Origin of the sequence: Plantactinospora siamensis (genome assembly GCF_042434095.1) — a bacterium.
Lineage (GTDB): Bacteria > Actinomycetota > Actinomycetes > Mycobacteriales > Micromonosporaceae > KBS50.
Window position 1 is genome coordinate 1 of the sequence record NZ_JBHLUE010000008.1, and the last position, 55,714, is coordinate 55,714.

Consider the following 55,714-nt stretch of genomic DNA (forward strand, 5'->3'; position numbering starts at 1 on the left):
TCGGGCAGCCGGGCGGGCGCGGCCGGCTCGGGCGGCTCGGGCGGCTCGGGCGGCTCGGGAAGCCGGGCGGGCTTGGCCGCCGCGGGCGGCGGGGCGGGCGGGCCGGGCGGGGCCGGCGCGGGCCTGGCCTGGACCGGTACGTCCGCCGCGGCGGGCCGGGCGGGCGAGATGGCGAGCCGGTCGATCCGGCGCCCGTCCAGGGCCAGCACCCGCAGCGCCCACCGGCCGGCACCGCCGGCGTCGCCGATCGGCACCACGACCTCGACCTCGTCGCCCACCGCCGGCAGCCGACCCAGCGCGGCCATCACGAACCCACCGACCGTCTCGTACGGCCCGGCCGGCAGCTCGATCCCGGCCCGTTCGGCGAAGTCGGCGAGGTTCAGCCGGCCGTCCGCCTCGACGGCGAACCCGGCCGCCACCGGGTCGGGGTCGGTGTCGTACTCGTCGTGGATCTCGCCGACCAGCTCCTCAATCAGGTCCTCCAGCGTGACGATGCCGGCGGTGCCGCCGTACTCGTCGGCCACGACGGCGAGATGGTGGCGTTCCCGGCGCATCTCCGTCAGCGCGGCCAGCACCCGCTTGCTGCCCGGGATCCGCTTGACCTCGCGCACCAGCTCGCGGACCGTGCATCCGGCCTCGCTCGGGTGCAACAGCAGGTCCCGCAGGTGCACGAAGCCGATCACGTCGTCGTGGGTGCCGTCGACCACCGGGTAGCGGGTATGCGTCTCGTTCCTGGCCAGCGCCGCCGCGTCGGCCACGGTCAGGCCGGCGGACAGGAACATCACCTCGGTCCGCGGCATCATCACCTCGCGTACCAGGCTGGCGCCGGCCGCCAGGACCTCGGCGATGATCCGCCGCTCCACCGGGTCGAGCCGGGTGTTCGCGGCCACGAGCTCCCGCAGCTCCGCCTCGGTGATCCGCTCCCGCCCCGCGCTCGGGCTGACGCCGAGCAGGTCGGTGACCAGCCGGGTGGCGGCGTCCGCCGCCCGGACCACGACCCGGGCGACGCCGCGGGCGACGGGCCCGGGCTGTCTCTGTGGGCGCCCCGGCGGTCGTCGCCGGGGCCCGGTACTGGCGGCTTCCCGCATGCCGAAATGGTAGACAGCAGGCGCGCGCCGCGCGGTACGGAAGCGGCGTACGCCACGCCCGCGGTGTGCGTTTGCGTTTGACTCTGTGCGAATATGAACGGGTGACCGGCCGGACCCGCCCCGCGGCCCGGCCGTAGGCTGAGCCGCGGGCCCGCCGCCCTTCGGCGGAGGCGGTCGGTCGAGTGCCGCCCGCCCGGCGGCCGACAGGGAGGACAGACGGTGAAACTGCTGGTCACCGGCGGTGCGGGATACATCGGCAGCATCGTCACCCGGATGCTCCTGGACGCCGGCCATCGGGTCGTGGTGCTGGACGACCTGCGCACCGGGCATTCCGTTGCGCTCGCCCCCGAGGCCGAGTTCGTCCAGGGCCGGGTGCACGACGCGGCCGAGGTGATCACGCCGGAGGCCGGGTTCGACGGCGTCCTGCACTTCGCCGCGCTGATCCAGGCCGGCGAGTCGATGATCAAGCCCGAGCTGTACTGGCAGAACAACACCGTCGGCTCGCTGGCGCTGCTCGACGCGGTCCGCGCCGCCAAGGTGCCCCGGTTGGTCTTCTCCTCCACCGCGGCCGTCTACGGCAACCCCACCGAGCTGCCCATCCGGGAAACCGCCGTGACGGCCCCGACCAACACGTACGGTTCGACCAAGCTCGCCGTCGACCTGGCGCTCACCTCGGAGGCCGTCGCCCACGGCCTGGCGGCGGTGTCGCTGCGCTACTTCAACGTGGCCGGCGCGTACCTGGCCGGCAGCGTGGCGCTGGGCGAGCGGCATGCCCCGGAGACGCACCTCATCCCGATCGCCCTGGACGTGGTGGCGGGCCGACGGGAGAAGCTGCAGATCTTCGGTGACGACTACCCGACCTCCGACGGCACCTGCGTACGGGACTACATCCACGTGGCGGACCTGGCCCGGGCCCACCTGCTGGCGCTGACCGCGGCCCGGCCCGGCGAACACCGGGTGTTCAACCTGGGCAGCGGCAGCGGGTTCACCAACCGGCAGGTGGCCGACGTGGTCCGCGAGGTCACCGGCCACCCGTTGCCGGTCGAGGTGGCGCCGCGCCGCGAGGGGGACCCGGCCGCGCTGGTTGCCTCCGCCGATCTGGCCCGCACCGAGCTCGGCTGGACCCCGGAGAAGCCCACCCTGCACGACATGGTGACCGACGCCTGGGCCTTCTACCGCGACCAGATCCTGGAGCGGTCGTGACCGGCACCGACCGGCCGGACCCCGCCGGCGACGCCCAGCCGGCCACCGATGCCACGCAGCCGGCCACCGATGCCACGCAGCCGGCTGCCGGTATCGCGCAGCCGGCCGCCGGGGATCCGGTGGCCGAGCGGGCGTTCGCCGGCTTCCGGACCGAGTACGGCGGCGACCCGGCCGGCTACTGGGTCGCGCCCGGCCGGGCCAACCTGATCGGTGAGCACACCGACTACAACGACGGCTTCGTGCTGCCGTTCGCGCTGCCCCAGCACACCGTGGTGGCGGCCGCCGCGGCCCGGCGACCCAACTGGTCCGCCTGGTCGGAGATGAACGGCGAACGGATCTCGTTCGACGACGCCGGCATGGCCCCGGGGGCGGTGCCGGACTGGGGGGCGTACGTCGCCGGCGTCGTCTGGGCGCTGCGCGAGGCCGGCCACCGGGTGCCGCACGCCGAGCTGGCCATCGCCTCCGACGTCCCGCTGGGGGCCGGGCTGTCCTCCTCGGCGGCCATCGAATCGGCCGTGCTCACCGCGCTGGCCGACCTCGGCGACCTGGATCTGCCCGTCGACGACCGCCCGCGGCTCGCGCAGCGGGCCGAGAACGAGTACGTCGGCGCGCCCACCGGCGTGATGGACCAGTCCGCGTCCATCCGCTGCCGGGAGGGTCACGCGCTGTTCCTCGACTGCCGCTCGCTGGAGGTCGAACACATCCCGTTCGACCTCGCCGGCGACGGCCTCGCCATGGTCGTCGTGGACACCCGCGCCGAGCACCGGCACGTCGACGGCGAGTACGCCGACCGCCGCCGGGCGTGCGAGGAGGCGGCCCGCCGGCTGGGCGTGCCGGCGCTGCGGGACATCGACGCCGACGACCTGCCGGCCGCGCTGGACCGGCTGCCCGACGAGGTGCTGCGGCGGCGCGTGCGGCACGTGGTGACCGAGAACCAGCGGGTGCGCCAGACCGTGGAGCTGCTACGCAGCGGGCGGATCCGGGACATCGGGCCGCTGCTCACCGCCTCCCACGCCTCGATGCGGGACGACTTCGAGATCACGGTGGACGAGGTGGACACCGCCGTGACCGCCGCGCTCAGCGCCGGCGCGTACGGCGCTCGGATGACCGGCGGCGGCTTCGGCGGCTGCGTGCTGGCGCTGGTGGACGCCGCCTTCGCCGACGCGGTGGCCGCCGCGGTGACGGGCGCCTTCGCGGACCGGGGCTTCACCCGGCCCCGATCGTTCACCGTGCTGCCCGGTCCCGGCGCGCACCGGCTGAGCTGACCCGGGCGGATCGCCCCGACCGATGATCGTCGCCCCGGCCGGGGAGGCTCAGCTCGCCTCGACGATCATGCCGGCGCCGACCGTCCGGTTGGTGGTCTCGTCGATGAGGATGAAACCCCCGGTGGTGCGGTTGCGCCGGTATTCGTCGGCGAGCAGCGGGATCGTGGTACGCAGCCGGACCCGGCCGATCTCGTTGAGAGCCAACGCGGTCGCCGACTCGTCCCGGTGCAACGAGTTCACGTCGAGCCGGTACTGCAGACCGCGCACCACCGCCCGGGCCGACCGGGTGGTGTGCTTGACCGCGTACTTCCCGCCCACCTGCAGCGGCCGGCTCTCGTCCAGCCAGCAGATCATCGCCTCGATGTCCTGGGCCACCGCGGGCGCGTTGTTCGGCCGGCAGATCAGGTCACCCCGCGACACGTCCAGCTCGTCGGCCAGGCGCACGGTCACCGACATCGGCGGGTACGCCTCCTCCACCGGACCGTCCGCGGTGTCGATGCCGGCGATCCGGGTGGTGAAGCCGGAGGGCAGCACCATCACCTCGTCGCCCGGCTTGAGCACCCCGGAGGCCACCTGCCCGGCGTAGCCGCGGTAGTCGGTGACGGTCGTGGACTGCGGGCGGATGACGTACTGCACGGGGAAGCGGACGTCCACCAGGTTGCGGTCCGAGGCGATGTGCACCCGCTCGAGGTGGTGCAGCAGAGACGGCCCCTCGTACCAGGGCATGTTCCCGGACCGTTCGACGATGTTGTCGCCGTGCAGCGCCGAGACCGGCACCACCGTGAGATCCGGCGCCTCCAGCTTGGCGGCGAACGAGGTGAACTCGTCGGCGATCCGCTCGAAGACCTCCGGCGACCAGTCGACCAGGTCCATCTTGTTGACGCACAGCACCAGGTGCGGCACCCGCAGCAGGGAGCAGAGGAACGCGTGCCGCCGGGACTGCTCCACCAGGCCCTTTCGGGCGTCCACCAGAATCAGCGCGAGATCCGCGGTGGAGGCGCCGGTGACCATGTTCCGGGTGTACTGGATGTGCCCGGGGGTGTCGGCGATGATGAACTTGCGCCGCGGCGTGGCGAAGTACCGGTAGGCCACGTCGATGGTGATGCCCTGCTCGCGCTCGGCGCGCAGGCCGTCGGTGAGCAGCGCCAGGTTCGTGTATTCGTCGCCGCGCGCCGAGCTGACCGCCTCCACCGCCGCGAGCTGGTCGGTGAACAGCGACTTCGTGTCGTAGAGCAACCGGCCGATGAGCGTGGACTTGCCGTCGTCGACGCTGCCGGCGGTGGCGAACCGCAGCAGGTCCATCGGGCGGCCCTCCGGTCCGGCGCCGGGCCGGCTCTCGGTGGCGGTGACCGCCGTTTCGGCCATCATCAGAAGTAGCCCTCCCGCTTACGGTCCTCCATGGCGGCCTCGCTGACCCGGTCGTCGCCCCGGGTGGCGCCCCGCTCGGTGATCCTGGTCGCCGCCACCTCCTCGACGACCGCGGCCACCGTGTCCGCGACGGACCGGACCGCGGCGGTGCACGAGGCGTCGCCGACCGTGCGATAGCGCACCCGCGCCGTGAAGGTCGGCTCGTCGGGGCGGGCCGCGAGGAACTCGTTCACCCCGTACAGCATGCCGTCCCGCTCCACGACCTCGCGCTCGTGCGCGAAGTAGATCTCCGGCAGGGCCAGGCCCTCCCGGTCGATGTAGTGCCAGACGTCCAGCTCGGTCCAGTTGGACAGCGGGAACACCCGGATCGACTCACCCGGGTGGTGCCGGCCGTTGTACAGCGACCACAGCTCGGGCCGCTGGTTCTTCGGATCCCACTGCCCGAACTCGTCCCGGAAGCTGAAGATCCGCTCCTTGGCCCGGGCCTTCTCCTCGTCCCGGCGGGCGCCGCCGAACAACGCGTTGAAGCGGTATTTCTCCACCGCTTCCAGCAGCACCGGCGTCTGCAGCCGGTTGCGCATGCCGTCCGCCGCCTCGCGCACCAGGCCGCTCTCCAGGGCCTCCGGCACGCTCGCCACCAGCAGCTGCAGCCGCAGCTCGGCAACCCGGCGGTCGCGGTAGGCGAGCACCTCGGGGAAGTTGTGCCCGGTGTCCACGTGCAGCACCGGGAACGGGATGCCGGCCGGCGCGAAGGCCTTCTGGGCCAGCCGCAGCATGACGATCGAATCCTTGCCGCCGGAGAACAGCAGGGCCGGCCGCTCCAGCTCGGCGACCACCTCACGCATCACGAAGATGCTCTCGGCCTCGAGCTCCGCCAGGTGCGACACCCGGTACGCCGCGGTCGCGCTCATGCTGTGAACCACACCTTCCCGGTAGGTGAAGTAGGGTCGCCGGCGCTCAACCTACCCGCAGTGCCGCCGCAGCGCCGCCAGTAACCGCGGAGCGAGATCCTTGCGGCAGACCACGAGATCCGGCAGGCGCGGATCGGCCTCGTTGTATTTCAACGCAGATCCATCGATCCGGGAAGCATGCAAGCCGGTGGCCATCGCCACAGCGACGGGCGCGGCCGAATCCCACTCGTACTGGCCGCCGGCATGGACGTACGCGTCCACCTCGCCGCCGATCACCGCCGAGATCTTCGCCCCCGCCGACCCCATCGGCACCAGCTGGGCGCCCACCTCGTCGGCCAGGTCGGTCAGGAAGACCGGCGGCCGGCTGCGACTCGCGGCCAACCGGATGCTCCGCCCGCCCGGGCCCTCCGTTCCCGCCGCGGCCGGCGTCATCGGCGGATACGCCGGCGGAGAATCCGTACCCAGCACCCGGTGCTGCGCCGGCAGCGCCACCGCGCCCGCCACCAGGCCGGGCCCGGTCGAGGCCCGCCGGTCCCACAACGCCACGTGCACCGCCCAGTCGGCCCGGCCCTCCTCGGCGAACTCCCGGGTCCCGTCCAGCGGGTCGACGATCCACACCCGGTCCGCCGTCAGCCGCGGCACCGCCGCCGCGTCCACCTCGGCCGCCCAGGCCAACCGGGAGCCCTCGTCCTCCTCGGACAGCACGGCGTCGGCCGGACGCCACCGCCCCAGCTCGGTACGCAGCAGGTCGTGCGAGACCTTGTCACCGGCCGCCTTCAACGCCCCCGGGTCCCCGAAGCCCAGCTCGGCGCGTACCTCCAGGAGGGCCTGACCGGCGCGGGCCGCCAACCAGCGGGCGAAGCCGGCGTCGATCACCGGCGGAGCCGCCATCAGTGCCCACCGCCGCAAGCGGAGCGCCTCGCCACCGTCACGATCGCCTCCTCATCGCACCGGGCCGCGGGCGGGCCAGCCGGCCCGCCGCTCACCGCACACCCGGCAGCAAGCATCCGGCGCGGCGCGGCCGCACCGAATCGAGCCAGCCTACCGGCCGGCGGCGCACACCCGGCGCGGCGCGCGGGAAAGCGACACCGGTCGACGCCGTCAACCGGCGTGGTACGCGTTCTGCGTCCATTCCAGCCCGCGCTCCAGCACCGACTCCACGGCGTCGGCCGTCCGGTCGATCAGGAACTCGAGCTCCTTGCGCTCCTGCGCGGAGAAGTCGGTGAGCACGAAATCCGCCGGGTCCTGCCGGCCCGGCGGCCGGCCGATGCCGAACCGCACCCGCAGGTAGTCCTTGCTCCCCAGCGACTTCGACATCGACCGCAGGCCGTTGTGCCCGCCCTCGCCGCCGCCGCACTTGAGCCGCAGCTGCCCGTACGGGATGTCCAGCTCGTCGTGCACGGCCACGATCCGCCCGACCGGCACCTTGTAGAACCTGGCCAGGGTCGCCACCGGCCCACCGGACAGGTTCATGTACGTCATGGGCTTGACCAGCACGAGCCGCGGGCCACCCACGCCCAGCCGTCCCTCGGCCACCTCGGCCACCGCCCGCCGGTGCCGGGAGAACCTGGCACCGGCCCGCCCGGCCAGCAGGTCGGCCACCATGAACCCGACGTTGTGCCGGTTACCGGCGTACTCCCGGCCCGGATTGCCCAGGCCGACCACCAGCCACGGAAGGCTTTCCTCGGACACCTGCGCCCCTCGACATCACCCGGAGAAACGACGACAGGCGCCCCCGATGGACGGGGGCGCCTGGCACGGAACTACTCAGCTCTCGGCGTTCGCCTCGGCCGGCTCGCCCTCCGCCGCGGCGGTCGGCTCGCCCTCGGCGCCCTCGGCGCCTTCCGCGGCCTCCTCGCCCTCGGCCGGCTCCTCCTCGACCTCGCCGCCCTCGGCCGCCAGCTGCTCGGCGGTCGGGGCGGCCGTGATCACCGCGACCACGGTCTCGGCGTCCACGGTCAGCTCGGCACCCGAGGGCAGCTTCACGTCGGCGGCGGTGACCTGCGAGCCCGCCTCCAGGCCCTCGATCGAGGCCTCCAGCGACTCCGGCAGCTTCGTGGCGTCGGCCAGCACCGACAGCGTGTCGTGCTCGTGCATCACCAGGGTGTCCCGGGCCGGCTCGCCGGTCAGCTGCACCGGCACGTCCACGGTGACCTTCTCACCGCGCCGGACCAGCAGCAGGTCGACGTGCTCGAAGGTGTCCCGGACCGGGTCCCGCTGGATCGCCTTCGGCAGCGCCAGCGCCTGGGTGCCGTCGCTGATCTCGATGCTCAGCAGCTGGTTGGCCCCGCCGTGCCGGATCGCGGCGGCGAACTCAAGGGCCGGCAGTGCGATGTGCTTGGGCTTTTCGCCGTGGCCGTAGAGCACGGCAGGCACCAGGCCGGCCCGACGGGTACGGCGGGCACCACCCTTGCCGAACTCGGTACGCGGCTCGGCGCTGATCTTTACCTCGGACACGGCAAAAACTCCTGATACTTTCGCGGCGGCGGTCTCGTCTTCGATACGGCGTCGGTGCTCGGCAAGGGGCTCACTGGGGCGGAAGCGTCACGCACTACCCGGAGCACCGCGTCGATGACGGTGCCGCCGCGCCCGCGTTAATCCGCGTCCCGCAGGGCCCCCTCGCCGTGGCAACCGCACCAGTCTACCCGAGCGTGAAACCGCACCTCGGGCGGGTACCCGCCGGCACGCCCGGCCCCGCCGTCAGCTCAGGCCGCCGAACAGCGTGGTCACCGAACCGTCGTCGAAGACCCCGCGGATCGCCCGGGCCAGCAGTGGCGCGATCGACAGCACGGTGATCTTGTCGAGCCGCTTCTCCGGCGGCAGCGGCAGGGTGTTCGTCACCACGACCTCGCTGATCCGGCTGTTCTTCAACCGCTCGGTGGCCGGATCGGACAGCAGCGCGTGGGTGGCCGCCACCAGCACCTCCGCGGCGCCCGCCTCGGTGAGGATGTCCGCCGCGCCACAGATCGTGCCGCCAGTGTCGATCATGTCGTCGACGATCAGGCACACCCGGCCCTCGACGTCACCCACCACGCGGTTCGCCACCACCTGGTTCGGCTTCGACGGATCCCGGGTCTTGTGGATGAACGCCAGCGGGCAACCGCCCAGCCGGTCCGTCCACCGCTCCGCCACCCGCACCCGACCCGAGTCCGGCGCCACCACGGTCATCGGCCGGCCCGCGTACTTGCGCTCGACGTACTCGGCCAGGATGTCCATCGCGAACAGGTGATCCACCGGGCCGTCGAAGAAGCCCTGGATCTGGGCCGTGTGCAGGTCCACCGTGAGGATCCGGTTGGCGCCCGCGGTCTTCAACAGGTCCGCCACCATCCGCGCCGAGATCGGCTCCCGGCCCCGGTGCTTCTTGTCCTGCCGGGCGTACGGGTAGAACGGCAGCACCACGGTGATCCGCTTCGCCGACCCACGCTTCAGCGCGTCGATCATGATCAGCGTCTCCATCACCCACTTGTTGACGCCGTGGGTGATCGACTGCACCACGAACGCGTCCGAGCCGCGGACCGACTCCTTGAACCGTACGAAGATCTCGCCGTTGGCGAACTCGTACGAGTCGGTCGGGGTCGGCGGCACCCCGAGGGCCTCACCGATCTCGAGCGCCAACTCCGGAAATCCCCGTCCGGAGAAGAGCATCAGACTCTTACGATTTTCGGCGACGATGCTGCCCATCGGCTCGTCCGCTCCCGTTTGCTCAAGGGGTTTCCTGGCGATGCGACCAGGAGCTATTCAGTTGGAGTATCCCTCGCGTCCCACCGCCGGCCACCTTCGCCGGCCCCCGGGTGGGCTTGCTCACCCGCCGGGGCCGCACCGGCCGCCCCGGTCCGCTCGGCACCGGCCGCGCCGGCCCGCTCGGCGCCGGCCCGCTCCGCCGCCTCCGCCGCCGGCGTACCGGCTCGCTTGCGCAGCACCCAGCCCTCGACGTTGCGCTGCTGGCCCCGGGCCACCGCCATCGCGCCCGGCGGCACGTCCGAGATGATCACCGAACCGGCCGCCGTGTACGCGCCGTCGCCCACGTTCACCGGCGCCACGAACATGTTGTCCGCCCCGGTCCGGGCGTGGTTGCCGATCGTGGTGTGGTGCTTGCGTACGCCGTCGTAGTTCACGAACACCGTGGCCGCGCCGATGTTGCTGTGCTCGCCGACGGTGGCGTCCCCGACGTACGACAGGTGCGGCACCTTGGAACCCGCGCCGATCGTGGCCTTCTTGGTCTCCACGAACGTGCCGACCTTCGCGTTGCGGCCCAGCCGCGACTCCGGCCGTAGATAGGCGTACGGGCCGACGCTGGCCTGCGGGCCGATCTCGGCGCCCTGGACGTGGCTGCGCAGCACCGTGGCGCCCTCGCCGACCACCGAGTCGATCAACGTCACGTCCGGGCCGACCACCGCGCCCTCGGCCACCTCGGTGGCGCCGCACAACTGCGTGTTCTGGTCCAGCACCGCGTCCCGGCCCAGCTGCACCGTCACGTCGATCCAGGTGGTCGCCGGATCGAGGATCGTCACCCCGGCTCGCATCCACCCGTCGTTGACCCGGTCCCGCAGCAGCCGGCGCAGGCCGGCCAACTGGGCCCGGTCATTGCAACCCAGCGTCTCGGTGGCGTCGGTGGCCACGTGCACACCCACCGGCTCCCCGGCCCCCACGAGCAGGCCGAACACGTCGGTGAGGTATTCCTCGCCCTGGTCGTTGTCGGACGAGAGCTTGGCCAGCGCGGCGCGCAGCCGGGTCGCGTCGAAGACATAGCTGCCGCCGTTGATCTCGCGGATGGCCCGCTCCGCCGGACTGGCGTCGCGCTCCTCGACGATCCGCTCCAGCTGGCCGTCACCGCCCCGGACGATCCGGCCCAGCCCGGTGGGATCGGCCACCTCGGCGGCCAGCACCGTGGCCGCCGCCCCGGCGGCCTCGTGCGCGGTGACCAGCCCGTCCAGCGTTTCCGGGCGCAGCAGCGGGACATCGCCGCTGATCACCACGACCGCTCCGGTCGCCTCCGGCACGGCGTCGAGCGCTACCCGTACGGCGTGCCCGGTGCCATGCTGCTCCGCCTGCAACACCGGGGTGGCGGCCGGCGCCACCTCGGCCAGATGGGCCCTGACCTGCTCCGCGCCGTGCCCCACCACGACCACCGTGCGCTCGGCGCCGAGGCCGTCGGTGGCGGCCAGGGCGTGCCCCAGCAGGGTGCGGCCGAGCAGCGGGTGCAACATCTTGGGCAACGCCGACTTCATCCGCTTGCCCTCGCCGGCGGCGAGCACGACAACGGTGCGGGTGCGGGGTTGGGACACGGGTGGGCTCCCGTCAGAGGCTGGCAGTCTGCCGCCTCATGCTAACCAGCGGCCGGGCGTCGCGCGCAGAAGCTCCCGGGAGAGGACTCGAACCCCTACAACCAGGACCAAAACCTGGCGTCCTGCCATTAGACGACCCGGGAGGGTCTAAACCGGACAAGGCATCAGCCGGCGTGCCACCCACACACCTTACCGTCCGTCCTCCGGGTTCCCATCCGCCGTACCTGCCATGATCCCAATTCCCAGCTGGTCGGCGATCCTCGGCACGGCCCGGCCCAGCCGGCGCAGCTCGAGCGCGCGGGCTCGCAGGTCGGCGCGGGAGCGTTTGGTCGGGGCCGGAACGGGGACGCCGCTGGCCTCGACCTCGGCCGAATCGGTCACGCGCCGCAGGGCAGGACGGAGGTACGACGGATGCGGCGCTCCCAGCCAACTGCCAGAGAGCGATGCCGTGCCGTCTACGGATGCGTAGGTTACGGTGACGTAGGCGTAAGTTTCTGATCTTCCACCCTCTGCGAGGTGCCATGTCCACCGCACTCCTCGAATCGAACACCCCCGGTAGCCCCAAACCGCTGACCGAGGGGCGGCAGCCGATCGGCATCATGATCGGCCTGTGGGGCTTCGTGGTCGTGCCGTTCATCGCCCTGATCGTGGCCATCCCGGTGGCCTGGGGCGGCTGGCTGGGCTGGACGGACGTCGCCATCGCGCTGGCCTGGTACTACGTCTCCGGCGTCGGCGTGACCGCAGGCTTCCACCGCTACTTCACGCACGGCTCGTTCAAGGCCAAGCGCTGGCTGCGGGTCACCCTCGCGGTGGCCGGGTCGCTGGCCGTACAGGGCAGCATCGTGCAGTGGGTGGCGGACCACCGGCGACACCACATGTTCTCCGACGTCGAGGGCGACCCGCACTCGCCGTGGCGGTTCGGCAACTCCTTCTGGGGGCTGACCAAGGGGCTGTTCCACGCGCACGTGGGGTGGCTGTTCCGCCGCGAGCTGTCCAACCGGGAGCGGTTCGCCCCGGATCTGCTGGCGGACAAGGACATCCGCCGGGTCGACAAGATGTTCCCGCTGCTGGTGCTCATCTCGACGCTGGGCCCGGCGCTCATGGGCGGCCTGCTCACCTGGTCGTGGCAGGGCGCGCTGACCGCGTTCTTCTGGGCCGGCCTGGTCCGGATCGCGCTGCTGCACCACGTCACCTGGGCGATCAACTCGGTCTGCCACGTGTACGGCGAGCGCCCGTTCGAGGTCCGGCAGGGCGACCGCGCGGCGAACTTCTGGCCGCTGGCGATCCTGTCGTTCGGGGAGAGCTGGCACAACCTGCACCACGCCGACCCGACGAGTGCCCGGCACGGCGTGCTGCGCGGTCAGATCGACACCACGGCTCGGGTGATCTGGATCTTCGAGAAGATGGGCGCGGCGTACAACGTGCGCTGGCCCAAGCCGGAGCGGATCGCCGCGAAGATGGTCAAGACGCCCGTCAGTTCGTGACGGGCGCTCCGCCCGACAACCCCTGCCAATGGCCACCTGGCAGGATGGCACGGTGACCGAGCGCGACGACAGCGACAGCGACCGGACCGGGCGAAGGCAGCGACGGGGTGGGGCTGTGACGGAGGGCACGGACCCATCCCCCGCGCCGACCCGGCCGGCCGTCGTGCCGCCCAAGCGGGGTTCCCGGGTACGCATGTCGGCGGCGCAGCGGCGCGAGCAGCTCATCGCGATCGGCCGCCTGGTGTTCGCCGAGCGTGGCTTCGACGCCACCTCCATCGAGGAGGTGGCGGCCCGGGCAAAGGTCTCCAAGCCGGTCGTCTACGAGCACTTCGGCGGCAAGGAAGGGCTGTACGCGGTCGTGGTGGACCGGGAGGTCCGGGCGCTGCTGGACCGGGTCACCACGGCGCTGACCGCGGGGCATCCGCGCGAGCTGCTGGAGCAGGCGGCGCTGTCCCTGCTCGGCTACATCGAGGAGGAGACGAGCGGCTTCCGGGTGCTGGTCCGCGAGTCACCGCTGATGTCGGCCACCGGCAACTTCAGCAGCGTGCTGAACGACGTGGCTCACCAGGTCGAGCACATCCTCGGCGCCGAGTTCTCCAGCCGGGGGTACGACCCGAAGCTGGCCGAGCTGTACGCCCAGGCGCTGGTGGGCATGGTGGCACTGGCCGGGCGCTGGTGGCTCGAGGTGCGGAAGCCGCGCAAGGAGGCGGTGGCGGCGCATCTGGTCAACCTGGCCTGGAACGGCCTGTCGCATCTGGAGCCGAAGCCGGCCCTGCTGACCCGCCGGCAACGCTGACCCGCCGGCAACGCTGAGTCGTCGCTGATCCGCCCGCACCCTGATCCACCGGTCCGCGACCCGTCGGTCCCGAGCGGCCGAGCGGCCCGTTCAGCGCGGCCTGCTCTGCGGTTCGGGTTCCGGCATTCGAGGGCGGGCGTTCTCGACGGCCGCGTGGTGGTGCGGGCCGACCTTGTCGTACAGGCCGGTGGCCAGGAAGATCAGGCCGAACAGCAGCGAGACGATGACCGTGGACATCGAGAAGTTGAGGAAGTTGGCCGGGGTCTGCAGGACGGTCATCATGGCCAGCCCGGTCACCATGAACACCACGCCGGCGGTCAGGTTCATGTAGTGGCCCAGGTTGCCGCGTCGGGAGGCGCCGATGATCAGGCCGACGCCGAACACCACCGAGACGAGGGCGAAGGCCAGGTTGACCCGCAGGCCGAGGACCCAGTGGCTCTCCCGGGAGAACAGCGAGGAGCCCCAGGTCTCGACGATCCCCAGCACCCCGAAGACCAGGATGTAGAGCCCGACGAGGCCGGCGACGATGCGGTAGAGCGGCCGGGCCGGGTGGTTGACCGGAAAGTGGGCCACGACGCCTCCTCGGCATGGTGACTGTTACTTCCGGATTGTCCCCTGCGGCCCGGCCGCGCCGCCGGAAAACCCCGCGATCTGCGGCGCCGTCAGAGCACCAGCCTGGCGGAGCGGGACGCCTCGGCCTCGTCCTCGCTGCCGACCGAGGAGTACATGGCCACGGTCAGCAGGGTCACGCCGAGCAGCATCGTGACGATGACCGTGGCGATGCTCCAGTCCAGCAGGTTCGCCTGGGTACGCAGCACCGCCAGCTCGGCCAGGCCGAGCGCCATGATGACATAGCCGAGCGGCTTGTTGACCCGGACGTCGATGTTCCGGCCGAGCCCGGTGGCGGCCAGGATGACCACGCCGAGCAGCACGGACAGCACCGAGCCGCCGAGGTTGACGCCCTGGCCGAGGACCGTGTTGTCGTCGTTGGCGAAGAGGTTCTCGCCGGCGTTCTGGATCACGCCGATGATGCCGAAGAGCACCAGGTAGAGCCCGATCAGACCGGCGATCGCCCGGTAGACCGGCCGCGCGGGATGGTTGACGGGGTTGTGCGCCATGTCGAAGTCTCCAACGTGCCGGGGGTGTCACCGGCGATTGTCCCGCATCGCTCCGGACGGCCGTCCGACACCCCCGGCCGGACCGGACGGCGGGCGAGGCCGTTCGCCGACCCGGCCGGCGGATCCGGCCGACCCGCACCGGTCGGCGACGGGCGACCAGCGACGGGTGACCGGCAACCGGCAACCGGGGACCGGGGACCGTCAGCCGTCCCCGACCCGGTCGGCGAGGGTGAGCCATGCCTCCTCGACCTGTTCCCGTTCGGTCCGCAGCGCCCGCAACTGGCCGTCCAGCTCGGCCACCCGGCTGTAGTCGGTGGCGTGCTCGGCGAGCTGTTCGTGCAGGGCGGTCTCGCGCTGTTCCAGCTTGCCGATCTGCCGTTCCAGCCGGCTGAGCTCCTTCTTGGCGGTCCGCGCCTCGGCCGCGGAGAGCGGCGCCGGGCCGCCGGCATCCCCGCCGCCGGCCGTCCCGGCGCCAGCGCCCGCGGCACCGGCGCCCGCGGCACCGGCGCCCGCGGCACCGGCGCCCGCGGCGCCGCCGGCGCCGCCGGCCGCCGCGCCGGCCGCGGTCGACCCGGCCCGCCGGGCGGGCACGCCGCCGTCGGCCGCCCGCGCCAGGTATTCGTCCACCCCGCCGGGCAGGTGTACGAGCCGGCCGTCGCCGAACATCCCGTACACGACCTCGGTGACCCGTTCGATCAGGTACCGGTCGTGGCTGGCCACGATGACCGTGCCGGGCCAGGAGTCGAGCAAATCCTCCAGCGAGGCCAGGGTGTCGGTGTCGAGGTCGTTGGTGGGCTCGTCGAACAGCAGCACGTTGGGTTCGGCGGCCAGCAGCCGCAGCATCTGCAGCCGGCGCCGCTCGCCGCCCGACAGGTCGCCCACCGGCGTCCAGAGCCGCCGGTCGTCGAAGCCGAACATCTCGGCGAGCTGGGAGGCGGCCACCTCCCGGTCGCCGAGGACGACCCGGCGGGCCACCTCCTCGACGGCCTCCAGCACCCGCAGCTCGCCGGGGAGCTCGGCGAGTTCCTGGGAGAGGAACGCTGGCCGCACGGTGGACCCGGTGCGGATCGTGCCGGCGTCCGGGCCGCGCACCCCGGCCAGCAGCCGCAGCAGGGTGGTCTTGCCGGCGCCGTTGGCGCCCACGATGGCGATCCGGTCCCCGGGGCCCACCTGCCAGCTGAGGTGGTCGAGGATCGGCCGGTCGCCGGCGGTGAGGGTGACGTCCGCCAGCTCGTACACCTGCTTGCCGAGCCGGGCGGTGGCCAGCCGGTGCAGCGCGACGGTGTCCCGGGGTTCTGGTTCGTCGGCGATGAGCGCGTTGGCCGCCTCGATCCGGAACCGCGGCTTGGAGGTCCGGGCCGGCGGGCCCCGGCGCAGCCAGGCGATCTCCTTGCGCAGCAGGTTCTGCCGCCGGGCCTCGGTCGCGGCGGCCAGCCGGGCCCGCTCGGCGCGGGCCAGGGTCCAGGCCGCGAAGCCGCCCTCGTACGCCCGCACGGTCCGGTCGGCCACCTCCCAGGTGGTGGTGCAGACCGCGTCCAGGAACCAGCGGTCGTGGGTGACCACGACCAGGGCGCCGCGCCGGGCCACCAGGTGCCGGGCGAGCCAGTCCACCCCGGCCACGTCCAGATGGTTGGTGGGCTCGTCGAGGATCAGCAGATCCGACTCGCGGACCAGCAGCGCGGCCAGGGCCACCCGCCGCCGCTCGCCGCCGGACATCGGTCCGACCGGCTGGTCCAGGCCGAGGTAGGGCATGCCGAGCCCGTCGAGGACGGCCCGTACGCCCGCGTCGCCGGCCCATTCGTGCTCGGCCCCCATGTCCTGGCCGAGCCAGGCCGTGCCGAGGACCACCTGCCGGACGGTGGCCTCGGGGTCCAGCACCAGCTGCTGGGGCAGCCAGGCGACCCGCAGGTCCCGGCGGTGGGTGACCCGCCCGTCGTCGGGCTCCTCGGTGCGGGTCAGCAGGCGCAGCAGGGTGGACTTGCCGGCGCCGTTGAGCCCGACCACGCCGACCCGGTCGGCGTCGTCCAGCCCCAGGGATACGTCGGTGAGCAGCGGCCCCGCGGCGCCATAGCCCTTGGACACCCGGTCCAGGTTGACGATGTTGGGCACGAACCCACCTTTCTGTCGTTCGGCTCCCCGCCGGCGCCGAGCTGGGCCGGGTCGGGGCGTACGGCGTACGGAAGCCGCCAAGGGTAACGCCCGACCAGCCGGCCGCGTTCCCGGCGCGGTGGCCGGTCTAGCCGACGCGGGCCCCGGCCACCGGGCCGTGCGCCGTACGGACCAGCCGGCAGACGTCGGCGGCGGTCAGGTCGCGGGCCATCCGGTCGGCGTGGCCCGCGTCGGAGGCGAGGAAGACGCAGGTCGGCCCGGATCCGGAGACGATGCTGGCGAGGGCGCCGGCGGACCGGCCGGCGGCCAGCACCCGGGCCAGCTCGGGCCGGAGCGACACGGCGGCCGGCTCGAGATCGTTGCCGAGGGCGGCGCCGAGCACGGCCGGGTCGCGCTGGCGCAGCGCGCCGAGCAGCCGGTCCGGGCTGCCCATCGGCGTCGGGGCGGCGCCGGCGTCGCGGAGCCGGTCGAGTTCGGCGTACACGCTGGGGGTGGCCAGACCCGCGTCGGCGATGGCGACGGTCCAGTGCCAGGTGGTGGGCCGGACCAGGACGGGGCTGACGGCCTCGCCGCGGCCGGTGCCGAGCGCCGTGCCGCCGAAGACCAGGAACGGCACGTCGGAGCCGAGGCCGGCCGCGACGGTGGCGAGTTCGTCGCGGGTGAGGCCGGTGCCCCACAGCGCGTCGCAGGCGACCAGCGCCGCGGCGGCGTCCGCGCTGCCGCCGGCCAGGCCGCCGGCCAGCGGGATCTGCTTGCGCAGGTGCAGCCGGGCGTGCGCGGGCACCCCGGCGTACGCGGCCAGGGCGCGCGCGGCCCGGATGACCAGGTTCGTCTCGTCCAGCGCGAGCACCCCGGTGCCCTCGCCCTCCATGGTGAGGGTGAGGGTGTCGCCGCGGCGCGCGGTCAGCTCGTCCTGGATGGAGATGGCGTGATAGACCGTGTTCAGCTCGTGGTAGCCGTCGGCCCGGAGCGGGCCCACCCCGAGGTGAAGGTTGATCTTGGCGGGAACGTGCACCTTCACCGGGCCGGTGGCGCCGCGCCGGGAGGTCTCGTCGTCCTCCGGGCGCCAGGCCTCCGTCACGGGGTGATGTCCCGCACGCGCAGCCGCAGCTCGAAGGGCTTGGCCAACACCAGTTCCTCGGCAGATTCGGCAACGAGCTCGTACCGCCCGTCGACCAGGTCGTACGCGTACACATGCACGGGGTTCTGCTCGATCCGCCAGTAGTGCGGGATGCCCGCCTCGGCATAGTAGACCGGCTTCTCCAGCCGGTCCCGCCGCCGGGTGCTGGGCGAGACCACCTCGACGACCAGTGACACCTGCTCAGCGGTGGCGTAGTGGCTCTCGAAGTTGATCGTCTCGGCGACCAGGAGCAGGACATCGGGCTCGAAGGTCTGGTCAGGGCCGACGATCACGCCGGTGGCGATGCTCGGCTCCAGCTTACGGGGCGCCTGCTGGCGGAGCCAGTGCCACAGGAGAGTGCTGATCTTCTGATGACCGAAGGTCGGGGAGGGAACCACGATCATGACTCCATCGCGCAGCTCCACCCGGGGAGCGTCGTCGGGCAGGGACAACACGTCCTCGACGGTGTAGTTGCCGAGTCGTTGACGCCAGAGGTCCGGACCGGACCACCGGTCGCTCGACGGCGGCACGGCCGCTGCGGTCACTCGTACACCTCCTTGGCGGGCACGCCGTCAGCCTACTGTGCGCCCGACGCGCCGGCAGGGGCCGACGCGGCGATCGCGGCGAACTGCTCAACGGTCAGCGACTCGCCCCGGGCGGTGGGGTCGACCCCGGCCGCGACCAGCGCCGCGGCCGCCCGGTCCGGGCCGCCGGCCCAGCCGGCCAGGGCCGCCCGGAGGGTCTTGCGGCGCTGCGCGAACGCCGCGTCGATCACGGCGAAAACCCGCTCCCGGGGCACGCCGCCGCGCGGCGGGTCGTGCCGGGTGAACGCCACCAGGCCGGAGTCGACGTTGGGCACCGGCCAGAACACGTTCGGCGGGACCCGGCCGGCGGCCCGGGCCGTGGCGTACCAGGCGAGCTTGACCGACGGCACGCCGTACACCCGGGAGCCGGGTCCGGCGACGAGCCGGTCCGCCACCTCCTTCTGCACCATCACCAGACCCCGGCGCAGCGTCGGCAGCTCGGCCAGCAGGTGCAGCACGACCGGCACGGCCACGTTGTAGGGCAGGTTGGCCACCAGCGCCGTGGGCGCCGGGTCCAGGTCGGCCGCGGCGATCCGCAGCGCGTCGGCGCGGTGCACCCGCAGCCGGTCGGCGGCCGGACCGGCGTGCCGGACGGCGGTGGCCGGCAGGGCGCCGGCCAGCACCGGGTCGATCTCCACCGCGTGTACGTGCCGGGCGGCGGGCAGCAGGCCCAGGGTGAGCGAGCCGAGGCCCGGCCCCACCTCGAGCACCACGTCGGCCTCGCTCAGGTCGGCCGCGGCGACGATCCGGCGCACGGTGTTCGGGTCGTGCACGAAGTTCTGCCCGAGCCGCTTGGTAGGCACCACCCCGAGCCGGCCGGCCAGCTCCCGAATCTCCACCGGCGAAAGGAAGGGCCCCTTGTTATCGCTTTTTGTATAGGAAGGGCCCCCGCTTAACGGCCGCGGTTCCCGCTGGTGGCGCTGCTCGGTCATGGCACCAGAGCCTACGGTCCGGGGTGGGTCGGGCCGGTCGAGACCGAACCGGGCCGACGGACGACGGCCGAACCGGGGCCAATCCCGGCATGGCCTCTCCCCGCTCGCTCGTCCGGCTGCGCGGCCTTGTCGAGGCGCCACCGGACCGGGTCGCCCCCTTGATCATCGACGCGCCCGTGGACCCGCTGGTACGCACCGTGGAGCGCGACCACGCGGCCGGGCTACTCACCCTGCAGGGCGGCTGGTGGTACCGCGGTGAGACGAGGATCGCGCCGCACGAGGCGGGAACGCTGGTCAGCCACGAGATATTCGACCTGACCGGCAATCCACGCTGGCTGATGTGGCCGGTCACCCACAAGCCTCTTCGGAACGCCCCGGCGGAGTTCGCCACCCGGCTCGCAGAGATCGGCGCCCGGCTCGGCTGCCGCGCCCATCCGCTCGACGGTACGGCCTAGCCGGGCTGCCCCATCCTTACCACGGGCCGAAGGTCCGGTCGCCGGCGGCGGAGATGGCCTCGCACAGCTTCCCCAGGTCGGCCCCGGTGCTGTCGGCCAGCGCCCGGACCGTGAGCGGGACGAGGTACGACGCGTTGGGCCGGCCGCGGTGCGGGGTGGGCGTGAGGTACGGGGCGTCGGTCTCCACCAACAGCTGGTCCGGCGGGGTGATCCGGGCGGCCTCGCGCAGCGCGCCGGCGCTGGCGAAGGTGACGGTGCCGGCGAAGCTGAGCAGGTAGCCCCGGCGGACGCACTCGGCCGCGAACTCCGCGTCGCCGGAGAAGCAGTGCAGGACGACGGTGTCCGGGGCGCCCTCGTCGTCCAGGATCCGCAGCACGTCGGCGTGCGCGTCCCGGTCGTGGATGACCAGCGCCTTGCCGTACCGCTTCGCGATCGCGATGTGCGCCCGGAAGCTGGTCTCCTGCGCGGCCCGGCCCTCCTCGCCGGTGCGGAAGAAGTCCATCCCGGTCTCGCCGATGCCGCGTACCCTTTCCAGGCCGGCCAGCGACTCGATCTCCCGCAGCGCCTCGTCCAGGTCGGCCAGCCGGGGGGCCTCGTTGGGGTGCAGCGCGACCGTGGCCAGCACCCGCGGGTGCCGGGCCGCCAGCTCCGCGCCCCAGCGGGACGACTCGACGTCCACCCCTACCTGCACCAGCCGGTCCACCCCGACCCGCTCGGCCGCGGCGATCAGCGCCGCCACCGGATCGCCGTCGGTGGCCGCCGGGCCGTCCGGCGGTACGCCGTCGGTGGTCGGCGGGCCGGCCGGCGGTACGCCGTCGGTGGTCGGCGGGCCGGCCGGCGGTACGCCGTCGGTGGTCGGCGGGCCGGCCGGCGGCGCGCCGGCCTCGCCGGCGGTGATGTCCAGGTGGGTGTGGCTGTCCAGCACCGGAACCGGCAGCGGCTCGGGCGCGGGCGGGAACTCACCGGCACGCCGGGCGGCGCGCTGGCGACGGGACTCGGTTGGTTCGCTCATCGCCCGAAAGCATCACACACCGCGCGCCCGGCGGCCGTGGGTGCCGAGCATCACCCCGCAACCTGCTCATCAGTTGTCGCGCGGAACCTTCGGGCAACGTGATGTTCACCCGGCGCACCTAGCGTGCGGCTGTGAGCCTCAGCCCGCAGCCGCCGCAGCAGCTTCCAGCCGCCGGGGGCGAACTCTGGGTGTCCCTGGACGGCGCCGCCTACCCCGCCCAGGAGCTCGCCCGGGGTGCGGCGTACGAGATCTTCAGCGCCGAGCCGGCCGCCGGGTTCGAGCCGGTCCGCCGGCCGGACGCGCGGCTGCCCTGGCACCGCTTCGTCCACGTCGCCGACGTGGACACGGTCGGCGGGCCCGGCGGCGGGCCGGATCTGGACGCGCCGCTGCTGGCGCCGGTGAGCCGCCGACGGAGCTGGGCCGACCTGCACCAGCTCAGCCAGCGGCCGGCCGCGTCGGCCGACCCGGCGCTGCACGCCGTGCGCAGTTCGGCGGTGATCCGCCGGGGCACCCCGATGGTCAAGGTGCTGTCCGCCCGCCAGCTGGCCGGCTTCCTGCACGGCTGGCAGCCGTACGGCTTCTGCTACCGCGAGTACGACATCGCGCACCTGCGGACGCCCACCGACCTCGCGGTGCTGCGGACCGACCCGGAGCCGGGCCGGGGCGACCCGGACGTCTCGTACGCGCTGCGCTGGCGGGCCATCGACGCCGCCGACTACGAGTTCCCGACCGCCGACGCGTACCCGGGGCTGGTGGTCATGCCGCCGCACGACCGGGTGGGTCCGGCGGTGCTCGGCACCGGCTTCACGCCGAGCGGCCGGCAGCTCCTTCCCGAGTTCGTCACCCGGGACCTGGCCGACCTGCCCATGCCGGCCAACGCGGCGCTGATCGCCTACCCGGCGTCCGGCGAGGAGATCGTGCTCTACACGTTCCGTCCGGAGCAGCGGGGGTGGCTGCGGATGGCCGGACCGCGCTGGCGGCACCTGCTGGCTCCGGTGCCCGGCATCTCGCCGGACCAGGAGTACCTGCCGGTGGGCGCCGCGCCGTCGACCCGGCTGGTCGGCGAGCGCGAGGGCGAGGAGTACGAGGCGGTGGCGGACCTGCCGGGCGGGTTCCGGGCGCTGTCGATGACCCGCGCGGCCCGGTTCCCGATCGAGCGGGTACGCCGGCGGGCCCGGTTCGTCACCTGGCGCGGCGCCCGCTGCGTGGCGCTGCACTCCGACGCCAGCTGGGTACGGGTGCGGTTGTGCCGGCCGGACCCCGACAGCGTGCCGGCGCTCGGCGCGCAGTGTTACGAGCGCGGCGTGTACGAGGCGTGGGCGCCGGCCGCCGAGATCACCGACGACCGGACCGTGGACCTCGACTACCCGGAGGGTTGAGCCGGGTCAGCCGCCCAGCCGGGCCAGCTCCTCCTCGACGATCGACGGGTCCAGCTTGCGGAACACCGGCTTCGGCGCGGCCAGCGGCCGGCCGGCCTCGATGGGCGTGGACTCCCAGCGCGCCCCGACCGTGTAGTCCCCGGTCAACACCGGGTACGCCGGACCGCCGTCCAGGTCCTCGACCGTCACGATGGACGGCATCGGGGCGTGTACGCCGGTGCCGCCCAGCAGCTCGTGGATCTTCTGAGCCGAGTGCGGCAGGAACGGGGTGAGCAGGATGTTGGCGTCGCTCACGGCCTGCAGCGCGACGTGCAGGATGGTGCCCATCCGCGGCTTTTCGGCCTCGGCCTTGAGCTTCCAGGGCGCCTGCTCGGAGAGGTATTTGTTGGCCTCGGCCACCACCCGCATGGCCTCGCCGATGGCCTGCTTCTGCCGGTGCCGGCCGATCAGCCCGCCCACCGTGTCGAAGCCGGCCCGCACGCTGGCCAGCAACGCCTCGTCCGCCTCGGTGAGCCCGGCCGGGTCGACCGGCGGGATGGCGCCGAAGTTCTTGGCGGCCATCGAGATGGACCGGTTGACCAGGTTGCCCCAACCGGCCACCAGCTCGTCGTTGTTGCGGCGGAGGAACTCGGCCCAGGTGAAGTCGGTGTCCTGGCTCTCCGGACCGGCCACCGCGATGAAGTAGCGCAGCGCGTCGGCGTCGTACCGCTCCAGGAAGTCGCGGACGAAGATGACCACCTGGCGGGAGGAGGAAAACTTGCGGCCCTCCATGGTGAGGAACTCGCTGGACACCACCTCGGTGGGCAGGTTGAGCCGGCCGTAGCTGCCCGGCTCGCCGTCCCGGTCACCCTCGCCCGAGTAGCCCAGCAGCAGGGCCGGCCAGATCACCGAGTGGAAGACGATGTTGTCCTTGCCCATGAAGTAGAAGCCGCTGGCATCCTTGCCGGCGCCGTCGGCGGACCACCACCGGCGCCACGCCTCCGGGTCGCCACTGCGCCGGGCCCACTCGATGGACGCGGAGAGGTAGCCGATCACCGCGTCGAACCAGACGTAGATGCGCTTGTCGGTGCGGTCCTGCCAGCCCTCCAGCGGGATCGGCACGCCCCAGTCAAGGTCGCGGGTGATGGCCCGCGGCTGCAGGTCGTCCAGCAGGTTCCGGGAGAACCGCAGCACGTTGGGCCGCCAGCCCTCCCGGCTGTCCAGCCAGCGCCCGAGCGCGCCGGCCAGGGCCGGCAGGTCGAGGAAGAAGTGCTCGGTCTCCACGAAGTTGGGCGTCTCGCCGTTGATCCGGGAGCGGGGGTTGATCAGGTCGACCGGGTCGAGCTGGTTGCCGCAGTTGTCGCACTGGTCGCCGCGGGCGCTGTCGTAGCCGCAGATCGGGCAGGTGCCCTCGATGTAGCGGTCCGGCAGGGTCCGGCCGGTGGACGGCGAGATCGCCCCCATGGTCACCCGGGGCACGATGTAGCCGTTGCGGTGCAGCCCTTCGAAGACCTCCTGCACCACCGCGTAGTGGTTGCGGGTGGTGGTGCGGGTGAACAGGTCGTACGAGAGGCCCAGGCCGTGCAGGTCGGCCACGATGACCCTGTTGTACCGGTCGGCCAGCTCGCGCGCCGTGACCCCCTCGGAGTCCGCCTGCACCTGGATCGGGGTGCCGTGCTCGTCCGTACCGGAAACCATGAGCACGTCGTGGCCCGTCATCCGCATGTAGCGGCTGAACACGTCCGAGGGCACGCCGAAGCCGGAAACGTGGCCGATGTGCCGCGGGCCGTTGGCGTACGGCCAGGCGACCGCCGCGAGAACGTGACTCATGACAGTCAAGCCTAGTGACCCCGGCGCGGGCGCCGCGAACCAACGCCCCGGCCGCGGCCCGGCGGCCGGGGACCGATCCGGCAATTCTGCTCCGCCGACACGCCGAGTCACCTATTGGTTTCGATCGGTGACGCGTTGTCCAATGACGGCGTGACTGGAGAGCCAGCACCGCCGGAGGCTGCCGAAAACCGGGCCGGAATCCGGATCGCCCCGCCGCGGGACGGCGAGACCGCCCGCGGCACGGCGCCCGCGCCGGCCGGTTCCCGGGCCACCACCATCGCGGCGCCGCCGGGCCCGACCGCCGGTCGGGCCACGGTGCCGGTCCAACCGGGCGCGCCGCCGGCCGACGCCGACGAGACCGCCACACCGCCGGACGCGACTGCCGGCCGGGCCACGGTCCCGGTCCAACCGGGCGCGCCGCCGGCCGACGCCGACGAGACCGCCACGCGGACGGCCGAGCCCGGCGCGGCCCGGGACGAGACCACCGCGGCCCCGGACGAGACCGCCGTGCCACCTCAGCGGCGCGGGTCGGCGGCCGGCCTCGACACCCGGGCCGAGGACGAATACGAGCCGACGGCCGGCGCCGACACCCGCGCCGAGGACGACCCCGAACCGGCGGCCGACGCCGACACCCGGGCCGAGGACGAACCCGAGCCGGCGGCCGACGCCGACAGCCGGGCCGAGGCCAGCGGCACGGTGGAACCGGAGCCCGCGGATGAGCCGGCGCCCGGGATCGAGCCGACCACCGGCGCCCCGTTCGGGGCGCTGCCACAGCGCGCGCCCGTCCGCCAGACCCGCGACAGCAGGCCGGCCGCCCCGACCGACGGGCCCGCCGCGCCGCCGGACCGGGCCGCCCCGGTCGAGGGCGTGGACGAGCCGGCCTTCTGGTTGCCCATCGAGGAGGTGCACTGGGACGGCCGGCCGATCAAGCGCGAGCGGGAAACCTGGTTGAGCCGGTGGCGTGCCGCCCGCGCGGCCGCCGAGCGGACGAACCGGCCGCCCCCACCGCCCCGCCACCCGCTGGCCGGGCTTGCCGGGCTGGTGCTGTTCGCGCTGGCCGCGAGCTTCTTCGCCCGGGTGAGCGCCGGCCCGCTGTGGCTCGCCGCCGGGCACGGGGAACGCGGGGTGGCGATCGTCTCCTCCTGCTCCGGCTCGGGCCTCCGGCTGGACTGTCTGGGCCGGTTCAGCGCCGCGTCCGGCTGGACCAGCCCACCGGTCCCACTGGTCGGGGTCGCCCCCCAGGCACGCGCCCCGGGCGCCCGGGTCGGCGCCCGGATGGTGAACGCCGACGCCGGCAAGGCGTACGCGGAAACCGGCCTCGCGGCCCGGCACCTGCGCTGGCTGCTCGGCCTGGTGGCGGCGCTGGGCTGCGGACCGGGCATCGTCTGGGCGACCGGCGCGCGGCGGCTGCCGGAGCCGCGCGGTCGGCGCGGCGCCACCCTGGCGGCGTTGGCCGTCCCCGTGCTGCTGGTGGCCGGCTTCCTGACGGTCGCCTTCTGAGCCACCAGCCGGGGCGCGAGCGGTAGGGACGCCAGCGGTCCGGACGCCAGCCGTCAGGACGCCGCGGTAAGGACGCCGTGGTCCAGATGCCGCGGTCAGGATGCCGCGGTCAGGGGGTCAGCGGTCCGGCGTCAGCGGCCCGGGCGCGTGCACCACGCCGTACACGTCGCGGCGGCGCAGCCCGTACTCGACCGCCACGGCCGCGATGGCGTCGCGGCGGGAGGCGCCCGCGGCCTCCAGCGCGGCCACCGCCTCCCGCAGCGCGGCGTCGTCCGGCCGGACCGCCGGGCCCGCCGGCGCGCCGGCCACCACCAGCGTGATCTCCCCACGCGCGCTCCCGGCCGCGGCCCACTCGGCCAGCTCGCCGAGCGGTCGACGCAGCACCTCCTCGTACGTCTTGGTCAGCTCGCGGCACAGCGCGGCCGGCCGGTCGGCGCCGAACGCCTCGGCGAGGTCGGTGAGCGCCCCGGCGATCCGGTGCGGGGCCTCGAAGAAGACCAGCGTCCGTTCCTCACCGGCCAGGGCCCGCAGCCGGCTCCGGCGGGCGCCGCCGGACCGGGGCAGGAAGCCCTCGAAGCAGAACCGGTCGCAGGGCAGCCCGGACACCGCCAGCGCCGTGGTGACCGCGCTCGGGCCGGGCGCCGCGCTGACCGGAACACCCGCTTCGAGCGCGCCGCGCACCAGCCGGTAGCCCGGGTCGGAGACGCTCGGCATGCCGCCGTCGGTGACCACCGCGACGGTGGCTCCGCCGGCCATCGCCGCGACCAGTTCCGGCGTACGGCGTTCCTCGTTGCCCTCGAAGTACGAGACCACCCGGCCGGTGATCGCCACGTCGAGGTCCCGGGCGAGCCGGGCCAACCGGCGGGTGTCCTCGGCGGCCACCACGTCCGCGGCGGCCAACTCCGCGCGGAACCGGGCGGAGGCATCGGCGGGATTGCCGAGCGGGGCGCCCACCAGCACCAGCCGGCCGCCCTCGGTTCGTTCCGGCACTCGGCAACTCCTCGATTCTCGGTCCAGATCGCGGGCAGGCGGTGGCGGGAGCCACCGTTTCCCACCCCGGCAGCCTACGATCGCGGGGTGACCTCGGCGTCGACAGCGCAGACCAAGGACCCGGACAACGCCCTGACCAGCGGGGATGCCGGCGACCCGGCCACCGATCCACCCACGGACCCCGGCGCCGGCCGCCCGGTCGGCGTGCTCGCGGCCGCCCGGCGCCGGCTGGCGCCCCTGGACGGGCGGCTCGACCCCTGGGCCTGGCCGGCCACGGCCGTGGTGGTCGGGATCGCGGCCATCCTGCGGCTGGTGGGGCTCAGCCACCCACCGGGCAAGATCTTCGATGAGATCTACTACGCCCGCGACTCCTGGGGCCTGCTCAACAAGGGCGCCGAGTGGAACTACGAGACGAACACCCCCTCGTACGTGGTCCATCCCCCGCTGGGCAAGTGGCTGATCGCGCTCGGCGAGTGGGCGTTCGGGTACGCCGACCCCGAGCAGCACATCACGGTGGCCGGGCACCTCACCACCACGGCGCCCGAGTTCGGCTGGCGGATCTCGGCAGCGATCATCGGCACCCTGTCGGTGTTGCTGGTGGTCCGGATCGGCCGCCGGATGTTCCGGTCGACCGTGCTCGGCTGCGCGGCCGGGCTGCTGACCGCGCTGGACGGCTTCCACCTGGTGCTGTCGCGTACCGCCCTGCTGGACGTCTTCCTGCTGTTCTTCGTGCTGGCCTCGTTCGGCGCCCTGGTCCTGGATCGGGACGCCCGGCGGGAGCGCTGGCTGCGGGCCCTGGAGGCCGGGGTCGACCCGACCCGGCTGCCGCACGGGGTGCCGTGGTGGCGGCTGGTCGCGGCGGTGCTGCTCGGCTGCTCGCTCGCGGTGAAGTGGAGCGGGCTCTACTTCGTGGTGGCCTTCGTCATCCTGGTCGTGCTCTGGGAGGTGGGCGCGCGCCGGTCGGCGGGCGTACCCCGGCCGTGGCTCAACACGCTGCTCGACGAGACCGGCTGGCTGGCGCTGTGCGGCGTGTTGGTGGTGGCCACCTACCTGGCCACCTGGTCCGGCTGGCTGCTCAGCGACGGCGGCTACTTCCGGCACTTCCTGCGGGACAACGGGCAGCCGGAGCCGCCGGTGATCGGCGCCCTGCGCAACCTGTGGCACTACCACGTGGAGGCGTTCAAGTTCCACACCACGCTCGACAAGCCGCACAAGTACCAGTCCTGGCCATGGCAGTGGCTGCTGCTGGGCCGCCCGGTGGCCTTCTACTGGTCCGGGACCGGGCCGTGCGGCGCGGCGAGCTGCGCTTCCGAGGTGCTGCTGCTCGGCACGCCGATCCTGTGGTGGTCGTTCCTGCCCGCCCTGGTCGGCACGGCATGGCTGGGGATCGCCCGCCGGGACTGGCGGGCCGGCGCGCTGCTGCTGTGCGTCGGCGCCGGGATCCTGCCCTGGTTCTGGTACGCCTTCGACAACCGCACGATGTTCTTCTTCTACGCGGCCCCGGCGCAGCCCTTCCTGGTGCTGGCCGTGGTGTACGTGCTCGGCGCCATCATGAGCCCGGCCCGGGCCCCGCTGACCGTCGCCGGCCAGGCCGTCGCCGACCAGGCCGCCGCCGGCCAGGCCGCCGCCGGCGAGGTGGCGGACGCCGGCGACGGGGCGGACCGGCGGATGGTGGGCGCCGTGGTGGCCGGCGTGTACGTGCTGGCGGTCGCGATCTGCTTCGCGTACTTCTATCCGATCTTCGTCGGCAGAGTGATCACCTACGCCGAGTGGTCGGCCCGGATGTGGCTTGGCGGGCGCTGGATCTGATCCCGCCCGCCGCCGACCTGGCGGAAGCCTCACCCGGACGGCTCGCGGACTTCTGCGCTCCCGTCCCGGGGACGGGCGTGCGGGCTTCGTCGGCTCCGTCCCGAGGACGGTCGGCTCCGTCCCGAGGACGGTCGGCCGGAGCGATCGGGCCCCAACGCGATCGGGCCACAAATAGGTGCGCGCCCCGATCGCCTGCCACGGGGGAAGCGGGCGATTGGGGCGCGCAGACCAAGCTTAACCACAGCAGTTGCCTCTGACAACGGGGCGACCACGGTCAGATTTCCGACGATCGTCGAGCGAACGCTGGGTAAACGTTCTCCAACCGTCCGCGACCCGGCGCTACGCCGGCCGGACCGGTTGAGAGAGCCGTTCTGCAATCGTTCATCCTGAATGCTTGCCAGCCAACACATTCATAGTGCTGACTGTCTCTACCGAACATCCCCGATCGGATGGAGTCAGCATGAGCCGCATCCTGCGCTGGGCCGCCACCCTGTTGGCCAGCGTCACGGCCGCTACCCTCGGCCTGGTCGGCCCCGCCGCGGCGGCCAGCACCTCGCAACCACTGCGCACGATGATCGCCAACCTGCCGGTGGCCACCGAGGTCCGCACCGGCTACGACCGGACCCTCTTCCCGCTCTGGATCGACGCCGACGGCGACGGCTGCAACACCCGGTACGAGGTCCTCATCGCCGAGGCGGTCCGGACCCCCACCATCGGGTCGGGCTGCTCGCTCAGCAACGGTCGGTGGTACTCGTACTACGACGCGGCGTACTGGACCAGCACCTCGGACCTGGACATCGACCATCTCGTCCCGCTGGCCGAGGCGTGGGACTCCGGCGCCCGCGGCTGGACCACCAGCCGACGCCAGTCGTACGCCAACGACCTGGGCGACTCCCGGACGCTGGTGGCGGTGACCGACAACGTCAACCAGGCGAAGGGCGACCAGGACCCCGCCACCTGGATGCCCACGTACGAGCGGTGCCGGTACGTCGGCGAGTGGGCGGCGGTGAAGACCCGCTGGCGGCTGACCGTCGACAGCGCGGAGAAGAGCGCGTTGACCAGCTACGCCAGCTCGTGCTCGAACGTGACGATCTCGGTAACCTACGCGTACTGAGACGTCGGATCTTCTCGGGCGGGGCGATGGAACTGCTGGACCGGGTACGCGCCATCTGCCTCGCCCTGCCCGAGGTGACCGAGCGGCTCAGCCACGGCTCGCCCACCTGGTTCGTCCGCGGAAAGACGACCTTCGTCACCCTGCACGTGACCGGGCACCACGAAAGCCGGTTCCCGCACCTGTGGTGCGCCGCGCCGGCGGGCGCGCAGCAGGAGCTGGTGGCCGAGGATCCGGAGCGGTTCTTCCGGCCGCCCTACGTGGGCGGGCGCGGCTGGCTCGGCGTACGGCTGGACGGCCGGGTGGACTGGTCCGAGATCACCGAGCTGTGCACGGACGCGTACCGGGTGGTGGCGCCCAGGCGGCTGGCGGCGCTCCTGGACGACGACGTCGTCGACGGGCGTGATCGGCGCTAACGCGATCGGCGTTAACGGGGGGCCCTTCCTATCCGGAAAGCGATAACAAGGGGCCCTTCCTTCAGACCGGGGGGAGCCCGAGGGCGGCGTCGACCCGGCCGAGCACCTCCGCGTCGTCACCGCCGCCCACGCCGCGCAACAGGTCGATGGCGGTGGCCCGGACCTGGCCGATGATCATGATGAGCGGTAGCGGCGGGCCGGTCGAGAACAGCCCGCCGGCCAGCCGTACCGCCTCCAGCGCGGCCCGTTCGGCCTCGTCGGCCCGCCGATCCGCGGTGGCGTCGTCCATGCTCAGGTCGGCGGCCAGCGCCTCCCCCGCGGCCCGCACGGCAGTGGCCAGCGAGCGCAGCGCGACGATCAGGTCGGCCGGCACCCCGGCGGGCAGCCGGGTCAGCGTCACGGCCGCCCGGGCCAGCACCCGGACATTCCGTACGGCGTAGTCGACCTGCCGGGTCGACGCGTCCACGGCATGCACCCGGTGCAGGTCCCGGCGCCGGCGGATGTGCAGGCTCAGCGCCTCGCCCGCGGCCGTGACCTCGGTCTCCAGCCGGTCGACCGTGGCATCCATCCCGCGGGCCCGGGTCAACGCCTCCCGGGCGGCCGGCTCGTTGTGCCGCTCGAGCGCGTCCGCGATCTCCTCGACCAGCGTGCACAGCTCGCCGAAGAGTTCCCGGGCCTGGGCCACCAGCGGGGCGAGCGGTTGCCGGGCCGAGATGAGCTGGCTGACCAGGATGGCCACCCCGCCGCCGACCAGGGCGTCCACGAATCGGAATGGCACCAGGCTGGTCGTCGTCGGGCTGATCACCACGAGATAGAGCGCGGACACGGCCGCCTGCACCACGGTCACCGTGCTGGCGCCGACGGCCACGGCCAGGCCGAGCGTCAGCAGGATCACCGTGAAGATCGTCCAGGTGCCGCGCGGACCGAGGGCCTCGATCACCAGGTCGGCCACCAGGACCCCGGCGGCCACCCCGAGCACCACCTCGACGGCTCGGCGCATCCGCTGGCCGCGGGTCTGACCCAGCACGATCAGCGCGGCGGCCGGGGCGAAGAACGGCTGCGGATGCCCGATCAGCCGGGTGTCCACCACCCAGGCGGCGGTGGCCGCGAGGGTGGCCTCGGCGATCGGGAGCCACCCCTGGCGCAGCCGACCCGCGCCGCGGCGCAGCCACCCCATCCCGACCATGCCGCCTCCCAGCGTCCGCGCCACGAAGGTCTACCCCGCCTGCTCTGCAACCTAACGACGAGCCGACGGTAGCCTGCGAAGATCGCCACCGAGGCGTCCGTCGATCAGGAGATCCGGGTACGGCGGTTTCACCCGCCCGTCCCCCACCGTCCGCCCGAGCCCTCACCGTCCGCCCGAGCCCACCGTCCGCCCGTCCCTCACCGTCCGCCCGAGCCCACCGTCCGCCCGAGCCCACCGTCCGCTCGAGTCTCACCGGACAGGAGAAGCGTGCAGCCAGAATTCGCGAACCCGGACAGCATGCCGCCGACCAACGGCTACAGCCACGTGGTCGGCATCCCGGCCGGCAGCCGGCTGGTCTGGACCTCGGGGCAGGTGGCCCTGGGCCCCGACGGGACTTCGCCCCCGGACGGATGGGAGGCGCAAACCCGGCTGGTGCTGCAGAACGTCGGCGCGGCGTTGGCCGCCGGCGGCGCCGGCTGGTCCGATGTGGTCAAGCTGACCATCTACGTGGTGGACACCGCGGAACTCGGCACCGTGCGTGCGGTCCGGGACGAGTTCATCGACACCGCGAACCCGCCGACCAGCTCGCTGGTCCGGGTCGCCGGCCTGTTCCGGCCCGACCTGCTGATCGAGATCGAGGCCGTGGCCGCCGTCGCCGGGTAGCGCGACGGTCGCGTCCGGGCCCGCCGCCACCCGCCGCCAGGTACGAGGCCGCCGCCACCCGCTGCCGCGACCGGTCCCGCCGTCGCGGCCCGGTAGGGCGACCGGTGCGGCCGGCGCTGCGCGGTAGGACGACCGATGCGGCCGGCGTTGCGGTGGAAGGGTCAGGGCCAGACCACGTCGTCGAGGAACTCCTCGACGGCGGCGGCAACCTGGCCGAGCACCGCGGCGGACCGGGCGAGCGGGCCGGGGACCAGCAATCCGTGGTCGGCGTCCGGGATCTCCAGCACGTGTGACGACAGCGTGCGGGCCAGCGCCCCGTCCCAGTGCGTATGGTCGGCCGTGCCGCCCACCAGCAGCATCGGGGCGGTGGCCCGGCGCAACGCCTCGACCACCGGCCCGACCCGCAGCAGAGGGGTGAGCCAGACCGCCGGCAACCCGCGCTCGGCGGCCAGCGGCGCGGCCAGGGTGCCGAGCGACTTGCCGATCAGCAGCGGCCGCCGGCCGACCGCCGATGGACCGTCCGCCGTCGGCCCGCCCACCGCCGAACCATCCGCCGCCGAACCATCCGCCGTCGGCCCGTCCGCCGCCGGGCCATCCGCCGCCGGACCATCCGCGGCCACCCCGTGCGCCGCTGGCCGGTGCGCGGCCAGCCTGTCCAGCACCGGCGTCACCTGCCTGTGCAGCCAGGGCATCCGGTCGGCCAGCGGGATTTTCGGCGCGTTCGGCGGCGGGCCGTTCGGGTCCCAGCCGTCGCCGCCCCAGGTGACCGGATGGATGTGGGCGCCACGCCGCTCGGCGGCCGTGGCCGCGTACGTCAGCAGCGGCGCGTACGGCCCGTAGCGACCGCCGGGTAGGACGATCGCGTTCCGCTCCACCATGGACGCGAGCCTAGCCCTCGGCCCCCCTGGCTGCTGACCGCCATTCCCGGTTCAGCAGGGCGAACACGAGCCGGTCGGCCCACTGTCCGCGGAACAGGTAGCTCTCCACGTGTCGCGCCTCGCACCGCATCCCGACCCGGGCCATCAGCCGGGCCGACGCCTCGTTGCCGGCGTGGCACCGGCCGTGCACCCGGTGCAGGCCGAACTCCTCGAAGCCCCACCGCAGCAGCGCGGTCACCGCCTCGGTGGCCAGGCCGCGGCCGGCGAACTCCGGGTTGAACACGAACCCGATCTCCGCGTCGCGATCGGTCTCGCTTCGCCAGACCAGCTCGACGGTGCCGGCCACCCGGCCGCCGGTCTCGGCGCTCAGGGTCAGCACGTCGCCCTCGGCGCGCAGCCCGTCCTCCCTGGTCATCAGGCTCACCGACTCCCGCGACTCGGCGAGGGTGCGCGGCTCGTTGCCGAGCATCCACCGGCACACGTCGGGGCGGCGCTGGTACGCGTACACGTCGTCGAGGTCCGCCATGGTGACCGGGCGGAGGACGAGCCGGGCCGTGCGGATCGGGGTGAACACGCCCGGAGCGTACGGGATCCGGCTCGGGCGGACCCGGCGGTTTCGCGCGGGCCAGCCCGCCCGCGCGGCCGCCGACGGTACGCCCGGGAGACCGGAAGTTTTCCCCAACCCACCGATGATTCCGGCCGCCCGGGACGGTCCACACCTTGAACGAGGGGTGACCCGTGCCCGGGTCGGGCCGACGCGGGGCGGCCCGGCCGGGGCACGAGGAAATTCGCTGTGCCGCGCGCCGAGCAACCGTTACGGTGTCCGGCATAGGTCCGATGACGGGACGAACGAGGAGGTGAGCCGCCGATGACCTGGATTGGCGCTGCCCCCTGCCCTCGTTCCGCCGCCCGCTGACCAAACCTTCTTCCAGGGCGGCCCGACTCATCGGAGTTCGTCTTGTCTTCTGCATTTCCGACCGCTCACCGCGTCGTACGCGTGGAGCGGAAGTCCTGCGTGATCGCCACCCCGGACGGTCCACGGACCGTGCCCACCACGGTCGCGGTGGCCGTGGGCGACTGGGCGCTGCTCGACGGCGCCGGGCAGGTGTCCGGCATCCGGCCGCGCAGCACCGAGATCCGCCGGCTCGGCGTCGGCGGCCAGGCGGTCGAGCAGGTGCTCGCCGCCAACGTGGACGTGGTGGCCGTCTGCGCGCCGCTGGAGCGCGACGCCCGGCTCGGCCGGGTGGAGCGGCTGCTCGCCCTCGCCTGGTCCTCGGGCGCCCAGCCGCTGCTGGTGGCCACCAAGTCCGACCTGTGCCCAGCCGATGACGTCGGTCCGGCGCTCAGCCAGTTCGCGGCCAGCGCCCCGGGCGTGGAGGTCGTGCCGGTCACCGTGACCGACCCGGCCACCGTCGAACCGGTGCTCGCGGCGATCGCTCCGGACCGCACGCTGGTCACCGTGGGGGCCAGCGGCGCCGGCAAGTCCAGCCTGATCAACGCCCTGATCGGGGGCGCGGCCCTGGCCACCGGGGAGGTCCGGCAGGACGGCAAGGGGCGGCACACCACGGCCTGGCGGGAACTCGTCGAGATCCCGGGCGGCGGGTGCCTGATCGACACGCCGGGGCTGCGCGCGGTGGGCCTCACCGACGCGGCCGACGGCGTCGACGCGGCGTTCTCGGACATCACCGAGCTCGCGGCCGCGTGCCGGTTCACGGACTGCGGCCACGAAACCGAGCCGGGCTGCGCGGTGCGGGCGGCCATCGAGGGCGGCGAACTCGACGCCGGCCGACTGGAGCGGCACCGCAAGCTGCAGCGGGAACTGGCGTACCAGGCCCGCCGCTTCGACGCCCGGGCCCAGTCCGAGGCGCGCAAGCGGTGGGCGAAGATCGCCCGCAACTCCAACCCGGCCCGCCCCTGATCGCAGCCCTCAGCCCGCCGCCCGTCGCCCGTCGACGTATACGTCAGCCACCTCACCGCAGCTTGCTGGGGTGGCTGACGTATACGTGAGGCGGCCGTCTTAGGGCACCGGGCGCGACAGCCGGACGGACGTGCGCAGCGCCCGCGCGGACGGACGTGCGCAGCGCCCGCGCGGACGGACGTGCGCAGCGCCCGCGCGGACGGACGTGCGCAGCGCCCGCGCGGACGGGGGCGGCGGCGTCGCCGGGCGCGACAGCTGGACCGCGCGCGCCGGCGGACGGGTCAACCCGGGCGGGTGCCGGCGGCTACCCAGATGGTCAGGGCGGCCAGGAACTCACCGCGCCGGCCCGCGTCCTCGATCGCCGCGAACCACGGTTCGTACAGCTCCTCGGGCAGGAAGCCGGCCTCCCACGGCACCCGGGGGTTGACCATCACGAGCACGTCGGCGGCCGCCGCCGGGTCGAGGAAGCAGCAGGTCACCGGCACCGCCGTGACGTCGGCCAGGCCGGCACCCACCAGTCGCCGGCGCAGCGTGCGACCCATGTCGGCGCGGTGCTCGAACGTCCGCGCCAGCAGGTGCGTCCGGACGGCGGTCACCAGGTCGGCCGGCAGCCCGTCGAGGGCCGCCGACTCCCAGTCGGTGTCGATCAGGCACACCCGGCCGCCGGCCCGGGTGACCCGGGTCAGCTCGGCCACCGCCCGGTCCGGCTCGGTCAGGTGTTGCAGCACCCGCTCACAGCGCACCCCGTCGAAGGCGGCGTCCGGGAAGGCCAGCCCCGTGACGTCGCCGGTCAGGTAGCGGACGGCGCTGCCGTCGTGCCGGCCGGCCGCGGCCGAGACGGCGGCCGCCGAGAAGTCCAGCGCCACCACCTCGCCGCCCGGTGCCACGGCGGCGGCCAGCCCGCGGGCCACCTCCCCCAGGCCGGCGCCGGCGTCCAGGAGCCGCTGCCCCGGCACCGGACGCAGCGCGTCCAACGCCACCGCGCGGACCCGCTGGATCTCGGGATTGCGCGCCATCGAGTCGAGCGCCGCGAGGATGAGCGCGGCCATCTCCGGCGGCGTCCGGTCGATCTCCCGGAACGGCGTCGGTCGGTTCGGCTGCTGCTGCACCATCCCGCCATGGTCCGCCGTCCGGCCGCCCGGCCCGGTCGGATACCCGCCACCGGTGGCCATCCGACAGTTCAGGCGTACAGGCAGAACGGCACACGGGATCGGGAGGGGATCAGGGGCGACCGGCCCGGTCCCACCGCTCGTGGTCGGCGCGTACCCGCCGCCACAGCGCCGCCAACCGCTCCTCCGGTACGTCGTCGAGGACCAGGCCGAAGCCGTCGGTGAGCAGGGCGCGCCAGTCGGCGTACCCGTCGATGTCCCGGACCGACGCGGCGCCGGCGGGCGACCGCTCGCTGAGCACGCAGCCGCGCAGCGCCCGTGTCCCGGCGGCCGTGCGGTGCTGGGCCGTGACCACCCGGACGAACCCGGAGTCGGGCGAGGTGGACAGCTCGACGTGCCGGGGCAGCAGGGCCGCCGGCTCGGTCGGGCCGAGCGAGAAGTCCATCCCCGCGAAGCTGCCGGCCGGCTCGTGGTCCAGCCGCCAACCGTCCGGTACGACGTCCGAGCGGCGCAGCCGGAACCCCGGGCCGAAGCGGGCGTCGGCGAGCGGCACGGGATCCAGCGGGCCGTCGCCGAGGCCCACGTCCAGCCACCAGGTCCGCCCGTCGAGCCGGGCCGTGAGCGCCAGGTGGTTGCCGTCGTCGCCGGGCGGGACGGGGGCGGCGCGACCCTGCACGCCGCCGCGATGCCAGCGCACGTCGTAGCCGAGCGAGGTGAGCAGCGCCGAGAAGGCGCCGTTGAGGTGATAGCAGTAGCCGCCGCGGCCGCGGGCGACCCGCCGGGCCGACTCGACCGGGTCGATCCCGAGCGGCTCGCCGAGCGCGATCCAGAGCGTCTCGTAGATCGCCCCGGCCACGTGCGCGGCGTGCAGCCGGCGCAACCGCTCGGGCGAGGGCGCCGCGGCCCGCTCGGCCGCGGGATCCAGGCCGAGCCGGGCCAGGTATGCCTCGACGAACGCGCCGGGCAGCGGCGGCACCCGCCACTCGCAATCGGCGCCGACGGTGGCGCGACCCACGGTGACCATGCGAGGACGCTAGCGCAGCCGTCCGACAATTGCGGGGCAGCGGGCGACCAGGCGGCTTCGTAGGCTGGCCGGATGACGGACACGGGCCTTCTGCAGCGGTTTGCCGACCTGGTCATCCGGGTCGGCGTCAACGTTCAACCCGGGCAGGGGGTCGTCGTCCGGGCGGACACCGCCCATCTGGAGGTCGCCCGGGCGGTGGTGGACCGGGCGTACGCGGCCGGCGCCGGCTGGGTGGACATCGAATGGACGGACGGCCCGATCCAGCGGTCCCGGCTGCTGCACTCCGGGATGGATCAGCTGACCCGCAGCCGGCCGTGGATGCTGGAGCGAATCGACTCGTGGGGCACGGAGGGCGTCTGCTTCATCTCGCTGGCCGGGAACCCCGATCCGCACCTGCTCGACGACGTCGACCCGGTCAAGGCCGCGGCCCGATCGCTGGACGAGGCCCTCGCCCGGGACCGGGCGCTGATCGACAACCAACTGCGCTGGACGGTGGTGGCCGCGCCGAACCCCGGCTGGGCCACCCAGATCTTCGGCGAGCCGGACGTCGACCGGCTGTGGGCCGCGGTGGCCACCGCCATGCGGCTGGACGAGCCCGACCCGGTGGCCAGCTGGCGGGACCGGAACGCCGAACTCTCCGCCCGGGCGGCGGCGCTGGACGCGCTGAAGCTCACGCAGGTCCGCTACCACGGCTCCGGCACCGATCTCACCGTCGGCCTGCTGCCGGAGACCAGGTGGACCGGCGGCGGCGACGAAGACCCGGGCGGGCTGTTCTACATCCCGAACATCCCCACCGAGGAGGTCTTCACCAGCCCGGACCGGCGCCAAGCCGACGGCCGGATCCGGCTCACCAAGCCGGTGGTCGTGGGTGGGCGGCTGGTGGAGGGCCTGGAGGTGGCCTTCGCCGCCGGCCGGATCACCGACGTGACGGCCACCTCGGGCGCCGACATCGTCCGGGCCCAGCTGGACACCGACGAGGGCGCGCGCAGCCTGGGCGAGGTGTCGCTGGTGGATCGGGACTCGCGGATCGCCAAGGCCGGCATCGTCTTTCACAACACCCTGTTCGACGAGAACGCGGGCTGCCACGTGGCCTGGGGGTTCAGCTTCCCGTTCGCGGTGACCGGCGGCCTCGACATGAGCAACGACCAGCGGTACGAGCTGGGCCTGAACCGGTCCACCGTGCACACCGACGTGGTGATCGGCGGCGAGGGGCTGACGGTCACCGGCACCGGGCCGGGCGGGAGCGTCGACATCATCCGGGACGACGAGTGGGTGCTCCCGGTCTGACCGAGGCCCGCCAGCTGCCAGGCGAGCCAGCCGCCGGTAGGCGTACCCGATGGACTCGGTAGGGCCGCCGGCCGCCGCCGGTGTGACGGCGGCGGCCGGCGGGGTACGACGCCAGGCGAGGCGGCGCCGCCGCTACCAGGCGGTGATGTCGGGTAGCTGGTCGATGGAGATGGTCCGCGGGTTGGCCATTGCGGTCTTCCACAGCCCCGCCACGTCCTTGCCGCTGCCGGCCCAGTCCCGGGACGCCCAGACCACGAAGTACGGCCAGGCCGGGTCGCTGTTCGGGTTCAGCGGGCTGAACGTCTCGGCCACCCCGGCGGTCTTGTTGGTGCCGATCGCCTTGACCGTGTTGAAGTCGCTCGCACTCTGGAAGTAGTCCGAGGTGACCAGGTCGACGTAGCCGTCACCCGGATACCACGAGGACAGCGAGGTGCCCTGCCCGCTGGCCATGCCGTTGAAGACCCAGAGTACGTTGTTCACCCCGGCCGCCTGGGTGCGGTCGTAGATCAGCCGCCACAGCTGCTTGTACGCGTCGGGGCCCTTCTTCGTCCACCACATGTAGTTGTTGTTGCTCTCGTGTAGCGGCCGGAACATCACCGGGATGCCGGCGGCCTGCAGCTTCTTCAGCTGCTGCGCGATCAGGTCGATGTCGGCGTACAGCTTCGACGACGGGTTGGTGAGGTCGGGGACGAAGTCGCAGGGCGCCGAGTAGTTGCCGCCGCGCGGGCAGTACCAGTGCCACTGGAAGGCCACGATCCCGTGGTGCGCGTTGTACCAGTCGATCACGCTCTGGGTGTCGATCCGGCCGTTGGTGTACTCCATGAAGTCGAAGGCCGTGATCGCCGGATACCGGCCGGTCAGCGACTTCACCTTGTCCGAGTCGGGCGCGTCGGTCTGCCCGCTGATGTACGTGTGGGTCTTCAGGTAGCAGAGCAGGTTACGCGCCTTGGAGTTGGCGTCCGGGTCGGCCGGCGCCTGCGAGCAGGTCGGCGGCGGGGGCGGCGGGGGCGCCACCGCGTACACCTCGAATTCGTACAGCGAATAACCCCACGCCGTGCCGCGGACCGTGCCGGACATCCGGACGTACCGTCCGTGGCCGGAGACGGCGAGGTTCTCGACGCCGCCCGCGCCGGTGGTGGTGTTGTAGACGGTGGTCCAGCTGGCTCCGTCGTCGGAGGTCTGGATCTGGTACGCCTTGCCGTAGGCGGCCTCCCAGCGCAGCGTCACCTGGCTGATCGGGTAGCTGGCGCCCAGATCCACCTGGATCCACTGCGGATCGCTGTAGACGCTGCTCCAGCGGGTGCCGGCGTTGCCGTCCACGGCGAGGTCGGCGGTCTTGCCGGAATCCTCGGTGGACGAGGCGGTGACGGGCCGGCGCAGGGCCAGGTTGCCGGCCGGCGCCGGGCCCGTTGGGGTGGGCGTCGGGCCCGTCGGGGTGGGCGTCGGGCCGCCGGCCGGGCCACCCGTCCCGGTCGGGGTGGGGGTCGGGCTAGGCGCCGCGCCGCCACAGGCCGTGCCATTCAGGGTGAACGCCGTGGGCGCCGGGTTGGCGCCGCTGTACGCGAGGTTGAAGCCGAAGGTCACGGTGCCGCCGCCAGCCGGGATGCTGGCGTCGTACGACACGTTCGTGGCCGACACGTTGGCGCCGGTCTGCTGGTACGTGGCGCTCCAGCCGTCCGTGACGGTCTGGCCGCCGGGGAACGCCCAGCCGACGGTCCAGCCGTTCACCGCCGTGCTCTGGTTGTTGGTGACGGTCACATTGATCGTGGCGCCGGAACCCCAGTCGTTGCTGACCTGGTAGTTCACGTCGCAGGCCGAGGTGGCCGCGTGGGCCCCGGTCGCCGAGAGCAGGCCGGCGGACAGCAGCGTCACCGCCGTCGCCGAGCCGGCCAGGGCGGCCCGAATCCGTCCATTATGGATCATGAGGACTCCTGAGAGCAGAAACCATCGAGGGAGGAACGAGTGGGTGGCGCAAACGCACCAGGAGATGGCGGCCCGGCCGACGCGAGCCCAATTCCGGCGCCGGACCGGCCGTCCCGCCCGCGGCGCGACCGATCGGCCACGGCGCGAGCCCGGAGGCGCGCCGGCCCGGTCGGCGGCCTCGATGGATAGACAATGATGATGCTGAACCGGTTCATGTGTCAACCACGTGACGGCCCGATTTCCGAGGCCGCATCCATCGATGCGGGTAGCGACAACGCCCTGAGCTGGTGTGAACCGTTATCGACAACGTTCAGCACCAGGATCACCCGATTCGGCGCGCCCCCCGCCCCGCAAGGAAGGGCCCCCTGTTATCGCTTTTGGTATAGGAAGGGCCCCCTCTTAACCGGGAGGGCCTAGGATTTCGGCTCGTGAGCGCCGTCCCCCGCCGAGCCCCGGACGATCTCCTGGTGCACCTGCGCCGGGCCCGCGATCACGCCGACCGGCACTACGCCGAGCCGCTGGACCTCGACGCGCTCGCCGGGGTGGCCGGGATCAGCAAGTATCACTTCCACCGGCTCTTCACCCGCACGTATGGCGTGTCGCCCGCCGCCCACCTGAGCCGGCGGCGGGTGGAACGTGCCCAGGATCTGTTGCGGGCCACCAACGTCACGGTCACCGAGGTCTGCCACGCGGTCGGCTTCGTCAGCCTCGGCTCGTTCAGCAGCCGGTTCCGCGACCTGGTGGGCGAGACGCCCAGCGAATTCCAGCGGCGCTGGGCGTCCACCGGGGCGCCGCGGATACCGGGGTGTTTCGTGTTCATGTGGGGACTCGCAGAGCGGCGCGGGTCCGCAAGCAAGGAGAAGACCCCGGCCGGGATCGGCCCTAGCCTGGTCAAATGATTATCCACGTCTCGCTCGCCAGCGTTTTCGTCAAGGACATCGACGCCGCCAAGGCCTTCTACATCGACGTGCTGGGCTTCGCCGAGCGCACCGACATCACCCTCGGCAACGGATACCGCTGGTGCACGATCGGTCATCCGAGCCAGCCGGAGCTGGAGGTCCAGCTGAACGTCCCGGGTCCGCCGCAGTCGCCGGAGATGGTCGACGCGCTCAACCGGGCCCTCGACGAGGGCAACTCGTTCGCCGTCGGCCTGGGCGTGGACGACTGCCGCAAGACCCACGAGGAGCTGCGGGCCAAGGGCGTGGAGTTCATCCAGGAGCCGTCGGATCGCCCGTACGGGGTGGAGGCGATCGCCCGGGACAACTCCGGCAACTGGCTGGTGCTGGTCGAGCGCCGCGCGTTCACCCCGGCCGACTTCGGCTGACCGGCCGACTTCGGCTGACCGGCCGACGCGCCGGCCGACCGGGTCCGCCGGCCGGCCGAGTGGATCATGGCGGGACCCACTTCGGGGACATCGCGCACGGCCGATCGCTGCTAGTTTTCCGGTCGTGACCCAGCCGCCGGAGCCGCCCGCCCAGAACCCAGCAACGCCGGATTCGCCAGCGGGCGCATATTCACCGGCGCCCGCAGCGCCGGCCGCCGCGGGCTATCCGTCCCCGCCGGGGTACGGCCAGGGTCCGGGCTATCCGCCGCCGGGATACGACCAGGGCCCCGGCTACCCGCCGCCGGGGTACGGCCAGCCGCCGTATCCGGCCCAGCCGTACCCGGCCCAGCCGGCGCCACCGGCCGGCACCAACGGGTTCGCCATCGCCTCGCTGGTCTTCGGCATCCTCGGCGGCATCCTGCTGGCCGTCATCTTCGGCATCATCGCGCTCGTCCAGATCCGGCGGCGGGGGCAGCGGGGCAAGTCACTCGCCATCGGCGGCCTCGTCTGGGCCGGTTGCTGGTTGACCATGATGGCCGTGTTCGTCGGGGCGGCAATCGTGCACGGCCGGAGCGACCGGTCGGGTGACGGGAACAGCGCCACTGTGGACATCCGGGCGGTCGCCCTCGCCACCGGGCAGTGCGCGGACGGGGACATCATGTACGAGCAGTTCCACGCCGTCAGGGTGGTGCCGTGCTCGGGACCGCACCACGCCGAGGCGTACGCCGTGCTCACGCTCCCCCCGGCTGCCTGGCCCGGTGCGGCGACCGTTCAGCGACGGGCCGACGATGCCTGCATCAAGCGACTGGTGCAGATCGACCGGCAGGGGACGAAGGACGGCAACCTGATGCCCTACTCGATCCAGCCCACCGAGCAAAGCTGGTCGACCGGCGACCGCAAGGTCACGTGCGTCGTGTTCTACCTCGACAAGCACACCGGCTCGATCACGCGTTAGCCGACCGGGCGACACCGGCACCCCGGGCCTCATTGACGGAAAGACTACTAAGTCACTAGGTTTAATGGGCAAGCGTCACCCCGCGGAGAGCCGATTCGGCTCATGGCCAGAGGGGGCCACCGGTGACCCGATCGATCCCGCCCGCCGAACACGATTACGACCGCCTGCGATCCCGGCAGTGGCTGGCCGGCCAGGCCCGCGGCGACGGCTTCTCCCGCCGGGACCTGCTTCGCCTCGCCGGCGCCATGGGAGCGGCGGCGGCCGCGACCACCGCACCGGCCGAGGCCGCCGCCGCAACCCCGCCGGCCGGGCCCGCGGCCGAGGACGGCCGCCCGCGAGCCGGGGCCGTGACCGACGCCGGTACGCCGGCGGCGGGCCAGCGGACCGGTGCGGTGGCCGCCGCGCCCCCCATCGTCAAGCCGCTGCCGCCGGAGCTGTTCGAGGTCTACGGCAGCAACGCCGAGATGCGCTGGTCGGCCATGGCCGGCCAGGGCTACCTGGTGCCCACCGACCGGTTCTTCGTCCGCAACCACACCTCGACCCCACTGCTGGACGCCGACTCCTGGCGGCTGCGGCTGTTCGGCACCGGCCTGCGCGGCTCCCCCACGGCGGACGATCCGATCGAGCTGAGCCACCGCGACCTGCGACGGATGCCGGCGGAGACCCGAACGGCCGCCGTCGAATGTGCCGGCAACGGGCGGAGCTTCTTCACCAGCCAGCAGGGTCAGACCGTGTCCGGCACCGCCTGGAAGCTGGGCGCCGTCGGGGTTGCCCGGTGGCGCGGCGTACGACTGTCCACCGTGCTCCGACACGCGGGCCTGACCGGGGACGCGGTGGACGTGCTGCCCACCGGCCTGGACGCCGACTACGTGACCGGCGGGGTGAACCTGGGTCCGGTCCGCCGCCCGCTGCCGCTCGCCAAGGCGCGGCACGACGTGCTGCTGGCGTACGAGATGAACGGCCGTCCGCTGCTCCCCGACCACGGCTTCCCGGTCCGGCTGGTGGTGCCGGGCTGGATCGGCATCTCCTCCATCAAGTGGCTGGGATCGATCGAGGTGGCCGACGGTCCGCTGTTCTCGCCGTGGAACACGCAGTTCTACCGGCTGTTCGGCCCCGGCTACCCGGCCGACGGGCAACTCATCGGACCGCAGGTGGTGAAGAGCGCGTTCGAGCTGCCCTGGGCGGCCCGGCTGCCGGCCGGCGCCCCGATCGAGCTCACCGGCCGGTCGTGGTCGGGCGCCGGGCGCATCCGTACGGTCGAGGTGAGCATCGACGACGGCCGCACCTGGCGGCGGGCCAAGCTGAGCCCCGGACCGGCCGGCGCCAGTTGGCGGCGGTGGCGGTTCCGCTGGCAATCACCGGCCGCCGGCGCGTACACGCTGCGGGCGCGGGCCACCGACGTCACCGGCGCCACCCAGCCCGACGAGGCCCGCTTCAACACCCTCGGCTACCTCTTCGACGGGGTGGTCCGGCATCCGGTCACGGTCGGCTAGACCCGTACCCCGGACGTGACGGCGGCCACCCGCGGCGGCCGACCGTTGCGCTGCCGGCGTCCCGGTGACCATGCTGCGGGGATGACGGAGCTGGCGGAGACCATCGCGGCCTGGCGGCACTCGCTGGATGCGGTCGTGGGCCTGGGCGAGTCGCTCGCGGACCGCGACTGGGATGCGCCCACCGAGTGTCCGGACTGGAGCGTCCGGGACGTGTACGCCCATCTCGTCGGCGGCGAGCTGTGGATGGCGGCCGGCCACCCGCGCCCGGAGCGGGGTCTGGCGCACATCGCCGCGGAGCCGGTCGCCGCCCGCCGCGGCAGGCCGGCCACCGAGGTGCTCGAGGAGCTGCGCGAGGTGCGCGAGGTGCGATACCGGCAGCTCACCGACGCGCCACCGGATCCCGACGAGCCGGCGTACGCGGCCTGGGGGCAGCCGGTCCCGCTGGGCATGCTGTGGCTGCACCGCGCCTTCGACCTGTGGGTCCACGAACAGGACATCCGCCGAGCGGTTGCCCGGCCGGGCAACCTCGGCTCGCCGGGCGCCCGCGCGGCGCGCGCCCTGTTCATCGCGGCGCTGCCCGCCGTGGTCGCCAAGCGTGCCGGCGCCCCGCCCGGGTCGGTGGTGCGGGTCACGGTCCGCGGTCCGGTCCCGCTCGACCATTCGGTACGGGTCGACGCCGACGGCCGCGGCCGGTCGCTGCCGGAGACACCCGACGCGGTGACCAGCGTGCTGACCATGGGCTGGGAGAGCTTCGCCCGGCTCGCCTGCGGGCGGATCCCGGCCGACCGGGCCGCGGCGGAGCTGACCGGCGATGTCGACCTCGGCCGCGCGGTCCTGACAAACCTGTCCATCACGCCCTGAGCCCTCGCCGGCCACCGACCGCCGACCACGGACCCGGCCCGGCCCGGTCGACGCCGGAAGGCGCCGACCGCGCCTACCCGGATCGGGCCGGTCAGTCGGCCGCCGGCCCGTCCCCGCGCAGCAGGATCCGCGCGCCGGCGCCCAGGCCGGCGGCGATCATGGCCGGCACCACCAGGACGAACAGGCTCGCGGCGCCGGCGACGCCACGGGGTTCGGGCAGGTGGGCGGTCTGCGGCCGGAGCACCGCGAGGGCGACGTACAGCACCGGTAGCGCCGATCCGATGACCAGCCCGGCGATCCACGCGCGGCGCGGCGCGGCGAAGCCGGACCCGGCCGCCGTGACCAGAAGCACCAGCAGCGAGACCTGACCGGCATCGTCGGAGGTGCCGAGGCGGTCCACCACCACCAGAGCCACCGCCGCGAGAGCCAGGCCCAGCCCGTACGCCAATCGATGCCGCACGGTTTCCTTGCCGACGTACCAGAGGCCGCCGGCGAGCCACCGCGACCGCCGGCGGCCCGGCGGGACCTGCGGGGCCTCGGCCAGCAGCGCCCCGGCCAGCTCCCGGCGGCGCCGGGGCAGCAGCCGGATCGCGGCCGTCAGCAGGATCAGCAGCAGCCGTTCCATCACGCCTCCCCGGTCGACGGGCGAACCCGTGCCTGGCCGGCCGGGGATGTCCGCTGCGGCGCCGCGCCAAGCTCGGCCGCCAGCCGCGCGCCCTCGGCCGTCAACCGGTAGAGGTGGCGGCGCGGCCGGCCCGTTGGCGCGTCCTCCTCCCAGCTCGTTTCCACCAGCCCCCGGTCGGCCAGCCGGCCGAGAATCGGATAGAGCGTGCCGGACGCGAGCCCGGTCTCCCGGGCCATGTCGTACCCGTAGCGCCAGGGCGCAGGATGGGAATGCAGCGCGGCGATCACCGCGCGGGTCTGCGCCGAGGAAAGCGGACGAGCAGGCATGACGCCGATACTACATATGTAGACCTTCGTTGCCAAGGCGGTGTTGGCGGCGTCGGCGCGAGCGGCCCGCGCCCCGGCGTCAGCCGGCCCGCGCCGCCAGCCGGTCGCGGAACCAGCGCGGATCGGGGTTGACGGACGCCTCCCCCCGGACGAAGACGGTCGGCACGGTCTCGTTACCACCGGCCACCGCACGGACGGCGGCAGCTCCGGCCGGGTCGGCCCAGATGTTCACCCAGTGCGCAAGCCGCGCCCGCCGGCCGAGCCGGATGCGCAACCGGAGGCAGTACGCGCAGCCGGGTCGCCAGTAGACGATCGGCCGCCCATCGACGGCGCCGCGCCGCTGCGCCTCAGCCGCGCCGATGGAGCGCGGGAAGGCCAGGGGCGAGTTCACGACCGCCAGCGGGACGAACACCAGAAACTCGCCCACGCCGAACTCCCGCGGACCGACAAGCGTCAACAGGCCCCCGAAGACCAGGCCGCACAACAACATTCCGCCCGCGATCCGCCAACTCCGTGCCATGCCCCCGCACGCTACCCACCGCCGTCGAGCCTCCTCAGTCCGCGGATCGCCGCCGCCGGCTGTCGCAGGGGCCGCCTGCTTACGGCATTACGGGGCTGCGGGGCGGCACCCCGTTCGCTAGCTTTCGATCATGCGCATCCCTCCGCTGCCCCCGCCGCCGCCGATGCTGACGCCCGAGCAGATGGCCCAGCGGGTGCTCGGGGACCGCCCGGCCGAGGTGACCCAACCGATCGTGATCAGCCCCTACGACCCGGAATGGCCGGCCAGGTATGCCGTCCAGGAGGGCCGGATCCGCCTCGCCCTCGGCGAGCGGGCGCTCGCGGTGGAGCACGTGGGCTCGACGGCCGTGCCGGGGCTGCCAGCCAAGGACCGGATCGACATCGACCTGATCGTGACCGAGCCGGCCGACGAGGACGCCTACGTCCCCGCCCTGGCCCGGGTCGGCTACACGCTGCGGACCCGGGAGCCGCACTGGTACGAGCACCGCTGCCTGTGGACGGACGACCACGACGTCAACCTGCACGTCTTCGGACCGGACTGCGACGAGCACCTGCGGCACCTGATCCTCCGCGACTGGCTGCGTACCCACCCGGAGGACCGCGACCGGTACGCGGCCGCCAAGCTCCGGTCGGCCGCCGAGAACCCGATGTCGATGGGCCGGTACGTCAACGGCAAGACGCCGGTCATCGTGGAGATTCTGAAGCGCGCCGGTCTGAGCTGACCGCTGCCCCGGAGTCCGTCACGGGAAGGCGTGGTCGCAGACCTGCCACTCGCCCTCGACGACCGCGACGGTCAGCGAGAATGCTCGCCCGGCGCTTGTGTGAGAGGTGACCCGCACATCGACCGCGGCGGAGTTGCCCGCCTCGTCGAGGAAGACGGCGCCGACCACGGAGTGCGACACGGGCCGTCCGAGGTCCTCGACCGCCGCAACGAACTGCGCCACCGTCATCCGTAGCCGCATGTCGGCGCAGAGGGACGCGTAGGCCACACCGTCATCGCCGGCCTCGACCCGCTGGAGAAACCGATCGGCGGCGTTTCTCGGCCCGTCGAGGTCCGGACCGCCGGAAGACCAGAGGATCGCGCCGGCAATGGGAAGGCCGAGGCCGCACACCAGGATGGCGACGATGGCAGCGGCCGCCCCGCCGGACAGCCGGCCTTTCCGCGGCCTCGCGCGCAACTCCTCGGCCGACACCTGCGGCCACGACGGGTACGTCACGTCGGCAAAGCTAATTGGTGGTTGTCGCGGACGCGTCACGGTCGGACATCCATTGCCCGCCAGCTCCCGCCCTCCGGCCGCGCCGCCCCACGGGCCGGGCCCGCCGCGGGCCGGCCAGGCGCTTTGACACGCGCCCTAGCTGTCGCGGGCTCGGCGATCGGCAAGAAGCTGCGCCGCGAGGCCGTAGATATCGGCTAACGCGGCCCCGACATCGGCATCGTCGGGCGGATAGACGTCATTGATGCTGCCCATTCCGCCGAATGCCTGCGTCAGATGTTCAAGCCCGTGCCCATCCCCTTGGGCTAGCCGCACCCGATCCCGCCCAAGCCAATCTGCCCAATGGTCGTCGCCGAGCTGCCGTAGCCGGTTCTCCGCCGCTGTCAACGCTGCAAGCAGGGCAGGAAGCCGCTCATGCTCACCAGGCATGCGGCTCCACGTCACAGCCGCAGCGTAGCGGCCGCTACCCAACCCGGATCCACACGCCATTCGCGCCGGTCCGACATGAGTCGTGCCGGATCTGTTCCTCATGATCGATCACCAGCGTTTCCGCTGGTCAAAGTGCGTAAGGGTGGAGCTGAGGGGATTTGAACCCCTGACCCCCTCGATGCGAACGAGGTGCGCTACCGGTCTGCGCCACAGCCCCTCGACCCACCGTGAGGCGAGCCGGCGACAAGCCTAACAGGGACCCCGCTCACCACGCGAACCACCCCGGGCGGCTGTCAGGCGGGGCGAGGGTTGGGGCCGGCCTCGTACGGGCGGCCGCGGAGTCCGCCCGTACGGCGGTAGGAGACCGAGGCGGCGGTCCGGCCGCCACCACCGGAGGCCGCCGCGGGCAGGTCCGTGCGGTCCAGGCCCATGGCCGCCCGGCGGACGGCCTCGCGCTGGGCCGCCAGCCGGCGCTGCGCCTCCCGGCGCGCCGCGGCGCGCCGGGCCTGCTCGCGGCGCACCTCGGCCTGCCGGGCGGCCAGCCAGGCGGCCTCGCGGGCCTCGATCCGGCGGCGGCGGCGGGCCGCGAGGGCGTGGTGGCGGAGCCGGACCACGTACGCGCCGAGGAGCATGCCGGTGACCGCGAAGCTTATCCAGAAACCGGCGCTGACCAGGGCCACCCCGACCAGTTCGACGAGGTTGAGCAGCAGCAGCGCCGCGAAGACCCGGCGGCGGCGGTACACGGCGGGGGTGTGCCGGCGCGCCGCCGGGCGCCGCCCGTCGACGCCGAGCGGCCCGGGGCGCGGACGGGTGGCCGCGGACACCGCCCGCAGCCGCCGGCCGGAGCGCGCGGGAACAAGGCGCTGGCGAGGCGCCGATCCGGACGAGGTCGCCGGAACGCCGGAGACGGGCTTGACCACGAGCTCGCGGCCGGCGTTGATCGGGCGGCGCCCGGGCACGGTGCGGCGCCGGCGCTGGCGTTCGAGCACCCGCGCCGTGGACTGCGCACGCTCCGCCACCAACCGCTCGGTCGCGTCGTACCGGCGGACCAGCGCCGGGGCGAGGGCCAGCAGACCGGCGGCGGCAAGAACGGCGAGGAGCACCGACGTCGGCACCCGCACTCCTCCCGTAGCCCCGATCCGACGGCCGGAGCCCGAAGGATTTTCGGAGCAGGGCCGCTGACAACGAAGATCATGCGGTCAACACGCGATTACCGCACGTCCAGTTACCTCAGGTTACGGGCGGTCAACCAGCACCGGCGTACGGCGCGCCGGGCGGGTGACCCGTGAACGAGTCAGGAGGCGGCGGCCCGGAGCCGGTGCCAGCGCGCCAGCAGGCCCCCCTCGGCCGCCACGTCTTCGCTGGTCAGGGCGTACCCCAGGTGGTCACGCCAGGTGCCGTCGATGTGCATGTAACGCGGGTGGTACGCCTCTTCACGGAAGCCCAGCTTCTCCACGACACGCCGCGAAGGCCGGTTTTCTGGTCGAATGTTCACTTCGATGCGATGCAGACCACCGTGCGTGAACGCGTGGTCTACGGCGAGTGCGAGGGCCGTGGGCATCACCCCGCGGCCGGCCACCCGGGAATCCACCCAGTAGCCCGCGTACGCCGAGCAGAACGCGCGCCGGACGATGTTGCCGAGATTCAGATGGCCGACCAGGCGCGTGCCACCGTCGTCGCGCAGGCAGATCGCGAACGGCATGCCCTCGCCGCGCTTCGCCGACCGGCGCTGGTCCCGGAAGACGTACCGGAAGGCGAGCGGCGAGTTCAGCTCGTACCAGCCGCCCGGCGGAGTCGACTCCCAGGGCGCGAGCCATCGCTCGTTCGCGCGCCGCACGTCCGACCAGGCCGTCGCGTCCGAGCGATGGTACGGGCGCAGCAGCACCGGCCCGTCGGACAGCACCGCGGGCCAGCCCGGAACCGGCCGCAGCATCACCGCCGCCGATCCAGCAGCAGCACGTCGACGGTCGACCCGGCGGCCGCCGAGGTCACCCGCTCGCCGAGCACGAGCAGGCCGTTCGCGTCGGCCAGCCCGATCAGCGTGTGCGGCCCGCCGCGCAGCGGCTGCACGGTGTAGCCGCCGCCGCGCCGCTCGGCAACGTGCGCCGGGCGAAACTCGCGCAGCCCCGCCGGGGACGAGACGGTTTCCAGCAGGTGCGCCCGGGCGCTGGGCCGGAACACCGGCTCGGCGCCCGCGAGCAGCTGGATGGCGGGCCGCGCCAACACCTCGAAGCCGATCAACGCGGCGCCGGGGTCACCGGGTAGACACACGACCGGCACCTCCTCGGCACCGACCGTACCGAATCCGAGGGCGGTTCCGGGATAGAGGGCCACCTCTGTGAAGGTGACCGGCCCGGCCCGGGAGCCGTCCCGGCGGGACAGGATCCGCCGGACCATGTCCCCGGGGCCGTTGCCGGTGCCGCCGGTGGTGACGATGAGGTCGGCCCGCAGGGTCTGGTCCTCGAGCAGGCCGCGGAGCGCCTCCGGGTCGTCGTCGCAGATGCCCACCCGGTACGCCAGCGCGCCCACCTCGGCGGCCGCGGCCGTCAACGCGTGCGAGTTGGTGTCCACCACCTGCCCCGGCTGACTGGCCCGGCCCACGTCGACCAGCTCGTCACCGGTCGCCACGATCACCACCCGCGGGCTGGGCCGGACCACGACGTGCCCGATGCCGGTGGCCGCGAAGATCGCCACGAGGGCCGGCGAGACGTACGTCCCGGCGCGCGCCAGCAGGTCCCCGGCCGCCACCTCCGCGCCGGCCCGGCGCACCCCGTACCCGCGCTTGGGCACCCGGTAGATCTCCACGGCGGCCATGCCCTGGTCGGTCCACTCCACCGGTACCACCACGTCGGCGGTGCTCGGCAGCGGCGACCCGGCGGCCACCGAGAAGCACGCGCCCGGCGTGAGCCGGACCGGCCGCCAGCTGGCCGCGCCCAGGTCACCGACCACGTTCAGCCGGACCGGGCGCAGCTCACCGGGGCGACCCGGGCCGGGCAGCGGGCCGGCGGCCGGGGCGTACCCGGCGCCCCGGGCGAGGGACAGGTCCTCCCACCGCGCGGCGTACCCGTCGATCGCGGCCTGCTCGAACGCCGGGAAGGCGTGCGGGGCCACGACGTCCTCGGCAAGGGTGTTGCCGTACGCCTGGGTGAGGTCGAGGTCGAGCGGCGGCAACGCCCGCAACCTGCGCAGCACGCTGCCCAGGTAGTCGGCGAGCGGCGTCAGCTCGTTGGCGGCCGCCTCGGCGTCGGCCGTGGCTGTCATGTACCGGACCCGCCCCCCGGGAAGCCGGCCTGGACGAACTCGCTGAGCCACGTGCGGAAGTCCGCGCCCAGGTCGTCACGCTCGCAGGCCAGCTGCACCACCGTCTGCAGGTAGCCGAGCGGCATGCCGGTGTCATAGCGGGTGCCGCGATACACGATCGCGTGCACCGGGACCTCCTCCTTGCGCAGCAGGTCGATGGCGTCGGTGAGCTGGATCTCGCCGCCGCTGCCCGGCTTGGTGCGCCGGATGGCGTCGAAGATGCGGCCCGGCAGGACGTACCGGCCGAGCACCGCGAGGTTGCTCGGGGCGTCCTCCGGCTTCGGCTTCTCCACCAGGCCGGTCACCTCGACCACGTCGCCGATGTCGGCGTAGTCGGAGCCGGTCGGCTGCACCGAGGCGATGCCGTACCGCTTGGTGTCGGCGGGCGGGACCTCGAAGAAGGCCAGCACCACGCCGCCGGTCCGGGACTGCAACTCCAGCATGGCCGGCAGGAGGGGCTCGGTCAGGTTGACGAACTCGTCGCCGAGCAGCACCGCGAACGGCGCGTCGCCCACATGCGACTCGGCGTAGCCGATGGCGTGCCCCAGGCCGAGCTGCTCCGGCTGGCGGCAGGTGTAGATCTCGGCCAGCTCGCTGGGCCGGCGCACCGCGGCCAGCCGCTCGTCGTCGCCCTTCTGTTCCAGCCGGGCCTCCAGATCGGGGCGGCGGTCGAAGTGGTCCACCATCGACGTCTTGCCGCGACCGGTGATCAGCAGAACGTCGTTGATGCCGGCCTCGGTGGCCTCCTCGACGATGTACTGCAGCACCGGTCGGTCGACCACCGGCAGGAGTTCCTTCGGCACGGCCTTGGTCGCGGGCAGGAACCGGGTCGCCAGGCCGGCGGCCGGGATGACGGCCTTCACCGCGCGCCGACCGGCGGGCGGAGTGGACGTCGTTGCTGGGGTCGCTGAATGCTCCGACATGCCGCGAGACTATCGGCCACGGCCCTGCCGTGGCGGGTGCGGCCCGGAAGACGCGCCGCCCGTGCCCCCCGCGCCGGCCGCCGCCGCCCGCGGCGCCGGGTCCGCGCGGACCGGGCCGGCGCACTCCGCCGGCACGGTCGCGTCCAGCACCGGCCGCCCGGAGGCCACCGCCAACCGGTACGTGTCCCGGCCGGCGGCCTTGGCCGCGTACAGCGCATCGTCGGCCGCGTCGAGCACGAGCTGACCGGTGGTGGCATGATCGGGATAGACGGCGATTCCTATCGATACGCTGATGGTGACGAGCACCGGCGGGTCGCCCGGGGCGCCGGTCGGCGCGGACACGGGATTGCCCCGGATCGCCGCGCCGAGCCGCTCCGCCGCCCGGACCGCGCCGCGGGCGTCGGTCTCCGGCAGCAGCACGACGAACTCCTCGCCGCCCTGCCGGAAGGCGAGGTCCACCTCCCGGACCACGGCCCGGATCCGCCGGGCGAACTCGACCAGCACCGCGTCCCCGGCGGCGTGCCCGTACGTGTCGTTGACGTCCTTGAACCGGTCCAGGTCCAGCGCCAGCACGCTGAGCATCCGGCCGAACCGGCTGGCCCGCTCGACCTCCCGGCGGATCGACTCCTTGAGATAGCGGTAGTTCCACAGCCCGGTCAGCGGATCGGTCAGGGACAGCCGCTGGGCCTCCTCGTGCACCCGGACGTTGTCCACGGCCACCGCCGCGTGCCGGGCGAACGACCGCAGCGTCACCAGGTCGGCGTCGTCGAAGTCGTCGTCGCCGAGCCGGTCGTACAGGGCCAACACGCCGAGCGCCGCGGGCGGCGCCGTACCGCCGAGGGCGATCGCGGCCCGGGCGGCGGCCGTGCTGGCCGGCCCGTCGCCCGGATCGCCCGGCGCGGCGAACGGCACGGCCACGTACGTCGAGCAGCGCGGCTCCTCCGGCGCGAGCGCCGGGGCGTCCCGGCGGACCCGGCCCCGCCGTGGTTCCCCGGTGGCGGCCACCCGGCCGAGCAGGCCGCGACCGAGGGCGATCCGGATCCGGGACGGGTCGTACGCCGGGACGCCGGGCCGGACCGCCGGCGCCGGCAGCCCCTCGGCGCACTGCCCGACCAACATCCCGGTCAGCTCGTCGACCAGCAGCACGAGGCCGGCCCGGGCGCCGCTCGCGGCGATCGCGCTGCGCAGGATGACCCGCAGGATCCGGTCCAGGTCGTGCGTGCTGGCCAGCGTGTCGCCGAGCACGGCCAGGTTGGCCCGCAACTGGTCCCGGCTGGTGGTCACCGCCTGCACGTACGCCTGGGTCTCCCGGGCCATCCGGTTGAAGGTGGCGGCCAGCCGACCCACCTCGTCGGCGCCGCGCACCGGGACCCGGGCCGTCAGGTCGCCCTCGGCCACCCGCTGCACGCCGAACGCCAGCTCGGCCAGTGGCCGGGTGGTGGACCGGGCCAGCCGCCACGCGGCCAGCACGGCCAGCCCGCCGGCCAGCAGCACCGCGGCCGCCAGCAGCACGTACGTCCCGACCGGCGGATCGGGGCTGATCGACAGCACCAGCGGCAGCGGCTGGCCGGGCGACGGACCGACCCGCCGGACGTACCGGCCGCCGTCCGCCCGGCTGATCGCGTCCCCGTCGATCCGCTGCGCGGCGGCCAGCACGGCCGGGCGGACGGCGGGACGTTCGGTGCTGCGACCGGCGGCCGTGGTGGCGTCGCCGTCGGCCAGCGTGACGTCCACGCCGGTGGCAGCCGCGAGCCGGTCCACGAACGGGCGGTCCAGCGGCGCGGCGGCCCAGACCCAGCCCATCGGCGTACCGGCCGCGTCCCGCAGCTCGCTGCGGACGGCGATGGCGTACACCCGGAAGCCGGACGGCACCGGGTTGCCGCAGTCGGCCCACGGCTCGGCCGGCGCGCGCGGGGTCTGGAAGGCGATCTCGCCGCCCGGTTCGGCGAGCCGGACCGCGGCGGCCAACCCGCGCCCGACCACCTGGTTGGCGGTGCCCACCCGGCCGGCCGGCTCGCCGACCAGGGCCACCGCGTCGGCGGCGGCCCGCAGCTGCTGACACAGCGCCCCGACGGAGGTCCGGGTCACTACGGCGGCCAGGTCGAGCCGCTCCTGGGTGCGCCGCAGATCCACCGCCGCCAGGGTGCTGCCGGCGAAGATCGCGCCGAGCAGGACCGGCCCGAGCACGACCGCGAGGAACGCGATGGTCAATCGTCGGTGCAGCGTCACTCGTCCCCCCGGAGATTGCGCACCAGTGCTGCCATGCTGGCACAGCCCGATTTCTTAACCCGGGCGGACGACGGAGAGTTGCGTGCCGGATTTTTCGGATGAAGCGGACGAGGCGAAGCTCGGCCTCCGCCGGGCCGTGCTGGCCGGCCGCCGGGCGCTCTCCGCGCCGGTCCGCGCCCGCGCCGCCGGGCTCGTCCAGGCCGAGCTGGCCGCCCTGGTACGCCGGCTCCGCCCGCGCGTCGTCACCGGGTACGTGCCGGTGGGCAGCGAGCCCGGCGGTCCGGATCTGCCCGAGGCGCTGGCCGCGGCGCTGCGCGCGGTCGACCCGCAACCGACCGGTCTGCTGCTGCCGGTGCTGCGATCCGATCTGGATCTCGACTGGGCCACCTACACCGGGCCGGCCGGGCTGCACGCCGCCGGCTACGGCCTGCGGGAGCCGACGGGCGCCCGGCTGGGTCGCTCGGCGATCTCCTCGGCCGGGCTGGTCGTGGTGCCGGCCGTGGCGGTGGACCGGCGCGGCGTACGGCTCGGCCGCGGCGGCGGCTCGTACGACCGGGCGCTCCGCCGGGTGACCCCGGGCGTGCCGGTGGTGGCGCTGCTGCACGAGGGCGAGTTGCTGGACGCGGTCCCCGCCCTGCCGCACGACGTCCGGGTCGACGCGGTGGTCACGCCCGCCGGCGGGCTGGTCCGGCTGCCGGCGGGTTGACCGGCGGAGCTGCCCCGCGGGCGGGTGCTGTCTGACTGCGCACGTCCGCTGGACGATCCGGGCCGGATGACGGATCATTGGCACTCGGATGCGACGAGTGCCAAGCCAGGATCCGGAGGGGAACGTGCCCACCTACCAGTACGTCTGCACCGAGTGCGGCCACCAGCTCGAGGCGGTGCAGTCCTTCGCCGACGAGCCGCTGACCGTGTGCCCGTCGTGTGAGGGCCGGCTGCGCAAGCTGTTCAACTCGGTGGGGATCGTTTTCAAGGGCTCCGGCTTCTACCGCACCGATTCCCGGTCGAACGGCTCCGAGTCCGCCGCCAAGGACGCCAAGCCGGGCGAGTCGGGGACCAGGGGCGACGCCGCGAAGGGCGGCGCCTCCGCCGGCAAGGACGCGAAGTCCGGTTCCGGCAGCGGCAGCTCGGGCAGCGGCGGTGGCTCCGGCGACGGCCGCTCGTCCGCCAGCAAGCCGGCCGCGACGAGCGGCTCCGGCTCCGGCTCCGGCTCCGGCTCTAAGGCTGCCACCACCAGCGCCAGCTGAGCGGTAGGGGCGCGAGCGGCGCGCCCGGGCCCGTGGGGTCCGCGCCCGAGCGGCCACCGAGCCTGTCCCGGTCCGCGCCCGGGCGGCGGCCACCGAGCCTGTGCTGGTCCGCGCCCGGGCGGCGGCCACCGAGCCTGTCCTGGTCCGCGCCCGAGCAGCGGCCACCGGTCCACGCCCGCGCGGCGGTCATCGGTCTGTTGAGGTCTCTGACCGGTTGACGCTCACCAGTGCGGCGGGCGGTCCTCGTAGAGCCGGTCGTCGTTCGAATCGGGGCGCTCACCCCAGCCTCGGTCGGTATCGTCGGTCGACTGATCCGGCAGCGGCGCCAACCCGTCGTCGTCGAACTCGACCGTCCGCTCGGCGTCCGCCCCCGAGGGGCGTGGCTCGTCCCGCATGTCCACGACAGCCAGGATACGCGCGAACGCTCGCCGGCCAGGCACTCCGCGCACCGGCTTCCGGCGCCGACTCCCGGCGCCTCGCCGGTGGCCATCGGCGTGCAGATCGGACGTTTCCCTACCCTGGGTGACCCCGCCGGCG

54 protein-coding genes, 2 tRNA genes and 2 pseudogenes are annotated in these 55,714 nt (G+C 73.7%); 21 read left to right on the forward strand and 37 right to left on the reverse strand.

Annotation, left to right across the window (positions count from 1 at the left end; all coding sequences use genetic code 11):
* Positions 1 to 92: 92 nt before the first annotated feature.
* Positions 93 to 995, reverse strand: a pseudogene (locus ACFFHU_RS10850) (hemolysin family protein); the annotation flags it as partial.
* A gap of 312 nt (positions 996 to 1,307) precedes the next feature.
* On the opposite strand from ACFFHU_RS10850, the gene galE reads away from it, so the two are divergent.
* Complete coding sequence (gene galE / locus ACFFHU_RS10855; protein WP_377337807.1) at positions 1,308 to 2,291, forward strand: UDP-glucose 4-epimerase GalE; 984 nt, start codon at positions 1,308 to 1,310, stop codon at positions 2,289 to 2,291.
* Between the two features lie 119 nt (positions 2,292 to 2,410).
* Positions 2,411 to 3,556 carry a galactokinase gene (gene galK / locus ACFFHU_RS10860; RefSeq protein ID WP_377338248.1) on the forward strand — a complete coding sequence of 382 codons (1,146 nt, stop codon included), beginning with the start codon at positions 2,411 to 2,413 and terminating at the stop codon, positions 3,554 to 3,556.
* Positions 3,557 to 3,604: 48 nt separating this feature from the next.
* Here the strand turns inward: galK and ACFFHU_RS10865 are convergent, their stop codons facing one another.
* The 9 genes from ACFFHU_RS10865 to ACFFHU_RS10905 all read right to left on the reverse strand — a co-directional run bounded on the left by ACFFHU_RS10865 (position 3,605) and on the right by ACFFHU_RS10905 (position 11,501).
* The gene (locus tag ACFFHU_RS10865; protein WP_377338249.1) at positions 3,605 to 4,921 is read right to left on the reverse strand and encodes a sulfate adenylyltransferase subunit 1; all 1,317 of its coding nucleotides are present in this window, start codon (positions 4,919 to 4,921) and stop codon (positions 3,605 to 3,607) included.
* Positions 4,922 to 4,923: 2 nt separating this feature from the next.
* The gene (gene cysD / locus ACFFHU_RS10870) at positions 4,924 to 5,835 is read right to left on the reverse strand and encodes a sulfate adenylyltransferase subunit CysD (protein ID WP_377337809.1); all 912 of its coding nucleotides are present in this window, start codon (positions 5,833 to 5,835) and stop codon (positions 4,924 to 4,926) included.
* Between the two features lie 51 nt (positions 5,836 to 5,886).
* Positions 5,887 to 6,726, reverse strand: coding sequence for a 3'(2'),5'-bisphosphate nucleotidase CysQ (locus ACFFHU_RS10875; protein WP_377337811.1), 840 nt, complete (start codon positions 6,724 to 6,726; stop codon positions 5,887 to 5,889).
* A gap of 210 nt (positions 6,727 to 6,936) precedes the next feature.
* The gene (gene pth / locus ACFFHU_RS10880) at positions 6,937 to 7,527 is read right to left on the reverse strand and encodes an aminoacyl-tRNA hydrolase (protein WP_377337813.1); all 591 of its coding nucleotides are present in this window, start codon (positions 7,525 to 7,527) and stop codon (positions 6,937 to 6,939) included.
* Between the two features lie 75 nt (positions 7,528 to 7,602).
* Positions 7,603 to 8,292 (reverse strand): 50S ribosomal protein L25/general stress protein Ctc, encoded by a 690-nt coding sequence (locus ACFFHU_RS10885; protein WP_377337815.1) that lies wholly within the window; start codon positions 8,290 to 8,292, stop codon positions 7,603 to 7,605.
* 243 nt (positions 8,293 to 8,535) lie between these two features.
* Positions 8,536 to 9,516, reverse strand: coding sequence for a ribose-phosphate diphosphokinase (locus tag ACFFHU_RS10890; RefSeq protein ID WP_377337817.1), 981 nt, complete (start codon positions 9,514 to 9,516; stop codon positions 8,536 to 8,538).
* 53 nt (positions 9,517 to 9,569) lie between these two features.
* On the reverse strand, positions 9,570 to 11,120 hold the full coding sequence (gene glmU, locus ACFFHU_RS10895; RefSeq protein ID WP_377337819.1) for a bifunctional UDP-N-acetylglucosamine diphosphorylase/glucosamine-1-phosphate N-acetyltransferase GlmU: 1,551 nt from the start codon (positions 11,118 to 11,120) through the stop codon (positions 9,570 to 9,572).
* A 72-nt stretch (positions 11,121 to 11,192) separates the two neighbouring features.
* A tRNA-Gln gene (locus tag ACFFHU_RS10900) sits at positions 11,193 to 11,263 on the reverse strand.
* A 46-nt stretch (positions 11,264 to 11,309) separates the two neighbouring features.
* Complete coding sequence (locus ACFFHU_RS10905) at positions 11,310 to 11,501, reverse strand: hypothetical protein (protein WP_377337821.1); 192 nt, start codon at positions 11,499 to 11,501, stop codon at positions 11,310 to 11,312.
* Positions 11,502 to 11,641: 140 nt separating this feature from the next.
* Here ACFFHU_RS10905 and ACFFHU_RS10910 point away from each other — a divergent pair, with 140 nt between their 5' ends.
* Entirely contained in the window at positions 11,642 to 12,604 is a 963-nt protein-coding gene (locus ACFFHU_RS10910) for an acyl-CoA desaturase (RefSeq protein WP_377337823.1), read from the forward strand.
* 115 nt (positions 12,605 to 12,719) lie between these two features.
* A complete protein-coding gene (locus ACFFHU_RS10915; protein WP_377337824.1) occupies positions 12,720 to 13,400 on the forward strand; it encodes a TetR family transcriptional regulator in 681 nt (226 codons plus the stop codon).
* A gap of 90 nt (positions 13,401 to 13,490) precedes the next feature.
* On the opposite strand, the gene ACFFHU_RS10920 is transcribed toward ACFFHU_RS10915, so the two are convergent.
* The 6 genes from ACFFHU_RS10920 to rsmA form a co-directional block, all read right to left on the reverse strand.
* Positions 13,491 to 13,973 carry a DUF4383 domain-containing protein gene (locus ACFFHU_RS10920; RefSeq protein WP_377337825.1) on the reverse strand — a complete coding sequence of 161 codons (483 nt, stop codon included), beginning with the start codon at positions 13,971 to 13,973 and terminating at the stop codon, positions 13,491 to 13,493.
* A gap of 89 nt (positions 13,974 to 14,062) precedes the next feature.
* Positions 14,063 to 14,518, reverse strand: coding sequence for a DUF4383 domain-containing protein (locus ACFFHU_RS10925; RefSeq protein ID WP_377337826.1), 456 nt, complete (start codon positions 14,516 to 14,518; stop codon positions 14,063 to 14,065).
* Between the two features lie 201 nt (positions 14,519 to 14,719).
* Complete coding sequence (locus ACFFHU_RS10930) at positions 14,720 to 16,627, reverse strand: ABC-F family ATP-binding cassette domain-containing protein (RefSeq protein WP_377337828.1); 1,908 nt, start codon at positions 16,625 to 16,627, stop codon at positions 14,720 to 14,722.
* Positions 16,628 to 16,754: 127 nt separating this feature from the next.
* Entirely contained in the window at positions 16,755 to 17,708 is a 954-nt protein-coding gene (locus tag ACFFHU_RS10935) for a 4-(cytidine 5'-diphospho)-2-C-methyl-D-erythritol kinase (RefSeq protein WP_377337829.1), read from the reverse strand.
* Complete coding sequence (locus ACFFHU_RS10940; RefSeq protein ID WP_377337830.1) at positions 17,705 to 18,292, reverse strand: Uma2 family endonuclease; 588 nt, start codon at positions 18,290 to 18,292, stop codon at positions 17,705 to 17,707. Before ACFFHU_RS10940 ends, ACFFHU_RS10935 begins: the two co-directional genes overlap by 4 nt.
* 32 nt (positions 18,293 to 18,324) lie before the next feature.
* Positions 18,325 to 19,170 carry a 16S rRNA (adenine(1518)-N(6)/adenine(1519)-N(6))-dimethyltransferase RsmA gene (gene rsmA / locus ACFFHU_RS10945; protein ID WP_377337831.1) on the reverse strand — a complete coding sequence of 282 codons (846 nt, stop codon included), beginning with the start codon at positions 19,168 to 19,170 and terminating at the stop codon, positions 18,325 to 18,327.
* Between the two features lie 182 nt (positions 19,171 to 19,352).
* Here rsmA and ACFFHU_RS10950 point away from each other — a divergent pair, with 182 nt between their 5' ends.
* Entirely contained in the window at positions 19,353 to 19,718 is a 366-nt protein-coding gene (locus ACFFHU_RS10950; RefSeq protein WP_377337833.1) for a hypothetical protein, read from the forward strand.
* 16 nt (positions 19,719 to 19,734) lie between these two features.
* On the opposite strand, the gene ACFFHU_RS10955 is transcribed toward ACFFHU_RS10950, so the two are convergent.
* Entirely contained in the window at positions 19,735 to 20,730 is a 996-nt protein-coding gene (locus ACFFHU_RS10955) for a TatD family hydrolase (RefSeq protein ID WP_377337835.1), read from the reverse strand.
* Positions 20,731 to 20,861: 131 nt separating this feature from the next.
* On the opposite strand from ACFFHU_RS10955, the gene ACFFHU_RS10960 reads away from it, so the two are divergent.
* On the forward strand, positions 20,862 to 22,109 hold the full coding sequence (locus ACFFHU_RS10960; RefSeq protein ID WP_377337837.1) for a hypothetical protein: 1,248 nt from the start codon (positions 20,862 to 20,864) through the stop codon (positions 22,107 to 22,109).
* Positions 22,110 to 22,115: 6 nt separating this feature from the next.
* Here ACFFHU_RS10960 and metG read toward each other — a convergent pair whose 3' ends face one another.
* Entirely contained in the window at positions 22,116 to 23,918 is a 1,803-nt protein-coding gene (gene metG / locus ACFFHU_RS10965; protein WP_377337839.1) for a methionine--tRNA ligase, read from the reverse strand.
* A gap of 150 nt (positions 23,919 to 24,068) precedes the next feature.
* Between metG and ACFFHU_RS10970 the strand changes: the two genes are divergently transcribed.
* Positions 24,069 to 25,418 (forward strand): hypothetical protein, encoded by a 1,350-nt coding sequence (locus ACFFHU_RS10970; protein ID WP_377337841.1) that lies wholly within the window; start codon positions 24,069 to 24,071, stop codon positions 25,416 to 25,418.
* A gap of 117 nt (positions 25,419 to 25,535) precedes the next feature.
* On the opposite strand, the gene rsmI is transcribed toward ACFFHU_RS10970, so the two are convergent.
* The gene (gene rsmI, locus ACFFHU_RS10975; protein WP_377337843.1) at positions 25,536 to 26,408 is read right to left on the reverse strand and encodes a 16S rRNA (cytidine(1402)-2'-O)-methyltransferase; all 873 of its coding nucleotides are present in this window, start codon (positions 26,406 to 26,408) and stop codon (positions 25,536 to 25,538) included.
* 210 nt (positions 26,409 to 26,618) lie between these two features.
* Here rsmI and ACFFHU_RS10980 point away from each other — a divergent pair.
* From ACFFHU_RS10980 to ACFFHU_RS10990, 3 genes and pseudogenes are all read left to right on the forward strand, one after another.
* Positions 26,619 to 28,217: pseudogene (locus tag ACFFHU_RS10980) on the forward strand (dolichyl-phosphate-mannose--protein mannosyltransferase); the annotation flags it as partial.
* Between the two features lie 460 nt (positions 28,218 to 28,677).
* Positions 28,678 to 29,331 (forward strand): HNH endonuclease family protein, encoded by a 654-nt coding sequence (locus ACFFHU_RS10985; RefSeq protein ID WP_377337844.1) that lies wholly within the window; start codon positions 28,678 to 28,680, stop codon positions 29,329 to 29,331.
* A 26-nt stretch (positions 29,332 to 29,357) separates the two neighbouring features.
* A complete protein-coding gene (locus tag ACFFHU_RS10990) occupies positions 29,358 to 29,744 on the forward strand; it encodes an MmcQ/YjbR family DNA-binding protein (RefSeq protein WP_377337846.1) in 387 nt (128 codons plus the stop codon).
* Between the two features lie 61 nt (positions 29,745 to 29,805).
* Here ACFFHU_RS10990 and ACFFHU_RS10995 read toward each other — a convergent pair whose 3' ends face one another.
* Positions 29,806 to 30,930, reverse strand: a complete 1,125-nt coding sequence (locus tag ACFFHU_RS10995) for an FUSC family protein (RefSeq protein ID WP_377337848.1) — start codon at positions 30,928 to 30,930, stop codon at positions 29,806 to 29,808.
* 267 nt (positions 30,931 to 31,197) lie between these two features.
* Here ACFFHU_RS10995 and ACFFHU_RS11000 point away from each other — a divergent pair, with 267 nt between their 5' ends.
* Positions 31,198 to 31,593: a RidA family protein gene (locus ACFFHU_RS11000; protein WP_377337850.1), complete on the forward strand. Its 396-nt coding sequence runs from the start codon at positions 31,198 to 31,200 to the stop codon at positions 31,591 to 31,593.
* A gap of 161 nt (positions 31,594 to 31,754) precedes the next feature.
* On the opposite strand, the gene ACFFHU_RS11005 is transcribed toward ACFFHU_RS11000, so the two are convergent.
* Both ACFFHU_RS11005 and ACFFHU_RS11010 read right to left on the reverse strand, forming a co-directional pair.
* Entirely contained in the window at positions 31,755 to 32,471 is a 717-nt protein-coding gene (locus ACFFHU_RS11005; RefSeq protein WP_377337852.1) for an alpha/beta fold hydrolase, read from the reverse strand.
* Positions 32,472 to 32,481: 10 nt separating this feature from the next.
* On the reverse strand, positions 32,482 to 33,045 hold the full coding sequence (locus ACFFHU_RS11010) for a GNAT family N-acetyltransferase (RefSeq protein WP_377337853.1): 564 nt from the start codon (positions 33,043 to 33,045) through the stop codon (positions 32,482 to 32,484).
* A gap of 423 nt (positions 33,046 to 33,468) precedes the next feature.
* Between ACFFHU_RS11010 and rsgA the strand changes: the two genes are divergently transcribed.
* Positions 33,469 to 34,389, forward strand: a complete 921-nt coding sequence (rsgA, locus tag ACFFHU_RS11015) for a ribosome small subunit-dependent GTPase A (RefSeq protein ID WP_377337855.1) — start codon at positions 33,469 to 33,471, stop codon at positions 34,387 to 34,389.
* Between the two features lie 281 nt (positions 34,390 to 34,670).
* Here rsgA and ACFFHU_RS11020 read toward each other — a convergent pair whose 3' ends face one another.
* Positions 34,671 to 35,501 carry a methyltransferase domain-containing protein gene (locus ACFFHU_RS11020; protein ID WP_377337857.1) on the reverse strand — a complete coding sequence of 277 codons (831 nt, stop codon included), beginning with the start codon at positions 35,499 to 35,501 and terminating at the stop codon, positions 34,671 to 34,673.
* A 109-nt stretch (positions 35,502 to 35,610) separates the two neighbouring features.
* Positions 35,611 to 36,522, reverse strand: a complete 912-nt coding sequence (locus ACFFHU_RS11025; RefSeq protein ID WP_377337859.1) for an arylamine N-acetyltransferase family protein — start codon at positions 36,520 to 36,522, stop codon at positions 35,611 to 35,613.
* 72 nt (positions 36,523 to 36,594) lie between these two features.
* On the opposite strand from ACFFHU_RS11025, the gene ACFFHU_RS11030 reads away from it, so the two are divergent.
* Positions 36,595 to 37,809: an aminopeptidase gene (locus ACFFHU_RS11030; RefSeq protein ID WP_377337861.1), complete on the forward strand. Its 1,215-nt coding sequence runs from the start codon at positions 36,595 to 36,597 to the stop codon at positions 37,807 to 37,809.
* A 132-nt stretch (positions 37,810 to 37,941) separates the two neighbouring features.
* Here ACFFHU_RS11030 and ACFFHU_RS11035 read toward each other — a convergent pair whose 3' ends face one another.
* Complete coding sequence (locus ACFFHU_RS11035) at positions 37,942 to 39,732, reverse strand: glycosyl hydrolase (RefSeq protein ID WP_377337863.1); 1,791 nt, start codon at positions 39,730 to 39,732, stop codon at positions 37,942 to 37,944.
* A gap of 428 nt (positions 39,733 to 40,160) precedes the next feature.
* On the opposite strand from ACFFHU_RS11035, the gene ACFFHU_RS11040 reads away from it, so the two are divergent.
* The 5 genes from ACFFHU_RS11040 (at position 40,161) to ACFFHU_RS11060 (ending at position 44,365) form a co-directional block, all read left to right on the forward strand.
* Entirely contained in the window at positions 40,161 to 40,631 is a 471-nt protein-coding gene (locus ACFFHU_RS11040) for a helix-turn-helix transcriptional regulator (protein WP_377337865.1), read from the forward strand.
* Entirely contained in the window at positions 40,628 to 41,056 is a 429-nt protein-coding gene (locus ACFFHU_RS11045; protein WP_377337866.1) for a VOC family protein, read from the forward strand. Before ACFFHU_RS11040 ends, ACFFHU_RS11045 begins: the two co-directional genes overlap by 4 nt.
* Before the next feature lie 124 nt (positions 41,057 to 41,180).
* Positions 41,181 to 42,011 (forward strand): DUF4190 domain-containing protein, encoded by an 831-nt coding sequence (locus tag ACFFHU_RS11050; RefSeq protein ID WP_377337868.1) that lies wholly within the window; start codon positions 41,181 to 41,183, stop codon positions 42,009 to 42,011.
* A 122-nt stretch (positions 42,012 to 42,133) separates the two neighbouring features.
* On the forward strand, positions 42,134 to 43,504 hold the full coding sequence (locus ACFFHU_RS11055) for a sulfite oxidase (RefSeq protein ID WP_377337870.1): 1,371 nt from the start codon (positions 42,134 to 42,136) through the stop codon (positions 43,502 to 43,504).
* Positions 43,505 to 43,585: 81 nt separating this feature from the next.
* Positions 43,586 to 44,365 carry a maleylpyruvate isomerase family mycothiol-dependent enzyme gene (locus ACFFHU_RS11060; RefSeq protein ID WP_377337871.1) on the forward strand — a complete coding sequence of 260 codons (780 nt, stop codon included), beginning with the start codon at positions 43,586 to 43,588 and terminating at the stop codon, positions 44,363 to 44,365.
* A gap of 91 nt (positions 44,366 to 44,456) precedes the next feature.
* On the opposite strand, the gene ACFFHU_RS11065 is transcribed toward ACFFHU_RS11060, so the two are convergent.
* The 3 genes from ACFFHU_RS11065 to ACFFHU_RS11075 form a co-directional block, all read right to left on the reverse strand.
* Positions 44,457 to 44,990 (reverse strand): hypothetical protein, encoded by a 534-nt coding sequence (locus ACFFHU_RS11065; RefSeq protein WP_377337873.1) that lies wholly within the window; start codon positions 44,988 to 44,990, stop codon positions 44,457 to 44,459.
* A complete protein-coding gene (locus ACFFHU_RS11070; RefSeq protein ID WP_377337875.1) occupies positions 44,990 to 45,316 on the reverse strand; it encodes a PadR family transcriptional regulator in 327 nt (108 codons plus the stop codon). Before ACFFHU_RS11070 ends, ACFFHU_RS11065 begins: the two co-directional genes overlap by 1 nt.
* A gap of 79 nt (positions 45,317 to 45,395) precedes the next feature.
* Positions 45,396 to 45,836, reverse strand: coding sequence for a glutaredoxin domain-containing protein (locus ACFFHU_RS11075; protein WP_377337877.1), 441 nt, complete (start codon positions 45,834 to 45,836; stop codon positions 45,396 to 45,398).
* A 130-nt stretch (positions 45,837 to 45,966) separates the two neighbouring features.
* On the opposite strand from ACFFHU_RS11075, the gene ACFFHU_RS11080 reads away from it, so the two are divergent.
* On the forward strand, positions 45,967 to 46,557 hold the full coding sequence (locus ACFFHU_RS11080) for a GrpB family protein (RefSeq protein WP_377337879.1): 591 nt from the start codon (positions 45,967 to 45,969) through the stop codon (positions 46,555 to 46,557).
* A gap of 18 nt (positions 46,558 to 46,575) precedes the next feature.
* On the opposite strand, the gene ACFFHU_RS11085 is transcribed toward ACFFHU_RS11080, so the two are convergent.
* The 8 genes from ACFFHU_RS11085 to ACFFHU_RS11120 form a co-directional block, all read right to left on the reverse strand.
* The gene (locus tag ACFFHU_RS11085; RefSeq protein ID WP_377337881.1) at positions 46,576 to 47,052 is read right to left on the reverse strand and encodes an Rv0361 family membrane protein; all 477 of its coding nucleotides are present in this window, start codon (positions 47,050 to 47,052) and stop codon (positions 46,576 to 46,578) included.
* Positions 47,053 to 47,187: 135 nt separating this feature from the next.
* Positions 47,188 to 47,493, reverse strand: a complete 306-nt coding sequence (locus ACFFHU_RS11090) for a DUF6966 domain-containing protein (protein ID WP_377337883.1) — start codon at positions 47,491 to 47,493, stop codon at positions 47,188 to 47,190.
* 128 nt (positions 47,494 to 47,621) lie between these two features.
* Positions 47,622 to 47,695: transfer RNA gene (locus tag ACFFHU_RS11095), tRNA-Ala, on the reverse strand.
* Positions 47,696 to 47,771: 76 nt separating this feature from the next.
* Positions 47,772 to 48,593 (reverse strand): divisome protein SepX/GlpR, encoded by an 822-nt coding sequence (sepX, locus tag ACFFHU_RS11100; protein WP_377337885.1) that lies wholly within the window; start codon positions 48,591 to 48,593, stop codon positions 47,772 to 47,774.
* A gap of 179 nt (positions 48,594 to 48,772) precedes the next feature.
* Positions 48,773 to 49,411 (reverse strand): GNAT family N-acetyltransferase, encoded by a 639-nt coding sequence (locus tag ACFFHU_RS11105; RefSeq protein WP_377337886.1) that lies wholly within the window; start codon positions 49,409 to 49,411, stop codon positions 48,773 to 48,775.
* Positions 49,411 to 50,739 carry a molybdopterin molybdotransferase MoeA gene (locus tag ACFFHU_RS11110; protein ID WP_377337888.1) on the reverse strand — a complete coding sequence of 443 codons (1,329 nt, stop codon included), beginning with the start codon at positions 50,737 to 50,739 and terminating at the stop codon, positions 49,411 to 49,413. Before ACFFHU_RS11110 ends, ACFFHU_RS11105 begins: the two co-directional genes overlap by 1 nt.
* Positions 50,736 to 51,701, reverse strand: coding sequence for a UTP--glucose-1-phosphate uridylyltransferase (locus ACFFHU_RS11115; RefSeq protein WP_377337890.1), 966 nt, complete (start codon positions 51,699 to 51,701; stop codon positions 50,736 to 50,738). Before ACFFHU_RS11115 ends, ACFFHU_RS11110 begins: the two co-directional genes overlap by 4 nt.
* A 9-nt stretch (positions 51,702 to 51,710) precedes the next feature.
* Positions 51,711 to 53,930, reverse strand: a complete 2,220-nt coding sequence (locus tag ACFFHU_RS11120) for a diguanylate cyclase (protein ID WP_377337892.1) — start codon at positions 53,928 to 53,930, stop codon at positions 51,711 to 51,713.
* 82 nt (positions 53,931 to 54,012) lie between these two features.
* Here ACFFHU_RS11120 and ACFFHU_RS11125 point away from each other — a divergent pair, with 82 nt between their 5' ends.
* Positions 54,013 to 54,636, forward strand: coding sequence for a 5-formyltetrahydrofolate cyclo-ligase (locus tag ACFFHU_RS11125; RefSeq protein ID WP_377337894.1), 624 nt, complete (start codon positions 54,013 to 54,015; stop codon positions 54,634 to 54,636).
* Positions 54,637 to 54,724: 88 nt separating this feature from the next.
* Positions 54,725 to 55,177, forward strand: coding sequence for an FmdB family zinc ribbon protein (locus ACFFHU_RS11130; protein ID WP_377337896.1), 453 nt, complete (start codon positions 54,725 to 54,727; stop codon positions 55,175 to 55,177).
* A 221-nt stretch (positions 55,178 to 55,398) separates the two neighbouring features.
* Here the strand turns inward: ACFFHU_RS11130 and ACFFHU_RS11135 are convergent, their stop codons facing one another.
* Positions 55,399 to 55,578: a hypothetical protein gene (locus ACFFHU_RS11135; RefSeq protein WP_377338277.1), complete on the reverse strand. Its 180-nt coding sequence runs from the start codon at positions 55,576 to 55,578 to the stop codon at positions 55,399 to 55,401.
* Positions 55,579 to 55,714: the final 136 nt, after the last annotated feature.

Excerpts from the sequence above, each read along its gene's own strand:
- ACFFHU_RS10995 (WP_377337848.1), bottom strand. The coding sequence starts at position 30,930 with ATGGTCGGGATGGGGTGGCTGCGCCGCGGCGCGGGTCGGCTGCGCCAG.
- ACFFHU_RS10890 (WP_377337817.1), bottom strand. The coding sequence starts at position 9,516 with ATGGGCAGCATCGTCGCCGAAAATCGTAAGAGTCTGATGCTCTTCTCC.
- ACFFHU_RS11025 (WP_377337859.1), bottom strand. The coding sequence starts at position 36,522 with ATGGTCACCGTGGGTCGCGCCACCGTCGGCGCCGATTGCGAGTGGCGG.
- ACFFHU_RS11035 (WP_377337863.1), bottom strand. The coding sequence starts at position 39,732 with ATGATCCATAATGGACGGATTCGGGCCGCCCTGGCCGGCTCGGCGACG.
- ACFFHU_RS11020 (WP_377337857.1), bottom strand. The coding sequence starts at position 35,501 with ATGGTGCAGCAGCAGCCGAACCGACCGACGCCGTTCCGGGAGATCGAC.
- metG (WP_377337839.1), bottom strand. The coding sequence starts at position 23,918 with ATGAGTCACGTTCTCGCGGCGGTCGCCTGGCCGTACGCCAACGGCCCG.
- ACFFHU_RS10910 (WP_377337823.1), top strand. The coding sequence starts at position 11,642 with ATGTCCACCGCACTCCTCGAATCGAACACCCCCGGTAGCCCCAAACCG.
- ACFFHU_RS10925 (WP_377337826.1), bottom strand. The coding sequence starts at position 14,518 with ATGGCGCACAACCCCGTCAACCATCCCGCGCGGCCGGTCTACCGGGCG.
- ACFFHU_RS10990 (WP_377337846.1), top strand. The coding sequence starts at position 29,358 with ATGGAACTGCTGGACCGGGTACGCGCCATCTGCCTCGCCCTGCCCGAG.
- ACFFHU_RS11110 (WP_377337888.1), bottom strand. The coding sequence starts at position 50,739 with ATGACAGCCACGGCCGACGCCGAGGCGGCCGCCAACGAGCTGACGCCG.
- ACFFHU_RS10955 (WP_377337835.1), bottom strand. The coding sequence starts at position 20,730 with ATGAGCGAACCAACCGAGTCCCGTCGCCAGCGCGCCGCCCGGCGTGCC.
- ACFFHU_RS11045 (WP_377337866.1), top strand. The coding sequence starts at position 40,628 with ATGATTATCCACGTCTCGCTCGCCAGCGTTTTCGTCAAGGACATCGAC.
- ACFFHU_RS11060 (WP_377337871.1), top strand. The coding sequence starts at position 43,586 with ATGACGGAGCTGGCGGAGACCATCGCGGCCTGGCGGCACTCGCTGGAT.
- ACFFHU_RS11130 (WP_377337896.1), top strand. The coding sequence starts at position 54,725 with ATGCGACGAGTGCCAAGCCAGGATCCGGAGGGGAACGTGCCCACCTAC.
- ACFFHU_RS10875 (WP_377337811.1), bottom strand. The coding sequence starts at position 6,726 with ATGGCGGCTCCGCCGGTGATCGACGCCGGCTTCGCCCGCTGGTTGGCG.
- ACFFHU_RS11030 (WP_377337861.1), top strand. The coding sequence starts at position 36,595 with ATGACGGACACGGGCCTTCTGCAGCGGTTTGCCGACCTGGTCATCCGG.
- ACFFHU_RS11105 (WP_377337886.1), bottom strand. The coding sequence starts at position 49,411 with ATGCTGCGGCCGGTTCCGGGCTGGCCCGCGGTGCTGTCCGACGGGCCG.
- ACFFHU_RS11005 (WP_377337852.1), bottom strand. The coding sequence starts at position 32,471 with ATGGTGGAGCGGAACGCGATCGTCCTACCCGGCGGTCGCTACGGGCCG.
- ACFFHU_RS10865 (WP_377338249.1), bottom strand. The coding sequence starts at position 4,921 with ATGGCCGAAACGGCGGTCACCGCCACCGAGAGCCGGCCCGGCGCCGGA.
- ACFFHU_RS10985 (WP_377337844.1), top strand. The coding sequence starts at position 28,678 with ATGAGCCGCATCCTGCGCTGGGCCGCCACCCTGTTGGCCAGCGTCACG.
- ACFFHU_RS11065 (WP_377337873.1), bottom strand. The coding sequence starts at position 44,990 with ATGGAACGGCTGCTGCTGATCCTGCTGACGGCCGCGATCCGGCTGCTG.
- ACFFHU_RS11115 (WP_377337890.1), bottom strand. The coding sequence starts at position 51,701 with ATGTCGGAGCATTCAGCGACCCCAGCAACGACGTCCACTCCGCCCGCC.
- ACFFHU_RS11080 (WP_377337879.1), top strand. The coding sequence starts at position 45,967 with ATGCGCATCCCTCCGCTGCCCCCGCCGCCGCCGATGCTGACGCCCGAG.
- ACFFHU_RS11070 (WP_377337875.1), bottom strand. The coding sequence starts at position 45,316 with ATGCCTGCTCGTCCGCTTTCCTCGGCGCAGACCCGCGCGGTGATCGCC.
- cysD (WP_377337809.1), bottom strand. The coding sequence starts at position 5,835 with ATGAGCGCGACCGCGGCGTACCGGGTGTCGCACCTGGCGGAGCTCGAG.
- ACFFHU_RS10950 (WP_377337833.1), top strand. The coding sequence starts at position 19,353 with ATGGCCTCTCCCCGCTCGCTCGTCCGGCTGCGCGGCCTTGTCGAGGCG.
- ACFFHU_RS11075 (WP_377337877.1), bottom strand. The coding sequence starts at position 45,836 with ATGGCACGGAGTTGGCGGATCGCGGGCGGAATGTTGTTGTGCGGCCTG.